57 protein-coding genes, 2 pseudogenes and 1 CRISPR repeat array (1 of these 60 cut by a window edge) are annotated in these 56,330 nt (G+C 51.4%); of the genes and pseudogenes, 43 read left to right on the top strand and 16 right to left on the bottom strand.

Features of this window, described 5'->3' with window-relative positions:
• Positions 1–47 precede the first annotated feature (47 nt).
• The gene (gene queD / locus ACLJZ5_RS13620; RefSeq protein WP_000108312.1) at positions 48–410 is read right to left on the bottom strand and encodes a 6-carboxytetrahydropterin synthase QueD; all 363 of its coding nucleotides are present in this window, start codon (positions 408–410) and stop codon (positions 48–50) included.
• A 423-nt stretch (positions 411–833) separates the two neighbouring features.
• Here queD and cysJ point away from each other — a divergent pair, with 423 nt between their 5' ends.
• From cysJ to cysH, 3 genes are all read left to right on the top strand, one after another.
• Positions 834–2,633, top strand: a complete 1,800-nt coding sequence (cysJ, locus tag ACLJZ5_RS13615) for an NADPH-dependent assimilatory sulfite reductase flavoprotein subunit (protein WP_024798188.1) — start codon at positions 834–836, stop codon at positions 2,631–2,633.
• Positions 2,633–4,345 carry an assimilatory sulfite reductase (NADPH) hemoprotein subunit gene (gene cysI / locus ACLJZ5_RS13610; protein WP_024798187.1) on the top strand — a complete coding sequence of 571 codons (1,713 nt, stop codon included), beginning with the start codon at positions 2,633–2,635 and terminating at the stop codon, positions 4,343–4,345. Before cysJ ends, cysI begins: the two co-directional genes overlap by 1 nt.
• A gap of 75 nt (positions 4,346–4,420) precedes the next feature.
• Complete coding sequence (gene cysH, locus ACLJZ5_RS13605) at positions 4,421–5,155, top strand: phosphoadenosine phosphosulfate reductase (protein ID WP_023242193.1); 735 nt, start codon at positions 4,421–4,423, stop codon at positions 5,153–5,155.
• 87 nt (positions 5,156–5,242) lie between these two features.
• Here the strand turns inward: cysH and sopD are convergent, their stop codons facing one another.
• The 3 genes from sopD to ACLJZ5_RS13590 all read right to left on the bottom strand — a co-directional run bounded on the left by sopD (position 5,243) and on the right by ACLJZ5_RS13590 (position 9,565).
• The gene (sopD, locus tag ACLJZ5_RS13600; protein WP_024798186.1) at positions 5,243–6,196 is read right to left on the bottom strand and encodes an SPI-1 type III secretion system effector SopD; all 954 of its coding nucleotides are present in this window, start codon (positions 6,194–6,196) and stop codon (positions 5,243–5,245) included.
• 382 nt (positions 6,197–6,578) lie between these two features.
• Positions 6,579–7,160 carry a hypothetical protein gene (locus tag ACLJZ5_RS13595; RefSeq protein WP_024798185.1) on the bottom strand — a complete coding sequence of 194 codons (582 nt, stop codon included), beginning with the start codon at positions 7,158–7,160 and terminating at the stop codon, positions 6,579–6,581.
• A gap of 34 nt (positions 7,161–7,194) precedes the next feature.
• Positions 7,195–8,504: a CRISPR direct-repeat array (repeat unit 29 nt; unit sequence GTGTTCCCCGCGCCAGCGGGGATAAACCG).
• A 14-nt stretch (positions 8,505–8,518) separates the two neighbouring features.
• Positions 8,519–9,565, bottom strand: coding sequence for an aminopeptidase (locus ACLJZ5_RS13590; RefSeq protein ID WP_000490481.1), 1,047 nt, complete (start codon positions 9,563–9,565; stop codon positions 8,519–8,521).
• Between the two features lie 250 nt (positions 9,566–9,815).
• Here ACLJZ5_RS13590 and cysD point away from each other — a divergent pair, with 250 nt between their 5' ends.
• The 10 genes from cysD (at position 9,816) to ACLJZ5_RS13540 (ending at position 17,257) form a co-directional block, all read left to right on the top strand.
• Positions 9,816–10,724: a sulfate adenylyltransferase subunit CysD gene (cysD, locus tag ACLJZ5_RS13585; RefSeq protein WP_000372384.1), complete on the top strand. Its 909-nt coding sequence runs from the start codon at positions 9,816–9,818 to the stop codon at positions 10,722–10,724.
• Positions 10,725–10,733: 9 nt separating this feature from the next.
• Positions 10,734–12,173, top strand: a complete 1,440-nt coding sequence (gene cysN / locus ACLJZ5_RS13580; RefSeq protein WP_023254081.1) for a sulfate adenylyltransferase subunit CysN — start codon at positions 10,734–10,736, stop codon at positions 12,171–12,173.
• Entirely contained in the window at positions 12,160–12,765 is a 606-nt protein-coding gene (cysC, locus tag ACLJZ5_RS13575) for an adenylyl-sulfate kinase (protein WP_001173663.1), read from the top strand. The genes cysN and cysC overlap by 14 nt, the downstream gene beginning before the upstream one ends.
• 50 nt (positions 12,766–12,815) lie before the next feature.
• Entirely contained in the window at positions 12,816–13,139 is a 324-nt protein-coding gene (locus tag ACLJZ5_RS13570; RefSeq protein ID WP_001537530.1) for a DUF3561 family protein, read from the top strand.
• Positions 13,140–13,329: 190 nt separating this feature from the next.
• Entirely contained in the window at positions 13,330–13,641 is a 312-nt protein-coding gene (gene ftsB, locus ACLJZ5_RS13565) for a cell division protein FtsB (protein ID WP_000517480.1), read from the top strand.
• 18 nt (positions 13,642–13,659) lie between these two features.
• Complete coding sequence (gene ispD, locus ACLJZ5_RS13560) at positions 13,660–14,370, top strand: 2-C-methyl-D-erythritol 4-phosphate cytidylyltransferase (protein ID WP_024798184.1); 711 nt, start codon at positions 13,660–13,662, stop codon at positions 14,368–14,370.
• The gene (gene ispF, locus ACLJZ5_RS13555; RefSeq protein ID WP_001219244.1) at positions 14,370–14,849 is read left to right on the top strand and encodes a 2-C-methyl-D-erythritol 2,4-cyclodiphosphate synthase; all 480 of its coding nucleotides are present in this window, start codon (positions 14,370–14,372) and stop codon (positions 14,847–14,849) included. Before ispD ends, ispF begins: the two co-directional genes overlap by 1 nt.
• Complete coding sequence (gene truD / locus ACLJZ5_RS13550) at positions 14,846–15,895, top strand: tRNA pseudouridine(13) synthase TruD (protein ID WP_024798183.1); 1,050 nt, start codon at positions 14,846–14,848, stop codon at positions 15,893–15,895. The genes ispF and truD overlap by 4 nt, the downstream gene beginning before the upstream one ends.
• Entirely contained in the window at positions 15,876–16,637 is a 762-nt protein-coding gene (gene surE, locus ACLJZ5_RS13545) for a 5'/3'-nucleotidase SurE (protein ID WP_001221538.1), read from the top strand. The genes truD and surE overlap by 20 nt, the downstream gene beginning before the upstream one ends.
• The gene (locus tag ACLJZ5_RS13540; protein WP_000253545.1) at positions 16,631–17,257 is read left to right on the top strand and encodes a protein-L-isoaspartate(D-aspartate) O-methyltransferase; all 627 of its coding nucleotides are present in this window, start codon (positions 16,631–16,633) and stop codon (positions 17,255–17,257) included. The genes surE and ACLJZ5_RS13540 overlap by 7 nt, the downstream gene beginning before the upstream one ends.
• 138 nt (positions 17,258–17,395) lie before the next feature.
• On the opposite strand, the gene ACLJZ5_RS13535 is transcribed toward ACLJZ5_RS13540, so the two are convergent.
• On the bottom strand, positions 17,396–17,554 hold the full coding sequence (locus ACLJZ5_RS13535) for a peptidase (RefSeq protein ID WP_223148970.1): 159 nt from the start codon (positions 17,552–17,554) through the stop codon (positions 17,396–17,398).
• Here ACLJZ5_RS13535 and nlpD point away from each other — a divergent pair.
• A complete protein-coding gene (gene nlpD / locus ACLJZ5_RS13530) occupies positions 17,484–18,566 on the top strand; it encodes a murein hydrolase activator NlpD (protein WP_223149274.1) in 1,083 nt (360 codons plus the stop codon). The genes ACLJZ5_RS13535 and nlpD overlap by 71 nt on opposite strands.
• Before the next feature lie 62 nt (positions 18,567–18,628).
• Positions 18,629–19,621, top strand: coding sequence for an RNA polymerase sigma factor RpoS (rpoS, locus tag ACLJZ5_RS13525; protein WP_000081498.1), 993 nt, complete (start codon positions 18,629–18,631; stop codon positions 19,619–19,621).
• Positions 19,622–19,666: 45 nt separating this feature from the next.
• On the opposite strand, the gene ACLJZ5_RS13520 is transcribed toward rpoS, so the two are convergent.
• Genes ACLJZ5_RS13520 through ACLJZ5_RS13510 form a run of 3 tightly spaced genes read right to left on the bottom strand, consistent with a single transcriptional unit; the run spans position 19,667 to position 21,934 of the window.
• Positions 19,667–19,903: a non-oxidative hydroxyarylic acid decarboxylases subunit D gene (locus ACLJZ5_RS13520; protein ID WP_000562964.1), complete on the bottom strand. Its 237-nt coding sequence runs from the start codon at positions 19,901–19,903 to the stop codon at positions 19,667–19,669.
• Positions 19,904–19,913: 10 nt separating this feature from the next.
• On the bottom strand, positions 19,914–21,341 hold the full coding sequence (locus tag ACLJZ5_RS13515) for a non-oxidative hydroxyarylic acid decarboxylases subunit C (RefSeq protein ID WP_024798182.1): 1,428 nt from the start codon (positions 21,339–21,341) through the stop codon (positions 19,914–19,916).
• Positions 21,341–21,934 (bottom strand): non-oxidative hydroxyarylic acid decarboxylases subunit B, encoded by a 594-nt coding sequence (locus ACLJZ5_RS13510; RefSeq protein ID WP_001237180.1) that lies wholly within the window; start codon positions 21,932–21,934, stop codon positions 21,341–21,343. The genes ACLJZ5_RS13515 and ACLJZ5_RS13510 overlap by 1 nt, the downstream gene beginning before the upstream one ends.
• 170 nt (positions 21,935–22,104) lie before the next feature.
• Here ACLJZ5_RS13510 and ACLJZ5_RS13505 point away from each other — a divergent pair, with 170 nt between their 5' ends.
• Positions 22,105–22,509: a MarR family winged helix-turn-helix transcriptional regulator gene (locus ACLJZ5_RS13505; protein WP_000423338.1), complete on the top strand. Its 405-nt coding sequence runs from the start codon at positions 22,105–22,107 to the stop codon at positions 22,507–22,509.
• An 18-nt stretch (positions 22,510–22,527) separates the two neighbouring features.
• Here the strand turns inward: ACLJZ5_RS13505 and ygbI are convergent, their stop codons facing one another.
• Positions 22,528–23,292, bottom strand: coding sequence for a DNA-binding transcriptional repressor YgbI (ygbI, locus tag ACLJZ5_RS13500; protein WP_000613178.1), 765 nt, complete (start codon positions 23,290–23,292; stop codon positions 22,528–22,530).
• Between the two features lie 196 nt (positions 23,293–23,488).
• Here ygbI and ltnD point away from each other — a divergent pair, with 196 nt between their 5' ends.
• Genes ltnD through ACLJZ5_RS13470 form a run of 6 tightly spaced genes read left to right on the top strand, consistent with a single transcriptional unit; the run spans position 23,489 to position 29,567 of the window.
• The gene (ltnD, locus tag ACLJZ5_RS13495; RefSeq protein WP_000206958.1) at positions 23,489–24,412 is read left to right on the top strand and encodes an L-threonate dehydrogenase; all 924 of its coding nucleotides are present in this window, start codon (positions 23,489–23,491) and stop codon (positions 24,410–24,412) included.
• Positions 24,406–25,668 carry a 3-oxo-tetronate kinase gene (otnK, locus tag ACLJZ5_RS13490; protein ID WP_024798539.1) on the top strand — a complete coding sequence of 421 codons (1,263 nt, stop codon included), beginning with the start codon at positions 24,406–24,408 and terminating at the stop codon, positions 25,666–25,668. Before ltnD ends, otnK begins: the two co-directional genes overlap by 7 nt.
• A complete protein-coding gene (locus tag ACLJZ5_RS13485; protein WP_000153636.1) occupies positions 25,665–26,303 on the top strand; it encodes an aldolase in 639 nt (212 codons plus the stop codon). Before otnK ends, ACLJZ5_RS13485 begins: the two co-directional genes overlap by 4 nt.
• A gap of 4 nt (positions 26,304–26,307) precedes the next feature.
• On the top strand, positions 26,308–27,084 hold the full coding sequence (locus tag ACLJZ5_RS13480) for an HPr family phosphocarrier protein (protein WP_001136899.1): 777 nt from the start codon (positions 26,308–26,310) through the stop codon (positions 27,082–27,084).
• Between the two features lie 39 nt (positions 27,085–27,123).
• The gene (denD, locus tag ACLJZ5_RS13475; protein ID WP_001165731.1) at positions 27,124–28,074 is read left to right on the top strand and encodes a D-erythronate dehydrogenase; all 951 of its coding nucleotides are present in this window, start codon (positions 27,124–27,126) and stop codon (positions 28,072–28,074) included.
• Positions 28,071–29,567, top strand: a complete 1,497-nt coding sequence (locus ACLJZ5_RS13470; protein ID WP_000202725.1) for a GntP family permease — start codon at positions 28,071–28,073, stop codon at positions 29,565–29,567. The genes denD and ACLJZ5_RS13470 overlap by 4 nt, the downstream gene beginning before the upstream one ends.
• A 41-nt stretch (positions 29,568–29,608) precedes the next feature.
• Here the strand turns inward: ACLJZ5_RS13470 and ACLJZ5_RS13465 are convergent, their stop codons facing one another.
• Positions 29,609–30,541, bottom strand: coding sequence for a LysR family transcriptional regulator (locus ACLJZ5_RS13465; RefSeq protein ID WP_077914048.1), 933 nt, complete (start codon positions 30,539–30,541; stop codon positions 29,609–29,611).
• An 87-nt stretch (positions 30,542–30,628) separates the two neighbouring features.
• Between ACLJZ5_RS13465 and ACLJZ5_RS13460 the strand changes: the two genes are divergently transcribed.
• Positions 30,629–31,837, top strand: coding sequence for an MFS transporter (locus ACLJZ5_RS13460; RefSeq protein ID WP_024798264.1), 1,209 nt, complete (start codon positions 30,629–30,631; stop codon positions 31,835–31,837).
• On the top strand, positions 31,834–32,214 hold the full coding sequence (locus ACLJZ5_RS13455; RefSeq protein ID WP_024798263.1) for a DUF4440 domain-containing protein: 381 nt from the start codon (positions 31,834–31,836) through the stop codon (positions 32,212–32,214). The genes ACLJZ5_RS13460 and ACLJZ5_RS13455 overlap by 4 nt, the downstream gene beginning before the upstream one ends.
• A gap of 55 nt (positions 32,215–32,269) precedes the next feature.
• On the opposite strand, the gene mutS is transcribed toward ACLJZ5_RS13455, so the two are convergent.
• A complete protein-coding gene (mutS, locus tag ACLJZ5_RS13450; RefSeq protein ID WP_001005807.1) occupies positions 32,270–34,837 on the bottom strand; it encodes a DNA mismatch repair protein MutS in 2,568 nt (855 codons plus the stop codon).
• A 158-nt stretch (positions 34,838–34,995) separates the two neighbouring features.
• On the opposite strand from mutS, the gene ACLJZ5_RS13445 reads away from it, so the two are divergent.
• A complete protein-coding gene (locus ACLJZ5_RS13445) occupies positions 34,996–35,517 on the top strand; it encodes a hypothetical protein (protein ID WP_024797827.1) in 522 nt (173 codons plus the stop codon).
• 171 nt (positions 35,518–35,688) lie between these two features.
• Here the strand turns inward: ACLJZ5_RS13445 and pphB are convergent, their stop codons facing one another.
• Positions 35,689–36,345: a protein-serine/threonine phosphatase gene (gene pphB, locus ACLJZ5_RS13440; protein WP_000420447.1), complete on the bottom strand. Its 657-nt coding sequence runs from the start codon at positions 36,343–36,345 to the stop codon at positions 35,689–35,691.
• 225 nt (positions 36,346–36,570) lie between these two features.
• Here pphB and ACLJZ5_RS13435 point away from each other — a divergent pair.
• Positions 36,571–36,995: pseudogene (locus ACLJZ5_RS13435) on the top strand (transposase); the annotation flags it as partial.
• A gap of 72 nt (positions 36,996–37,067) precedes the next feature.
• Here ACLJZ5_RS13435 and ACLJZ5_RS13430 read toward each other — a convergent pair.
• The 4 genes and pseudogenes from ACLJZ5_RS13430 to invH all read right to left on the bottom strand — a co-directional run.
• A pseudogene (locus tag ACLJZ5_RS13430) lies at positions 37,068–37,160 on the bottom strand (GNAT family N-acetyltransferase); the annotation flags it as partial.
• Between the two features lie 49 nt (positions 37,161–37,209).
• On the bottom strand, positions 37,210–37,557 hold the full coding sequence (locus ACLJZ5_RS13425; RefSeq protein WP_001555786.1) for a DUF1493 family protein: 348 nt from the start codon (positions 37,555–37,557) through the stop codon (positions 37,210–37,212).
• Positions 37,542–37,991 (bottom strand): STM2901 family protein, encoded by a 450-nt coding sequence (locus ACLJZ5_RS13420; protein ID WP_023233230.1) that lies wholly within the window; start codon positions 37,989–37,991, stop codon positions 37,542–37,544. The genes ACLJZ5_RS13425 and ACLJZ5_RS13420 overlap by 16 nt, the downstream gene beginning before the upstream one ends.
• Positions 37,992–38,422: 431 nt before the next feature.
• Positions 38,423–38,866 (bottom strand): SPI-1 type III secretion system invasion lipoprotein InvH, encoded by a 444-nt coding sequence (invH, locus tag ACLJZ5_RS13415; protein ID WP_024797826.1) that lies wholly within the window; start codon positions 38,864–38,866, stop codon positions 38,423–38,425.
• A 456-nt stretch (positions 38,867–39,322) separates the two neighbouring features.
• On the opposite strand from invH, the gene invF reads away from it, so the two are divergent.
• From invF to sipD, 17 genes are all read left to right on the top strand, one after another.
• The gene (invF, locus tag ACLJZ5_RS13410; RefSeq protein WP_023197265.1) at positions 39,323–39,973 is read left to right on the top strand and encodes a type III secretion system transcriptional activator InvF; all 651 of its coding nucleotides are present in this window, start codon (positions 39,323–39,325) and stop codon (positions 39,971–39,973) included.
• Positions 39,970–41,658 carry a type III secretion system outer membrane ring protein InvG gene (gene invG, locus ACLJZ5_RS13405; protein ID WP_000848101.1) on the top strand — a complete coding sequence of 563 codons (1,689 nt, stop codon included), beginning with the start codon at positions 39,970–39,972 and terminating at the stop codon, positions 41,656–41,658. Before invF ends, invG begins: the two co-directional genes overlap by 4 nt.
• Complete coding sequence (invE, locus tag ACLJZ5_RS13400; RefSeq protein ID WP_000612171.1) at positions 41,655–42,773, top strand: type III secretion system gatekeeper InvE; 1,119 nt, start codon at positions 41,655–41,657, stop codon at positions 42,771–42,773. Before invG ends, invE begins: the two co-directional genes overlap by 4 nt.
• 24 nt (positions 42,774–42,797) lie before the next feature.
• Positions 42,798–44,855, top strand: a complete 2,058-nt coding sequence (invA, locus tag ACLJZ5_RS13395) for a type III secretion system export apparatus protein InvA (RefSeq protein ID WP_024797825.1) — start codon at positions 42,798–42,800, stop codon at positions 44,853–44,855.
• Positions 44,856–44,878: 23 nt separating this feature from the next.
• Positions 44,879–45,286 carry an SPI-1 type III secretion system chaperone SpaK gene (spaK, locus tag ACLJZ5_RS13390; RefSeq protein ID WP_001164066.1) on the top strand — a complete coding sequence of 136 codons (408 nt, stop codon included), beginning with the start codon at positions 44,879–44,881 and terminating at the stop codon, positions 45,284–45,286.
• On the top strand, positions 45,283–46,578 hold the full coding sequence (gene invC / locus ACLJZ5_RS13385) for a SctN family type III secretion system ATPase InvC (protein WP_000856766.1): 1,296 nt from the start codon (positions 45,283–45,285) through the stop codon (positions 46,576–46,578). The genes spaK and invC overlap by 4 nt, the downstream gene beginning before the upstream one ends.
• The gene (gene spaM, locus ACLJZ5_RS13380; RefSeq protein WP_000555884.1) at positions 46,556–46,999 is read left to right on the top strand and encodes an SPI-1 type III secretion system protein SpaM; all 444 of its coding nucleotides are present in this window, start codon (positions 46,556–46,558) and stop codon (positions 46,997–46,999) included. Before invC ends, spaM begins: the two co-directional genes overlap by 23 nt.
• Positions 46,999–48,009 carry an SPI-1 type III secretion system protein SpaN gene (gene spaN / locus ACLJZ5_RS13375; protein ID WP_001645913.1) on the top strand — a complete coding sequence of 337 codons (1,011 nt, stop codon included), beginning with the start codon at positions 46,999–47,001 and terminating at the stop codon, positions 48,007–48,009. Before spaM ends, spaN begins: the two co-directional genes overlap by 1 nt.
• Positions 48,009–48,920: an SPI-1 type III secretion system protein SpaO gene (gene spaO, locus ACLJZ5_RS13370; protein ID WP_000058734.1), complete on the top strand. Its 912-nt coding sequence runs from the start codon at positions 48,009–48,011 to the stop codon at positions 48,918–48,920. The genes spaN and spaO overlap by 1 nt, the downstream gene beginning before the upstream one ends.
• Positions 48,910–49,584 (top strand): SPI-1 type III secretion system export apparatus protein SpaP, encoded by a 675-nt coding sequence (gene spaP / locus ACLJZ5_RS13365; protein WP_000526016.1) that lies wholly within the window; start codon positions 48,910–48,912, stop codon positions 49,582–49,584. Before spaO ends, spaP begins: the two co-directional genes overlap by 11 nt.
• A 25-nt stretch (positions 49,585–49,609) precedes the next feature.
• Positions 49,610–49,870 (top strand): SPI-1 type III secretion system export apparatus protein SpaQ, encoded by a 261-nt coding sequence (gene spaQ, locus ACLJZ5_RS13360; RefSeq protein ID WP_000342503.1) that lies wholly within the window; start codon positions 49,610–49,612, stop codon positions 49,868–49,870.
• Between the two features lie 3 nt (positions 49,871–49,873).
• Positions 49,874–50,665 (top strand): SPI-1 type III secretion system export apparatus protein SpaR, encoded by a 792-nt coding sequence (gene spaR, locus ACLJZ5_RS13355; RefSeq protein ID WP_000498965.1) that lies wholly within the window; start codon positions 49,874–49,876, stop codon positions 50,663–50,665.
• A complete protein-coding gene (gene spaS, locus ACLJZ5_RS13350; protein ID WP_024797824.1) occupies positions 50,652–51,722 on the top strand; it encodes an SPI-1 type III secretion system export apparatus protein SpaS in 1,071 nt (356 codons plus the stop codon). Before spaR ends, spaS begins: the two co-directional genes overlap by 14 nt.
• 137 nt (positions 51,723–51,859) lie before the next feature.
• Complete coding sequence (sicA, locus tag ACLJZ5_RS13345; protein WP_000386309.1) at positions 51,860–52,357, top strand: SycD/LcrH family type III secretion system chaperone SicA; 498 nt, start codon at positions 51,860–51,862, stop codon at positions 52,355–52,357.
• A gap of 2 nt (positions 52,358–52,359) precedes the next feature.
• A complete protein-coding gene (gene sipB / locus ACLJZ5_RS13340; protein WP_000245782.1) occupies positions 52,360–54,141 on the top strand; it encodes an SPI-1 type III secretion system needle tip complex protein SipB in 1,782 nt (593 codons plus the stop codon).
• A 27-nt stretch (positions 54,142–54,168) separates the two neighbouring features.
• Positions 54,169–55,398 (top strand): SPI-1 type III secretion system needle tip complex protein SipC, encoded by a 1,230-nt coding sequence (sipC, locus tag ACLJZ5_RS13335; protein ID WP_000909019.1) that lies wholly within the window; start codon positions 54,169–54,171, stop codon positions 55,396–55,398.
• 70 nt (positions 55,399–55,468) lie between these two features.
• On the top strand, positions 55,469–56,330 hold the 5' portion of the coding sequence (sipD, locus tag ACLJZ5_RS13330) for an SPI-1 type III secretion system needle tip complex protein SipD (RefSeq protein WP_024797823.1). The gene runs 161 nt beyond the window's last position; the window shows 862 of its 1,023 coding nt (coding positions 1–862); its start codon is at positions 55,469–55,471; its stop codon lies beyond the right edge, outside the window.

The raw sequence follows: 56,330 nt of genomic DNA, 5'->3' as shown, positions 1-56,330 counted from the left end.
GAATAGGCTGGAATCAATTTGGCATCCAGCCCACGCGTTAATAAACCTTATTCGCCGCGATAGATGCAGCCGGCTGTACAGGTTTCTTTCACCATCACGGCGCTCAGTAGCGGCACGACGGGCTTAACCTGATCCCAAATCCATTTTGCCAGCACTTCGCTGGTGGGATTGGACAGCCCTGGAATATCATTCAGATAGTAGTGATCAAGACGATCGTAAGTAGGTTTAAACGCCGCTTTGAGATCCGCGAAATCCATAATCCAACCGGTATGTGGATCGACTTCACCGGTAATTTCGAGACGCACCATAAACGAGTGTCCGTGCAGGCGGCCGCACTTATGCCCTTCAGGCACGTGAGGCAGGCGGTGAGCGGCTTCAAAGGTGAAATCTTTATACAACGTGGTGGACATGATGAACTCTCAGGCAATAAAAAAACCGCCGTAGGGTACCGGAAAGCGCATTTTTTATCATTAACTAAAACCATTCTCCGCCTTGTGACGGGCAATTAATTTAAGAATTTCCAGAAAAATTAATAATTATCAATCAATTATAAAATCGATTTTGGCGTTAATAACGATAACTAAAACAGGTTAGTTCATTTGGTTATTTGTTATTTCCAACCCTTCTTTAATTGTTATTCCTCTCACCGTTAACCTTATCCTCAGTTTGGGATTTATCGCTTATACACTTCATCCTTCAAGCCGCATCTGTGTTGACTGCGTTTACTCACCCCAGTCACGTATTTATGTACGCTCCTGGGGCGCGCTCAGCTTACGGCGAACTTGAATGATTTTGTGTATAGATCCGCTTTGCTTACTGGAACATAACGACGCATGACGACACCGGCTCCACTGACTGGGTTGCTTCCGCTTAATCCGGAGCAACTGGCGCGCCTTCAGGCCGCGACAACCGACCTTACTCCCGAACAGCTTGCCTGGGTCTCCGGCTATTTTTGGGGCGTACTGAACCCGCGCTCAGGCGCTGTTGCCGTCACGCCTGCTCCTGAGGGGAAGATGCCGGGGGTTACGCTTATCTCCGCTTCGCAAACCGGCAATGCGCGTCGTGTGGCGGAAGCGCTGCGTGATGATCTGCTGGCGGCCAACCTTAATGTGACACTGGTGAACGCCGGCGACTACAAATTCAAACAGATTGCCAGTGAAAAACTGTTGGTGATAGTGACGTCCACCCAGGGAGAAGGCGAGCCGCCGGAAGAGGCCGTCGCGCTGCATAAGTTCCTGTTCTCGAAAAAAGCGCCGAAACTGGAAAACACCGCTTTTGCCGTGTTTAGCCTCGGCGACACCTCTTATGAGTTTTTCTGCCAGTCCGGAAAAGATTTCGACAGCAAACTGGCGGAACTGGGCGGTGAACGTCTGCTCGACCGTGTCGATGCTGACGTTGAATATCAGGCAGCTGCCAGCGAATGGCGCGCCCGCGTGGTTGATGTTCTGAAGTCCCGCGCACCTGTCGCGGCACCTTCGCAATCCGTCGCTACTGGCGTGGTAAACGACATCCACACCAGCCCCTATACCAAAGACGCGCCGCTGACCGCGACCCTCTCCGTGAATCAGAAAATCACCGGTCGCAACTCGGAAAAAGACGTTCGTCATATTGAAATTGACCTCGGCGACTCCGGCCTGCGTTACCAGCCGGGCGATGCGCTGGGCGTCTGGTATCAGAACGATCCGGCTCTGGTGAAGGAGCTGGTTGAGTTGCTGTGGCTGAAGGGCGATGAGCCGGTGACGGTTGACGATAAAACCCTGCCGCTTGCCGAAGCGCTGGAGTGGCACTTCGAGCTGACGGTGAATACCGCCAACATTGTTGAGAACTACGCGACCCTGACGCGCAGTGAGTCGCTGTTGCCATTAGTGGGCGACAAAGCGCAGCTCCAGCATTACGCCGCGACCACGCCCATTGTTGATATGGTGCGTTTCTCTCCGGCGCAGCTGGATGCTCAGGCGCTAATCGACCTGCTGCGCCCGCTAACGCCGCGCCTCTACTCTATCGCCTCTTCGCAGGCGGAAACTGAAAACGAAGTCCACGTCACCGTTGGTGTGGTTCGTTATGACATTGAAGGCCGTGCCCGCGCCGGTGGCGCTTCCAGCTTCCTCGCCGACCGCGTGGAAGAAGAGGGCGAAGTTCGCGTCTTTATTGAGCATAACGATAACTTCCGCCTGCCAGCTAACCCGCAGACGCCGGTCATTATGATTGGCCCTGGCACCGGCATCGCGCCGTTCCGCGCCTTTATGCAACAGCGTGCGGCGGAAGGGGCGGAAGGCAAGAACTGGCTGTTCTTCGGCAACCCGCACTTTACCGAAGATTTCCTCTATCAGGTGGAGTGGCAGCGCTACGTGAAAGAGGGACTGTTAAGCCGTATCGATCTCGCCTGGTCACGCGATCAAAAAGAAAAAATTTACGTACAAGACAAGCTGCGTGAACAGGGCGCCGAGCTGTGGCGCTGGATCAATGATGGCGCGCATATTTATGTCTGTGGCGACGCCAGACGCATGGCCGCAGATGTCGAAAAAGCATTGCTGGAAGTGATCGCTGAATTCGGTGGTATGGACCTCGAATCGGCAGATGAATATTTAAGTGAGCTGCGCGTAGAGCGCCGTTATCAGCGAGATGTCTACTAATGAGCGAAAAACATCCAGGCCCACTGGTGGTCGAAGGTAAACTGTCCGATGCCGAGCGCATGAAGCTGGAAAGCAACTACCTGCGCGGTACCATTGCGGAAGATCTGAACGACGGTCTCACCGGCGGTTTTAAAGGCGACAACTTCCTGCTAATACGCTTTCATGGCATGTATCAGCAGGATGACCGCGATATTCGCGCCGAGCGTGCGGCGCAGAAGCTGGAGCCGCGCCACGCCATGCTGCTGCGCTGCCGTCTGCCGGGCGGGGTGATTACTACGACGCAATGGCAGGCGATCGATAAATTCGCGGCGGATAACACGATTTATGGCAGTATCCGTCTGACCAACCGTCAGACCTTCCAGTTCCACGGCATTCTGAAGAAGAACGTTAAGCCGGTGCACCAGATGCTGCACTCGGTGGGGCTGGATGCGCTGGCAACCGCTAACGACATGAACCGTAACGTGCTGTGCACCTCCAACCCGTACGAATCGCAGTTGCACGCGGAAGCCTACGAGTGGGCGAAGAAGATCTCCGAACATCTGCTGCCGCGCACCCGTGCGTATGCGGAGATCTGGCTCGATCAGGAGAAGGTCGCGACCACTGACGAAGAACCGATCCTCGGCGCAACCTATCTGCCGCGTAAATTTAAAACCACGGTGGTGATCCCGCCGCAAAATGATATCGATCTGCACGCCAACGACATGAACTTTGTGGCGATTGCCGAGAACGGCAAGCTGGTCGGCTTTAACCTGCTGGTGGGCGGCGGTCTGTCTATTGAGCATGGTAATAAGAAAACGTATGCCCGTACCGCGAGCGAGTTTGGCTATCTACCGCTGGAGCATACGCTGGCGGTGGCGGAAGCGGTGGTGACGACCCAGCGTGACTGGGGGAACCGTACCGATCGTAAAAATGCGAAAACCAAATACACGCTTGAGCGCGTCGGTGTCGACACGTTCAAAGAAGAAGTGGAGCGTCGCGCGGGGATCAAATTCGAGCCGATCCGCCCGTATGAGTTTACCGGTCGCGGCGATCGCATCGGTTGGGTGAAAGGGATCGACAACAACTGGCACCTGACGCTGTTTATCGAAAACGGTCGTATCCTGGATTATCCGGGGCGCCCGCTGAAAACCGGCCTGCTGGAGATCGCGAAGATTCATCAGGGCGAGTTCCGTATTACCGCTAACCAGAACCTGATTATTGCCAGCGTGCCGGAAAGCCAGAAAGCGAAGATCGAGACGCTGGCGCGCGACCACGGGTTGATGAATGCGGTGAGCGCGCTGCGTGAAAACTCAATGGCCTGCGTGTCGTTCCCGACCTGTCCGCTGGCGATGGCGGAAGCCGAGCGTTTCCTGCCGTCGTTCACGGACAAAGTGGAAGCGATTCTGGAAAAACACGGTATCCCGGACGAGCATATTGTGATGCGCGTGACCGGCTGCCCGAACGGCTGTGGCCGCGCGATGCTGGCGGAAATTGGCTTAGTAGGGAAAGCGCCTGGTCGTTATAACCTGCATCTTGGCGGCAACCGTATTGGGACACGTATCCCACGGATGTATCAAGAAAATATCACCGAGCCGGATATTCTGGCTTCGCTGGATGAACTGATTGGGCGCTGGGCGAAAGAGCGTGAAGCGGGTGAAGGCTTCGGCGACTTTACGGTGCGTGCGGGCATCATTCGCCCGGTGCTCGATCCAGCGCGTGATTTCTGGGAATAACCTGAATTGCCGGATGGCGTCTGTGTAGGCCTGATAAGCGCAGCGCCATCGGGCAAGGCAAACAGTGAGGAACTTATGTCCCAACTCGATCTCAACGCATTGAATGAACTGCCAAAAGTCGATCGCGTACTGGCGTTGGCGGAAACCAACGCCCAACTGGAAACGCTGACTGCCGAAGAACGCGTGGCTTGGGCGCTGGAAAATCTGCCCGGCGAATACGTGCTTTCTTCAAGCTTTGGCATCCAGGCGGCGGTGAGCCTGCACCTGGTGAATCAGATTCGCCCGGATATCCCGGTGATCCTCACCGATACCGGCTATTTGTTCCCGGAAACCTATCAGTTTATTGATGAGCTAACGGACAAACTCAAACTCAACCTGAAAGTTTACCGCGCGGGCGAAAGTCCGGCCTGGCAGGAGGCGCGCTACGGCAAACTGTGGGAGCAGGGCGTAGAAGGTATTGAGAAATACAATGACATCAACAAAGTCGAGCCGATGAACCGGGCGCTAAAAGAGCTGAAAGCGCAGACGTGGTTTGCCGGTCTGCGTCGTGAGCAGTCCGGTAGCCGCGCGTATTTACCCGTTCTCGCTATCCAGCGCGGCGTGTTTAAAGTGCTACCGATTATCGACTGGGATAACCGCACGGTTTACCAGTATCTGCAAAAGCACGGTCTGAAATACCATCCGCTGTGGGATCAGGGCTATCTGTCGGTGGGCGATACGCACACCACCCGCAAATGGGAGCCGGGTATGGCGGAAGAAGAGACACGCTTCTTCGGGCTGAAGCGCGAGTGCGGGCTGCATGAAGGGTGATTGTCCTTACGCGGTATGATTATACTTGCTGTTATGAAAAATCCGGCAGGCAGCCGGATTTTAAATTGGTTATATTACTGACTATCTTTATGTCAGTAATATATTACGACTGCACCCATCTTTACCAATGTGCAAAGAACGTTCATGGGTTAGATATAGCTTTTCAAGAATTACATCAATAAACATTTTTTTTGCATGATAGTCGTTATAATCCTGATTAAGTTTTTTTAAAAAACCGGAATTTGTTGGTTTAAACTCTGCAAACGGTGAATAGCTATGTAGTAAATAGGAGATGCACGGATGCATCATGCTAAAAGCGACTTCACCTTGTACCTCCTGATAACCTATTTTGCAAAACTGAGTCGTAGGCTCAAAGTTACCGGCATTAATACAGGCCAGCATCGATTTTTCATCTGCAGTAAGTGAGTCCTGCCATTCGACAAGCGGGTGGTCTGGAGCCTCTGCGGGACGCATCATCTCATAAACCGCCGTTTTGATTTGTGCATTGCCCGTCACTTCTTTTCGTAGAGTTGAAATCGACTCCTGAAGTAATTCCGGGTGCCAGGTCATCTTCGAACCAATCACCTCGCATATTTGTAAAAATAATTGTCTCTCCTCTCTACTCATAGATTCTATCACTGTATCATCTGATATATTGAGGATGTCCTTAATATTGCTTTGGCTGATCACCGTGTCGCCGACCATAAGTAAAAATTGTGTCTGAGAGGCGTCCATCTTGATAGTAAACAGATCCTGATGAGCCGGGCAGGCCAGATGTTGTAGCCGTTTAAAGGCGTAAATTTTATTTATATCCTCTACGTTAACTTCCATCTCTCCAGGTTCACCACGGCCCTGTCCGTGAATGATGGAGTGTAACACTTCCAGCGCATAGTCCTTTTTTTCCGCTCTAAAATGATCCTGGACTTTATCCCAGCCCCCCATATGGATTGCTTTTTCTTTATCTGCGCTTAACAGATGAGCAAGCCGACTTTCGTTAAGCGTATAATTTTGATGATTACCGAAGCTTAAAGTGACTGGCATAATATTTTCCTTCAAATTTATATTATTTAATATCCGGAGTAAAATATATCGTTCAATTCTCTCTTTTTATTAAACAGATAAAGTTTACTACAGGAGAGAATTTGAACGACATTATTAATACAGCACATTTATGGTTGGTAATCCTTTGTGGTGACGATAATTCAGACAAAAGGTAGATGATTCGCCGCAAATGGTCCTTTTTTTAAATTTTGGTTTATCATGAATGGTGTTGATGCTGAGAGATAAAGTATGATGAAATGAAGTAGTTAAATTTAATTAATTAAGGGTATTCATGGAAATGGATGTAGATAGAGAAGCTACAAAGATTTTGGTGAATCTAATGTAATCACTTCTCTATACAACGGAGTTAGAATAATACCCGTTATCCAACCAATCCAAAACGTTTACTGTAATAGCTAGCTTCTCCTGCATCAGATACCAGCACAACCTGTCCGGAAGGGCGATGGTGGCGTTTTCTGAAACAGGCTAATGTTTCCTCATCTGGACATTGGAATGTACCAGAATTTTTTTGCCACCATGATTTTCGGACGGATAAGCGACTTTTTTCCCAGCAGAAATCTATTTCATCAACTAAAGGGCGTAGCTGTCCATCAATGTCTTTTCTCGCGAGATAAACATCAACACTCTCTTCACCCAGACGGGTAGAAAATTCTCTATCTTTATCCCATAAAAAGTCGCTGGCTTCTCGATCGTAACCGAGATCGTAACGTAATAAATTTTGCGCAGCCACTGAACGTTGGCTAAGGACTTTGCCAAAGGCAACGTCAGAGATCGTCTGCAAGCCTGCTGGCGCAGCAATTTTCTGCTCGTATACGCCGTCAACGAGTGCTCTGGCATTATCCGGCATACGGATCTCACCATGTTGACGCAGCAGCGCCTGTGTACGCCACAGGCAGGCATGATCGGCGTAAACAAAGCCGGTACCTTTTAGCTCTTGCCCCAACCAGCCCTCTTCTGCCTGCTCCTGCCAGTGAGGGGTGTTCCCCGCGCCAGCGGGGATAAACCGTTTAAATAGTGGGGTGATCCCGGTGAAAATCCGTGTTCCCCGCGCCAGCGGGGATAAACCGCGGGAAGCGCAGCAAAACGCCCGGTCGCAGCGGTGTTCCCCGCGCCAGCGGGGATAAACCGGTGTCCGCCTGCCTTGATTCATGGATGGAAAAGTGTTCCCCGCGCCAGCGGGGATAAACCGGTCGGGTGGAATGCCTGTCTGACATCAATTTTGTGTTCCCCGCGCTAGCGGGGATAAACCGTGCTAACTGGTTCAGGCCAGCAATAACGTTGGGTGTTCCCCGCGCTAGCGGGGATAAACCGCGCTGCCGGCTTAAATACGTGACGCATAGTAGGTGTTCCCCGCGCCAGCGGGGATAAACCGGGCCGGTTTCCAGAGAATCAGAAGAGTATTTCGTGTTCCCCGCGCCAGCGGGGATAAACCATTAACGGAGGTCGCCCCATAAGGGGCGATAACGTGTTCCCCGCGCCAGCGGGGATAAACCGGGGCACGCGGAGGTCTACGGCGAATATATTTAGTGTTCCCCGCGCCAGCGGGGATAAACCGTTATCAGTTGAACCCGATGACGACAGCAGCTAGTGTTCCCCGCGCCAGCGGGGATAAACCGGCGGCTATGTCGTAACATTCCCGGACATCCCCGTGTTCCCCGCGCCAGCGGGGATAAACCGGTCTTTTAACGTAGCCTCCAACTGACTGCTTGGTGTTCCCCGCGCCAGCGGGGATAAACCAAACTGCTGAACAAACGCAGCCGTAATTCTGTCGTGTTCCCCGCGCCAGCGGGGATAAACCGGCCCGTATATGGATTTAACTTTATCAGCGGCTGTGTTCCCCGCGCCAGCGGGGATAAACCGTCACTCTTAAATTCCTGAATACGATAGGCTGTGTGTTCCCCGCGCCAGCGGGGATAAACCGTATGGTCGCTGGGTGTGGTTCATCTTGCCTGTGTGTTCCCCGCGCCAGCGGGGATAAACCGGTGTTCGTCATCTTAATTGTCAACGTCCCACCGTGTTCCCCGCGCCAGCGGGGATAAACCGTCTTGGTTTTGGCGCGTCGTTTGTGCACAGTGGTGTTCCCCGCGCCAGCGGGGATAAACCGATGATGATGCGATGAGTTTCACCATTAACAGCGTGTTCCCCGCGCCAGCGGGGATAAACCGGGAACATATCCGGGATTAACCGGAAACCTACGGTGTTCCCCGCGCCAGCGGGGATAAACCGTTAGACGGTCGGATCGTGGGCAATTATCCGTTGTGTTCCCCGCGCCAGCGGGGATAAACACGTTTCACCAGCATATCAGGACGTTTTTTCCGCCTTCGCCAGCTCTTTTACCAACGGCAGCATTATCCGCACTACATCGCGGCTACGGCGCTCAATCCGCCCTGGCAGCGCCTTGTCAATATGCTGTTGATTATCAAGCCGTACGTCGTGCCAGCTATTGCCGTTCGGGAAGGATGCATTTTTCACGCGTTGCTGGTATCCGTCTTTTTTACCCAGATTCCAGTTCGTCGCCTCAACAGAAAGCACCGATATTCCCGCTTTATCGAAAACCTCCGCATCATTACAGCAACCCGTTCCTTTGGGGTAGGATGGATTGCGTCCCGGATTGGTGTTGGCGGCGATACCATAACGGCGCGCAATCGCTAATGCCCGATCGCGGGTCAGTGTACGCACCGCTTCCGGCGTATTTTTCCCGCTATTAAAATAGAGCTTGTCGCCAACAATCAGGTTATCGAGATTAATGACCAGCAGCGTATTTTTCTTCTCAGCGTCACTCATTCGTTTGAGTAAATTTTCCGCGCCTAGCTTTCCCTCTTCTTCCCCGCTGGTGGCGATAAAACGAATCCCGTAATGGGTCGGTATATCTTTCAGACGCGCCGCCAGTTCCAGCATAACGCCTAATCCCGCGGCATTATCATCCATTCCCTGTAACGTTAAACCGCCCAGATTGGCATCGACATCAGCGTCGCTCTGCGGAGCGTACGTATCCAGATGCGCCATAATGATGATCTGTTGCGGCACGCGCCCTTCATGGGCGGCGATGACCGTACTGCCCGTCACGTTATGCCAGTTTTTGCGATTATCCTTCGTGGTATAAATAAATCGGCTATTAAACGTTCGAATATCGCTTTGGTATCCCATCTGGGTAAATTGTTGGCGTAAATAATCGGCAGACAACATCTCGGCGGGGGAGCCAGTCATTCTCCCGGGAAAAAAGGTGGCGATATGTCGTGCCTGAGTATTCGCTATTTCACCAGGCCCTGGTGATGCTGCTTGTGCAGGAAGGATAAAGCCTACGCCGAGCGCCAGAATGACGGCAAAGCGGCGCGTTGCGGAAAACATAATGAGTCCTTAAATACAGAACAAAATTTTACGTGGCTAGTATGAAACCGCGATCGTGTTAATACAATTTCATTTGCTCCTAAATGCTGGCAATCCGGTACGTTAAGCATTTTTTGATATTGGTTTTTGGGCCGCGTTATTCCTTTGAGGAACTACTCATTCCAATTCGTCATTTCATTCACTCTCCTGCGCTCCCTATAGTCGTGTAATCGAAATGTTTAGCAAAAAACGGTATTGCAAAGGAACGGTTATGGATCAAAAACGACTCACCCACCTGCGGCAACTGGAGGCGGAAAGTATCCACATTATCCGTGAAGTGGCAGCGGAATTCGCTAATCCGGTCATGCTGTACTCCATTGGTAAAGACTCCAGCGTCATGCTGCATCTGGCGCGTAAGGCGTTTTATCCGGGTACGTTGCCGTTCCCGCTATTGCACGTTGATACCGGTTGGAAATTCCGTGAGATGTACGCCTTTCGCGATCGTACCGCCAACGCATATGGCTGCGAGTTGCTGGTACATAAAAATCCGGAAGGCGTGGCGATGGGCATCAATCCGTTCGTTCACGGTAGCGCTAAACACACCGACATTATGAAAACCGAAGGGTTAAAGCAGGCGCTGAATAAGTACGGTTTTGATGCCGCGTTCGGCGGCGCACGGCGCGATGAGGAAAAATCCCGCGCGAAAGAACGTATTTACTCCTTTCGTGACCGTTTCCATCGCTGGGACCCGAAAAATCAGCGTCCAGAGTTGTGGCGTAACTATAACGGTCAGATTAATAAAGGCGAAAGTATACGCGTCTTCCCGCTCTCCAACTGGACAGAGCAGGATATCTGGCAATACATCTGGCTGGAAAACATCGACATCGTGCCGCTGTATTTGGCTGCTGAACGCCCGGTTCTGGAACGTGACGGCATGTTGATGATGGTGGATGACGATCGTATCGATCTCCAGCCTGGCGAAGTCATCAAAAAAAGGATGGTGCGCTTCCGTACACTTGGCTGTTGGCCGCTCACCGGGGCGGTGGAATCCCACGCGCAAACGCTGCCGGAAATTATCGAAGAGATGCTGGTTTCTACCACCAGCGAGCGCCAGGGGAGGATGATTGACCGCGATCAGGCGGGGTCGATGGAGCTTAAAAAACGTCAGGGGTATTTCTAAGGAGCCGCCATGAACACCATACTTGCACAACAAATCGCCAATGAAGGCGGCGTCGAAGCCTGGATGATTGCCCAACAACACAAAAGCCTGCTGCGTTTTTTAACCTGTGGCAGCGTTGATGACGGTAAAAGTACGTTGATAGGTCGTTTGCTGCACGATACCCTGCAAATTTATGAAGATCAGCTCTCTTCTCTGCATAATGACAGTAAACGTCATGGCACGCAGGGAGAAAAACTCGATCTGGCGCTGCTGGTAGATGGGCTGCAGGCCGAGCGTGAGCAGGGCATTACTATTGACGTCGCGTACCGCTATTTCTCCACGGAAAAACGAAAATTTATTATCGCCGACACGCCGGGCCATGAACAATATACCCGGAATATGGCGACCGGAGCGTCCACCTGCGATCTGGCGATCCTACTGATCGACGCGCGTAAAGGCGTGCTGGATCAGACGCGTCGCCATAGCTTTATCTCCACTCTGTTGGGGATCAAACACCTGGTGGTGGCAATCAACAAAATGGATCTCGTTGACTACCGCGAAGAGACCTTCGCCCGTATTCGTGAAGATTACCTGACCTTTGCTGAACAGTTGCCGGGCGATCTGGATATTCGCTTTGTCCCGCTTTCGGCGCTGGAAGGGGATAATGTCGCCGCGCAGAGCGCGAATATGCGCTGGTACAGCGGTCCGACGCTGCTGGAAGTCCTGGAAACGGTAGACATACAGCGTGCGGTAGACCGTCAGCCGATGCGCTTTCCGGTACAATACGTCAATCGCCCGAATCTTGATTTTCGGGGGTATGCCGGCACTCTGGCGTCTGGTAGCGTCAAAGTCGGAGAGCGCATTAAAGTGCTGCCGTCTGGCGTGGAATCCAGCGTGGCGCGTATCGTCACTTTTGATGGCGATAAAGAAGAAGCCTGTGCGGGCGAAGCCATTACCCTGGTACTCAACGACGACATTGATATTAGCCGCGGCGATCTGCTGCTGGCGGCAAACGAGACGCTGGCACCTGCGCGGCACGCCGCGATCGACGTGGTATGGATGGCGGAACAGCCGTTGGCGCCGGGCCAAAGCTACGACGTTAAACTCGCGGGTAAGAAAACCCGCGCGCGTATCGAGGCTATTCGCTATCAGGTTGATATCAACAATCTGACCCAACGAGACGTCGAGAGTCTGCCGTTAAACGGTATTGGTCTGGTGGAGATGACATTCGATGAGCCGCTCGCGCTGGATATTTATCAGCAAAATCCGGTGACGGGCGGACTGATTTTTATCGACCGACTTTCTAACGTTACCGTGGGCGCTGGCATGGTGCGGGAACTGGACGAACGCGGAGCGACGCCGCCCGTGGAATACAGTGCGTTTGAGCTGGAGCTGAATGCGCTGGTACGCCGTCATTTTCCGCACTGGGACGCCCGCGATTTGCTGGGAGATAAACATGGCGCTGCATGATGAGAACGTGGTCTGGCACTCTCATCCCGTTACTGTCGCCGCTCGTGAACAGCTCCACGGCCACCGTGGCGTGGTGCTGTGGTTTACCGGACTCTCCGGTTCGGGAAAATCAACGGTGGCCGGCGCGCTGGAAGAGGCGTTACATCAGCGTGGCGTCAGTACCTACCTGTTGGATGGCGATAATGTGCGCCACGGTTTGTGCCGTGATTTAGGCTTTAGCGATGCCGATCGCCAGGAAAATATCCGGCGGGTAGGCGAAGTGGCCAGCCTGATGGCGGACGCCGGCCTGATTGTTTTGACGGCATTTATTTCTCCGCACCGCGCCGAGCGGCAACTGGTAAAAGAGCGCGTCGGCCACGATCGTTTTATCGAGATTTATGTCAATACGCCGCTGGCTATCTGTGAACAGCGCGATCCTAAAGGATTGTATAAAAAAGCGCGCGCGGGCGAGTTGCGTAACTTTACCGGTATTGACGCCATTTACGAAGCGCCTGACTCGCCCCAGGTTCATCTTAATGGTGAACAATTAGTAACAAATTTGGTTTCCCAATTATTAGACCTGCTGAGACGGCGCGATATTATCAGATCCTGAGACACCACCGGGCTTGTATGCCCGGTATGGTCAAGGTTACAGGATTTAATATGCGTAATAGCCATAACATTACTTTCACAAGGTCAGACGCCTTCATGGTCGACGATGACGCCACCAGTGCATTTCCGGGGGCGGTGGTCGGCTTTGTGTCATGGCTGCTGGCGTTGGGGATCCCTTTTCTGCTTTATGGCCCTAACACGCTGTTTTTTTTCCTCTATACCTGGCCCTTTTTCCTCGCGTTAATGCCGGTATCGGTGATTATCGGCATTGCGTTGCATCTGTTGGTAAAGGGCAAAATACTTTTTAGCATCATGTTTACTCTACTGGCCGTAGGCGCGCTGTTCGGCGCGTTATTCATATGGCTATTAGGGTAGACGGGTTATCACTGCGCCTCCGGTCATAATTCAAACCGTAACCAACAATGAGATTATGTTCTCCTTACTCGGGTATACGTAACATCCGGCAAATGTGGTACATTTGCCGGCGTTGTCGCGGCAATCCCGTCCTGAATGTGGAGTCACAGAGGACGTTATGGGATGATGATGCCGTTTTTCAGGGGGCAGGATGGGTAAACTAACGCTGCTGTTGCTGGCTTTACTGGTCTGGCTACAGTACTCGCTGTGGTTCGGTAAGAACGGCATACATGACTATAGCCGCGTCAACGATGATGTGGTCGCGCAGCAGGCGACAAACGCCAAACTTAAAGCGCGTAACGATCAGCTTTTTGCCGAAATTGACGATCTCAATGGCGGCCAGGAAGCGATTGAGGAGCGCGCGCGCAACGAACTTAGCATGACCAAACCGGGCGAAACCTTCTATCGTCTGGTGCCTGACGCCTCAAAACGCGCGGCAACGGCGGGGCAAACTCATCGATAAACCATCCAGGGATTTAACATGGCAGCCACTTTATTGGACGTTTGCGCCGTGGTGCCGGCGGCCGGATTTGGCCGCCGAATGCAAACAGAATGTCCTAAGCAGTATCTCTCAATCGGTAATAAAACCATTCTGGAGCACTCAGTTCATGCGCTGCTGGCGCATCCTCGGGTGACACGCGTTGTTATTGCTATCAGCCCTGGCGATCATCGCTTTGCCCAACTTCCGCTGGCGAATCATCCGCAAATCACCGTTGTGGATGGCGGCAACGAACGCGCTGATTCTGTTTTGGCCGGGTTGCAGGCCGTTGCAAAGGCGCAGTGGGTGCTGGTGCACGACGCGGCAAGACCCTGTTTGCATCAGGATGACCTTGCGCGGTTGCTGACCATCAGCGAAAACAGCCGGGTCGGCGGTATCCTCGCCAGTCCGGTGCGCGACACCATGAAACGCGGCGAACCAGGGAAAACCGCTATTGCCCATACCGTAGAGCGCGCCGATTTATGGCACGCGCTCACCCCGCAGTTTTTCCCCCGCGAACTCTTGCACGATTGTCTGACGCGTGCGCTGAATGAAGGCGCGACCATCACCGACGAAGCGTCAGCGCTGGAGTATTGTGGTTTTCATCCGGCGCTGGTAGAAGGTCGCGCGGATAACATCAAGGTCACCCGTCCGGAAGATCTGGCGCTGGCGGAATTTTATCTGACCCGAACCATCCACCAGGAGAAAGCATAATGCGAATTGGACACGGTTTTGACGTACACGCGTTTGGCGGAGAAGGGCCGATTATTATTGGCGGCGTGCGTATCCCTTATGAAAAAGGGCTATTGGCGCATTCCGATGGCGATGTGGCGTTACATGCGCTGACCGATGCGCTGCTGGGCGCGGCGGCGCTTGGCGATATCGGCAAGCTCTTCCCGGATACCGATCCGGCATTTAAGGGAGCGGATAGCCGCGAACTACTGCGTGAAGCCTGGCGTCGTATTCAGGCGAAGGGGTACACCCTCGGCAACGTGGATGTCACCATTATTGCGCAGGCGCCGAAAATGCTGCCGCATATTCCGCAAATGCGCGTCTTTATCGCCGAAGATCTCGGCTGCCATATGGATGACGTTAACGTGAAGGCGACGACGACGGAAAAGCTCGGATTTACCGGACGCGGAGAAGGCATTGCCTGCGAAGCGGTCGCGTTGCTGATGAAGGCGGCGAAATGACAGAGTTTGACAATCTCACCTGGCTGCACGGAAAACCACAAGGTAGCGGATTGCTGAAAGCGAATCCGGAAGATTTTGTGGTGGTTGAAGATTTAGGCTTTACGCCGGATGGTGAAGGCGAGCACATTCTGCTGCGTATTTTGAAAAACGGTTGCAATACCCGTTTTGTCGCTGACGCGCTGGCGAAATTCCTGAAAATTCACGCTCGCGAAGTGAGCTTTGCCGGGCAAAAAGATAAACACGCCGTTACCGAGCAGTGGCTGTGCGCGCGCGTGCCGGGGAAAGAGATGCCCGATTTCAGCGCCTTTCAGCTGGAAGGTTGTAAAGTGCTGGAATACGCGCGTCACAAGCGTAAGCTGCGTTTAGGCGCGCTGAAAGGCAATGCCTTTACGCTGGTGTTGCGTGAAATAAGCGATCGCCGCGATGTCGAAACACGATTGCAGGCGATTCGCGATGGCGGCGTGCCGAACTATTTCGGCGCACAGCGATTCGGCATTGGCGGCAGCAACTTGCAGGGCGCGCTGCGCTGGGCGCAAAGTAACGCGCCGGTGCGCGATCGCAATAAACGCAGTTTTTGGTTGTCGGCGGCGCGTAGCACGTTGTTTAATCAAATTGTTCACCAGCGGCTGAAGAAACCAGACTTTAATCAAGTTGTTGACGGCGATGCGCTACAATTAGCGGGGCGTGGAAGCTGGTTCGTCGCGACATCTGAAGAACTGCCTGAATTGCAGCGCCGGGTAGACGAAAAAGAGCTGATGATTACAGCATCGTTGCCGGGCAGCGGAGAGTGGGGAACACAGCGTGCGGCGCTGGCGTTTGAGCAAGATGCCATTGCCCAGGAAACGGTGTTGCAATCGCTGTTGCTGCGCGAAAAAGTAGAGGCGTCGCGCAGAGCGATGCTGCTTTATCCGCAACAATTAAGCTGGAACTGGTGGGATGACGTTACCGTCGAGTTACGTTTCTGGCTGCCCGCAGGCAGTTTTGCCACCAGCGTAGTAAGGGAACTGATCAACACAATGGGTGATTATGCGCATATTGCTGAGTAACGATGACGGGGTTCACGCGCCCGGTATACAAACGCTGGCGAAAGCGCTGCGTGAGTTTGCTGATGTACAGGTCGTAGCCCCGGATCGTAACCGCAGCGGCGCGTCTAATTCCCTCACGCTGGAATCTTCGCTTCGTACTTTTACCTTTGATAATGGCGATATCGCCGTACAGATGGGGACGCCGACCGATTGCGTCTATCTGGGCGTTAATGCCTTAATGCGTCCGCGTCCGGATATTGTCGTTTCCGGTATTAACGCGGGTCCGAATCTGGGCGATGATGTGATCTATTCCGGTACAGTCGCCGCGGCGATGGAAGGTCGTCATCTCGGCTTTCCGGCATTAGCGGTCTCCCTTAACGGCTATCAGCATTATGATACGGCTGCAGCCGTGACTTGCGCGCTTTTGCGAGGGTTAAGCCGGGAGCCGTTGCGTACCGGGCGTATTCTCAACGTGAATGTCCCGGATCTACCGTTAGCGCAGGTTAAAGGCATCCGCGTGACTCGCTGTGGTAGCCGCCATCCAGCGGATAAAGTAATCCCGCAGGAAGATCCGCGCGGTAATACATTGTACTGGATTGGCCCGCCGGGCGATAAATACGATGCCGGGCCGGATACCGATTTCGCGGCGGTGGATGAAGGCTACGTCTCCGTCACGCCGTTGCATGTGGATTTAACCGCGCACAGCGCGCATGATGTGGTTTCAGACTGGTTAGACAGCGTGGGAGTTGGCACGCAATGGTAAGTGGACGTGTACAGGCTCTTCTTGAACAATTGCGCGCGCAGGGCATCAGAGATGAGCAGGTGCTTAATGCGCTTGCCGCAGTGCCGCGCGAGAAATTTATTGATGAAGCGTTTGAACATAAGGCCTGGGAAAATATCGCTTTGCCGATAGGCCAGGGTCAGACGATTTCGCAGCCCTATATGGTGGCGCGAATGACGGAGCTGCTCGAACTGACGCCGCAATCCAGGGTGTTGGAAATTGGCACCGGTTCCGGCTATCAGACGGCGATTCTGGCGCATCTGGTTCATCACGTTTGCTCCGTTGAGCGGATTAAGGGGCTGCAATGGCAGGCGCGCCGCCGCCTGAAGCAGCTCGATTTACATAATGTTTCTACCCGTCATGGCGATGGCTGGCAGGGCTGGCAGGCGCGTGCGCCGTTTGACGCTATCATTGTGACGGCCGCGCCGCCGGAAATTCCTACCGCGCTCATGGCACAGTTGGATGAAGGCGGCATTCTTGTTCTGCCCGTGGGCGATGAGCAGCAGTTTTTGAAACGCGTGCGTCGCCGGGGCGGCGAATTTATTATCGATACCGTGGAGGCCGTTCGCTTCGTCCCGTTAGTCAAGGGAGAGCTGGCCTAGTTTGCCCTGCAAACACCCACTCTTACGCCTGATGAAGCCGAAACGAATACCTGGAGTTTTCCTGGTTATTCCCGGTGGGTTAAGCGTATCGTGAACACATTTTCCCGTGTTCACTTAATGCGTTGCACGGTTCTTACGTCACTGGTTGTTAACCAAATTTTTTCCTGGGGGATAAATGAGCGCGGGAAGCCCAAAATTCACCGTTAGTCGCATTGCGGCACTATCACTGGTTTCACTATGGCTGGCAGGTTGTACCAGTTCGTCAAACCCTCCGGCGCCGGTCACGTCTGTGGACAGTGGTTCGTCATCAAATACCAATTCCGGGATGTTGATCACACCGCCGCCAAAAATGGGCGCGACGACGCAACAAACGCCGCAACAAGCGCCGCAAATTCAACCCGTTCAGCGTCCTGTAACGCAGCCCATGCAAACTCAACCGGTCACGGAACAACCCGTGCAGATGGAAAATGGGCGAATTGTATACAATCGCCAGTATGGGAATATTCCGAAAGGTAGCTATACGGGTGGCAGTACTTACACCGTGAAAAAGGGTGATACGCTTTTTTACATCGCCTGGATTACCGGGAACGATTTCCGCGATCTGGCCCAGAGAAACAGTATTTCTGCCCCGTATAGCCTGAATGTAGGGCAAACTTTGCAAGTTGGTAACGCATCCGGTACGCCAATTACTGGCGGAAATGCGATCACCCAGGCGGATGCAGCACAGCAAGGAGTTGTGACCAGGTCTGCACAAAATTCCACCGTTGCAGTTGCGTCTCAACCAACAATTACGTATTCTGAGGGCTCAGGTGAACAAAGTGCTAACAAAATGTTGCCAAACAACAAGCCTGCTGGGACGGTTGTCACAGCGCCTGTAACGGCACCAACGGTAAGCACGACCGAACCAAATGCAAGCAGTACGTCAACCAGCGCGCCGATTTCCGCATGGCGCTGGCCGACGGATGGCAAAGTGATCGAAAACTTTGGCGCTTCCGAAGGGGGCAATAAAGGGATCGACATTGCAGGCAGTAAGGGACAGGCTATCGTCGCAACCGCTGATGGGCGCGTCGTATATGCCGGTAACGCACTGCGTGGTTACGGTAATCTTATTATCATCAAACATAACGATGATTACCTGAGTGCCTACGCCCATAATGATACGATGCTGGTCCGGGAACAACAGGAAGTTAAGGCGGGGCAAAAAATCGCTACTATGGGTAGCACCGGCACCAGCTCTACACGCTTGCATTTTGAAATTCGTTACAAGGGGAAATCCGTAAACCCGCTGCGTTATTTACCGCAGCGATAAAGCGGCGGAACCAGGCTTTGACTTGCTAGTTCCGTCAAGGGATCACGGGTAGGAGCCACCTTATGAGTCAGAATACGCTGAAAGTTCATGATTTAAATGAAGACGCGGAATTTGATGAGAACGGAGTAGAGGCTTTTGACGAAAAAGCCTTGAGTGAAGAGGAACCCAGTGATAACGACCTGGCTGAAGAAGAGCTGTTATCGCAAGGGGCCACACAGCGTGTGTTGGACGCGACTCAGCTTTACCTTGGTGAGATTGGGTATTCACCACTGTTAACAGCCGAAGAAGAAGTCTATTTTGCGCGTCGCGCACTGCGTGGAGATGTCGCTTCTCGCCGTCGCATGATTGAGAGTAACCTGCGTCTGGTGGTAAAAATTGCCCGCCGTTATGGCAATCGTGGACTGGCGTTGCTGGACCTGATTGAAGAGGGCAACCTGGGGCTTATCCGTGCAGTCGAGAAGTTTGACCCGGAACGCGGGTTCCGCTTCTCAACATACGCAACCTGGTGGATTCGCCAGACAATCGAACGGGCGATTATGAACCAAACCCGTACGATTCGCTTGCCGATTCACATTGTTAAAGAGCTGAACGTATACCTGCGCACCGCACGTGAGTTGTCGCATAAACTGGACCACGAACCGAGTGCGGAAGAAATTGCAGAGCAACTGGATAAACCGGTTGATGACGTCAGCCGTATGCTTCGTCTCAACGAGCGCATTACCTCGGTAGACACCCCGCTGGGCGGTGATTCCGAAAAAGCGTTGCTGGACATCCTGGCCGATGAAAAAGAGAACGGTCCGGAAGACACCACGCAAGATGACGATATGAAACAGAGCATCGTCAAATGGTTGTTCGAACTGAACGCCAAACAGCGTGAAGTGCTGGCGCGCCGTTTCGGTCTGCTGGGATATGAAGCTGCGACACTGGAAGATGTAGGCCGTGAAATCGGTCTTACGCGTGAACGTGTTCGTCAGATTCAGGTTGAAGGCCTGCGCCGTCTGCGCGAAATTCTGCAGACGCAGGGGCTGAATATCGAAGCGCTGTTCCGCGAGTAAGTACCCTTGTCAAAAAAAGGCCAGTCTGTCGACTGGCCTTTTTTTTTACCGTTTGTCTTCTGCCAGCAGCGGCGGGATACTCGGCACCATTGGCGCGTCATCAATATCTTTTTGCGTCATGCGAAACGCTTGTGGATAGTGTTCGCGGCTGGTACGGCGTAACGGTTCGGTATCGCGCCAGGTATACAGACAATGCTGACACTGATATACCGTCCAGACTCCTTTTACCGGCGAAGTCGCCATGAGTTCAATATGTGCATCGGCACAGCGTGGACAAATCATCGGTTACTCCTTATTTACGGTTTGCCAGCATGGCGGTCAGCTTTTCAGCCCAGGCTTTAGTTTCCGGTAAATCAACAACCGGCTGGCTATAGTGACCACGGTTATCTGGCGCAACCGGCGTGGTGGCGTCAATGATCAGCTTGTCGGTAATCCCCGCCGGGCTTGAGCCCGGATCCAGTTCCAGGACGGACATATTCGGTAGCTGTACCAGATCGCCTGCCGGATTCACTTTCGACGACAATGCCCACATCACCTGTGGCAGATTGAATGGATCGACATCTTCATCGACCATGATCACCATCTTCACATATCCCAGACCGTGCGGCGTTGTCATCGCTCGCAGGCCCACCGCGCGGGCAAAGCCGCCGTAGCGTTTTTTGGTCGAGATGATGGCCAGCAGGCCGTGGGTGTACATGGCGTTTACCGCCTGCACTTCCGGAAATTCGGCTTTCAGCTGTTGATACAGTGGCACGCAGGTCGCCGGCCCCATCAGGTAGTCGATTTCCGTCCACGGCATCCCCAAATAGAGCGATTCAAAAATGGGTTTGCTGCGGTAAGAGACCTTATCGATACGCACCACGGTCATGTTGCGACCGCCGGAATAGTGGCCGGTAAATTCGCCGAACGGTCCTTCAATTTCACGTTTACGGCTTTCGATGACCCCTTCAAGAATGACTTCAGATCCCCACGGCACATCAAAACCGGTCAACGGCGCGGTGGCGATAGGATAGGGGCTTTCACGCAGCGCGCCTGCCATTTCATACTCCGACTGATCGTATTTCAGCGGCGTTGCGCCCATCAGGGTAATGATCGGATCGTTACCCAACGTGATCGCAATCGGCAGATCTTCCCCGCGCTCTTCGGCTTTGTGCAGGTGCAATGCGATATCATGCATTGGCACTGGTTGCAGACCCAGCTTACGCTTGCCTTTAACTTCCATGCGGTAGATGCCGACATTCTGCTTGCCGAAGTTATCGGGATCGAGCGGATCGCGTGATACCACACAGGCTTTATCCAGATAGAATCCGCCGTCGCCGTCGTTCAGACGAAACAGCGGCAGGATATCAAACAGGTTGATTGCGTCGCCGTCGACGGTATTTTCCGCCCAGCCCGGATTCGTCCGTCGTTCCGGCGCTACCGGAAAATTGTCCCAGCGGCGAATAAATTCATCGATCTGTTTTTTAACCGGCGTGTTAGGCGGCAAACCCAGTGAGATGGCATGGTTCTGCCAGGAACCGATGGTATTCATCGCCACGCGGGCGTCGGTAAAACCACGAATATTGTCAAACCACAGCGCGGGCGCGCCATCGCCGATGCGTCCCGTTGCGTTGGCAGCGGCGGCGAGATCCGGCTCCGCATTCACTTCCTCGCTGATTTTCAGCAGTTGTCCCTGCTGATCCAGCGCATGTAAAAAACTGCGCAAATCATCAAATGCCATTATCCATTCTCCTGTGAAAAATTTGCTGCCTGTCGCAGTCCTTGCCAGCGGCGCGCGCGCGTATGCTCCAGACCAAACTGGTCGAGAACGCGCGCTACGATGTGCTGGATAATATCGTCAACGGTTTGCGGCAGGTTGTAGAACGCGGGCATGGGCGGCACTATCGCCACCCCCATACGAGAAAGCGCAAGCATGTTTTCCAGATGAATCGTGCTGAGCGGCATTTCCCGCGGCACAAGCACCAGCTTGCGACCCTCTTTCAACACGACATCGGCAGCGCGTCCCACCAGCCCCTCGGCATAGCCGGCGCGAACCCCCGCCAGTGTTTTCATACTGCAGGGGATAATAATCATGCCGTCGGTACGAAATGAGCCGGAGGAAATGGTCGCCGCCTGATCGGCCGGGCTATGACAATAATCTGCCAGGGCGGCTACCTCAGCGGGCGTGTAGGGCGTCTCCAGTTCAATAGTGGTTTTCGCCCACTTTGACATTACCAGATGCGTTTCAACATCAGGTATCGCCCGCAATGCCTGGAGTAGCTCGACGCCAAGCGGCGCGCCGGTCGCACCGGTCATCCCCACAATCAATCTCATTTCTTACCTCAAATATCGTTCGTATACGAACATTTTGATCAAAATACGCCCACACGGCCTTTGCGACAAGATCGCTCCCGACGCCTGCGCACGTTTAGCTAAAGCATTCGTCATTAAAAAACCGTGCATAAGTCGTTATGATAGAAAAAGTTAATTTATCCGGAGCGCTCATGGAGTTACGAAACACCGCGTTTCATCTGTTACGCCAACTTTTTCAGCAACATACCGCACGCTGGCAGCATGAACTACCGGAGCTCACCAAACCTCAATATGCGGTGATGCGCGTTATTGCTGAACATCCGGGTATTGAACAGGTCGATCTGACCGAAGCGGCGGTCAGCACTAAAGCGACGCTGGCGGAGATGTTAAGCCGGATGGAAAATCGTGGGCTGGTAAAGCGAGAAAACGATCCGCTGGATAAACGTCGGCGTTTTGTCTATCTCACCGTTCAGGGCCAAACGTTGCTCGCCGCCGCGATACCACTGGGGGATCGCGTTGACGATGAGTTTTTGGGGCGACTGAGCGCTGAAGAACGCGAACAGTTTACGCAACTGGTACGCAAGATGATGACGTAAGCGGCTTGCGCCGCTTTGCTATTTTTTGGCCATCAGCAGTGAGATATCCACTTTGGCCAGCGCCCGAATTGCGCTTTCCGGCAGGCCGTCATCGGTGACGATTTGGTTGAATTCCGCCAGCGGTAACGCCAGCCATGTAGCGACCTGGCCGTATTTGGTCGCGTCGCACACCAGAATTTTTTGGCGGCTGGCGCTGGCGACGGCCCGTTTCACCGTGACTTTATCTTCTGCCGGCGTTGAAATACCGCGCACGCTCCAGGAAGAGGCGGAAATAAAGGCCTGGTCAATCATCAGCCCGCGCAAAAGCGTCGCCGCGGCTTCACCGACGCACGACCGGTTTTCCCGGCATACCGCCCCGCCAGTGTGAATAATTGTGCAATCGCTATTGTCCATCAGGTAATCGGCGATAACGAAATCATTCGTCACCACCGTAAGTTTATTCATCGTAACCAGCTGCCTGGCGATCGCCAGCGTGGTAGTACCTGCATCAAGGTAGATACAGCTTTCTGGCTGTACCAGGCTGGCGGCCAATTTGCCAATCGCCGCTTTCTGCGGCGTCGCCAGTTCGGTTTTGATCTGATGCGAGGGTTCGTGCGCCACGCGAGTCGATGATTGCACGCCGCCAGAGACCTGGATTACCGCGCCTTGCTGCTCCAGTTTTTGTAAATCACGGCGGATAGTCATGTGGGATACATGCATGCGCTCGGTCAGCTCAGCGATACTGACGATGCCTTTCTCCGCCACCATATCAAGAATGATTTGTCGACGCTCAGTAGGTATCAACGTCTGCTCCTTTCTTTAGTCCTGTCGCGATTTTACGCGATTTCTCGTCACAGCGTGTGAAGTTCTATGAGGATTGCCTTCACAAAAAATAACACATTTTGTTATTTTTTGTGAAATAACTCACCGCAATTGTTTACAAAAACGCCTATATTCACATAACAAAACATAATATCACGTAAATTAACATGGAGTGATAATGACAACAGGAACTGATTTTCATGTCGGCATTGTGGGGCTTGGCTCAATGGGAATGGGCGCTGCGCGTTCATGCCTGCGCGCCGGGCTTTCCACATGGGGGGCCGATCTTAACCCGCAAGCGTGCGCGAATCTTCTTGCTGAAGGGGCTTGTGGGGCTGCCGCCAGCGCCAGGGAGTTCGCCGGCGTCGTGGATGCGTTAGTCATTCTGGTCGTCAATGCCGCCCAGGTCAGACAGGTGTTATTCGGTGAGGATGGCGTCGCCCATCTGATGAAACCCGGAAGCGCGGTGATGGTTTCGTCCACGATCTCAAGCGCCGACGCCCAAGAGATCGCCGCGGCGTTGACGGCATTGAATCTTAACATGCTGGATGCGCCGGTTTCCGGCGGCGCGGTAAAAGCGGCGCAGGGCGAAATGACGGTGATGGCCTCCGGGAGCGAGGCGGCGTTTACCCGCCTGAAGCCTGTGCTGGACGCCGTTGCCAGCAACGTTTATCGCATCAGCGATACGCCGGGCGCAGGTTCAACCGTCAAAATCATTCATCAACTGCTGGCTGGCGTGCATATTGCGGCGGCGGCCGAAGCGATGGCGCTGGCCGCGCGGGCCGGTATTCCTCTGGACGTGATGTATGACGTCGTGACCCATGCCGCCGGAAACTCCTGGATGTTCGAAAACCGTATGCAGCATGTCGTTGATGGCGACTATACCCCACGTTCGGCCGTCGACATTTTTGTCAAAGATTTGGGGCTGGTTGCCGACACGGCGAAAGCGCTGCGCTTCCCCTTACCGCTGGCCTCTACGGCGTTAAATATGTTCACCAGCGCCAGTAACGCCGGTTATGGCAAAGAGGATGACAGCGCTGTGATCAAAATTTTCTCAGGGATTACTCTGCCTGGCGTCACGCCTGAGGAGCCGTCATGTTAAAAATTGGCGTCATTGCCGATGATTTTACCGGCGCGACCGACATCGCCAGTTTTCTGGTCGAAAACGGGATGCCGACAGTGCAGATCAATGATGTCCCAACCGGGACGCAACCGGAAGGGTGCGACGCGGTGGTTATCAGCCTGAAAACCCGCTCATGCCCGGTGCAAGAGGCGATAAAACAATCGCTAGCGGCGCTGGTATGGCTGAAAAAACAGGGCTGCCAGCAAGTCTATTTCAAATATTGCTCGACTTTCGATAGTACCGCCGAAGGCAATATCGGCCCGGTCACCGATGCGCTGATGGTGGCGCTGGATACCTCATTTACCGTAATTTCTCCCGCGCTGCCGGTTAACGGACGCACGGTCTATCAGGGCTATCTGTTTGTCATGAACCACTTGCTGGCGGAGTCCGGTATGCGCCACCACCCTATCAATCCGATGACCGACAGCTACCTGCCGCGTCTGATGGAAGCGCAGGCGCAAGGGCGCTGCGGCGTTATTCCGGCTCAGACGCTTGATGAAGGCGTTGCCGCGACCCGTGCGGCGCTGTCGCGTTTACAGCAGGAAGGATATCGCTACGCGGTACTTGACGCGCTCAATGAGCGGCACCTGGAAATCCAGGGCGAGGTTTTGCGTGATGCCCCGCTGGTGACTGGCGGTTCCGGGCTGGCAATGGGGCTGGCCCGTCAGTGGGCGAAGCACGGCGTTTCTCAGGCCCGTTCCGCAGGCTATCCGCTGAGCGGTCGCGCGGTGGTGCTTTCCGGTTCCTGTTCGCAAATGACGAATCAGCAGGTGGCCTTCTATCGACAACATGCTCCCACACGCGACGTTGACGTGGCGCGCTGCCTGTCATCCGAGACGCGCGAGGCTTACGCTGAAGCGCTGGCGCAGTGGGTGCTCAGTCAGGACAGCGAACTGGCGCCAATGATTAGCGCCACCGCCTCCACGCAGGCGCTGGCCGCCATCCAGCAGCAATATGGCGCTACCGAAGCCAGCCATGCGGTAGAGGCGCTCTTTTCCCTGCTGGCCGCTCGCTTAACGGAAGGCGGTATCACCCGGTTTATTGTGGCGGGCGGCGAAACCTCGGGCGTGGTGACGCAAAGCCTCGGTATTACCGGTTTTCACATCGGACCGTGCATTTCACCCGGCGTGCCGTGGGTCAACGCGCTCCATGCGCCAGTCTCGCTGGCGCTAAAGTCAGGCAATTTTGGCGATGAATCCTTTTTCATCCGCGCTCAAAGGGAGTTTCAGGTATGACGATACTGGCAAAAGAAGAGCACGCTTTGCGAGAAGAGATGGTCAGGATAGCCGCCTCGTTTTTCCAGCGCGGCTATGCTACCGGCTCGGCAGGCAACCTCTCGCTGTTACTGCCGGACGGCAATATTCTGGCGACGCCCACCGGTTCGTGTCTGGGTAATCTCGACCCGCAGCGGCTATCCAAAGTGGACCCGCAAGGCGAATGGCTCAGCGGCGATAAACCGTCTAAAGAGGTGCGTTTTCATCTGGCGTTGTATCGCAATAACCCTTGCTGCAAGGCCGTGGTACATCTGCACAGCACCTGGTCAACGGCGCTTTCCTGTCTCGAAGGGCTGGACCCGCAAAATGTGATTCGCCCGTTTACCCCCTATGTGGTGATGCGGATGGGAGACATTCCGCTGGTTCCCTACTATCGCCCGGGGGATGACCGAATTGCTCGCGATTTGGCTGCGCTGGCGGCCCGGCATCAGGCCTTTTTACTGGCTAATCATGGGCCGGTCGTGTGCGGGGAGAATTTGCAGGAAGCCGCTAATAATACCGAGGAGCTGGAGGAGACGGCAAAGCTGATTTTTATCCTTGGCGAACGCCCGATTCGTTATTTAACCACCGAAGAAATTGCGCAGTTAAGGAGATAACCCGATGCCGCGTTTTGCCGCCAATTTGTCGATGATGTTTACCGAAGTGCCGTTTATCGAGCGTTTTGCCGCTGCTGCCGAAGCCGGTTTTCAGGCCGTTGAGTTTCTGTTCCCCTACGGCTTTGCCGCCAGCGAGATTAAAGCCCAGCTATCGCGTCATGATCTGACGCTGGCGCTGTTTAATACTTCGGCGGGCGATACCGCGGCGGGCGAGTGGGGACGTGCCGCGCTACCGGGGCGCGAACACGACGCGCGCGCCGATATCGATCTGGCTCTGGAATACGCTCTGGCGCTGGAATGCGAGCAGGTTCACATCATGGCGGGCGTCGTGCCGGATGGCGCTGATGGCGCACGTTATCGCGCCACGTTTATCGATAATTTGCGTTATGCCGCCGACCGGTTTGCCGCCCACGATAAACGTATTTTGATCGAAGCGCTGAGTCCCGGCGTTAAACCCGGCTACCTCTTTTCCAGCCAATATCAGGCGCTGGGCATCGCAGAAGAGGTTGACCGCCCGAATGTGTTCATCCAGCTCGACACTTTCCACGCGCAAAAAGTGGATGGCAATTTGAGTCACCTGATTCGCGAGTACGCGGGCCGCTATGCCCATGTACAAATCGCCTCGCTACCGGACAGACATGAACCGGATGATGGCGAGATCAACTACCCGTGGCTGTTCCGGCTGTTCGATGACGTAGGTTATCGCGGCTGGATAGGCTGCGAATACCAACCACGGAATACCACTCAGGACGGGCTTGGCTGGTTTAACGCCTGGCGCTAACCCTGAACTACCCTACACAACAATAAAGAGGACATCCGGATGCAGATTATCATTACCGGCGGGGGCGGCTTTTTAGGCCAGAAACTCGCAAGCGCCTTATTAAACTCATCGCTGGCGTTTAACGAACTGCTTCTTGTTGATTTAAAAATGCCTGCACGGTTATCAGATTCCCCTCGTTTACGCTGCCTGGAAGCTGACTTAACCCAGCCGGGCGTGCTGGAGAATGTGATTACCGCTAATACCTCTGTTGTTTATCATCTCGCTGCGATTGTCAGCAGTCATGCGGAAGACGATTTCGATCTGGGATGGAAAGTTAACCTGGATCTTACCCGCCAGTTACTTGAGGCGTGTCGTCGGCAACCGCAGAAAATTCGTTTTGTCTTCTCCAGCTCGCTTGCCGTTTATGGCGGTACGCTGCCGGAATGCGTCACCGATACCACCGCACTCACGCCGCGCTCGTCTTATGGCGCGCAGAAGGCCGCCTGTGAACTGTTGGTCAACGACTATACCCGCAAAGGCTATGTGGATGGGCTGGCGCTGCGTTTGCCGACGATCTGTGTTCGCCCGGGTAAACCAAACCGCGCCGCCTCTTCTTTTGTCAGCGCGATTATTCGTGAACCGTTGCAGGGCGAGACGACCGTCTGCCCGGTGTCGGAAAGTTTGCGGCTGTGGATTTCCAGCCCGGCGACGGTGATCCATAACCTGTCGCTGGCCGCAACGTTACCCGCGCCTGGCGAGGCGAGCAGCATCAACTTACCGGGGATCAGCGTAACCGTGGGCGAGATGCTGGAAACGTTGCGTCAGGCGGGCGGTCAGGCGGCGCGCGATCGGGTTACGCATCAGCGCGACGAAGGCGTCGAGAAAATTGTCGCCTCCTGGCCGGGACGTATCGATAACCAGCGTGCGCTGGCGTTAGGTTTTGTCGCCGATAAACGCTTCGATGACATTATTGAACGCTTTCGACAAGATGATATGGAGGGGAGGTCATGACAAGTTTACCGACCCCAATTATCGGCCTGATCGTTGCCGTTTTCGTGCTGGTATGGCTGGTGTTACGCACCCGTGTTCATGCGCTGATCGCGATGCTGGCGGCGGCCTGTATCGCCGGTCTGTTGGGGGGAATGGGCATTGATAAAACGCTCTCTGTCATCACCAGCGGATTCGGTACGACGCTGGGCAGCATTGGCCTGGTGATTGGTCTCGGCGTAATGATGGGGCGCTTGCTGGAGGTTTCCGGCGCGGCGGAGCGTATCGCCTGGAGCTTTATCAAATGGCTGGGGAAACGCCGTGAAGAGTGGGCGCTGGCGATCACGGGTTATATTGTCAGCATCCCCATTTTCGTCGATTCCGCTTTTGTCATTCTTTATCCGGTGGCGAAAGCGCTGGCGAAAAGCGGTAAGCGTTCGCTACTGACGCTGGGCGTCGCGCTGGCGGGCGGGCTGGTGGTCACTCACCATACGGTACCTCCCACGCCAGGCCCGCTGGGGGTAGCCGGGATTTTTAACGTCGACATCGGCGCAATGTTATTGACCGGGATGGCGCTGGCGGTGCCCTGTGTGATCGGCATTGTGTTCTATGCGCAGTGGCTGGATAAACGCTACCCTGATTTCGTGCCGCGTACGCTGAACGCCGATGAAGTCAATGCCGCGCTGGAGCAGTACAATAAAGAGAAAGAGCAAAAGGATCTGCCGAGCCTGACGCTCTCTCTGCTGCCTATTGTGGTGCCGATCGTGCTGATCTTCCTGAAGGCTATCTGTTCCACCCTCGCCACTGTAGAAGGATGGTCCGGCCTGGCGACGCATCCGGTGGTACAGGCAATCAACTTTGTGGGAAGTCCAGTGATCGCGTTGGCCATCAGCGTTCTGCTGGCGGTGTATACGCTGGTGCCGCGCATGGATAAACATACCACCGCAGAGCGTCTGGAAGAGGGCTTGCAAAGCGCCGGGATTATCTTACTGGTCACGGGCGCTGGCGGCGCGTTGGGCGCGATCCTGCGCGACAGCGGCGCGGGGCAACAGCTGGCGGAGCAGGTTGCCAACCTGCCGATCTCGCCGATCCTGATCCCGTTTATCGTGGCGACGCTGGTACGCCTGATTCAGGGATCGGGGACGGTGGCGATGATCACTGCCGCCTCGATTTCCGCGCCGATCCTGGCGCAGATCCCCGGCATCAATATGTTGCTTGCCGCTCAGGCCGCAACGATGGGGTCGCTGTTCTTCGGCTACTTCAACGATAGCCTGTTCTGGGTGGTTAACCGCATGATGGGCGTCTCTGATGTCAAACAGCAGATGGTGGTTTGGTCTGTACCGACGACCATTGCCTGGGCGATTGGCGGCACCGGCGTGGCGCTGATTAACCTGCTGTTTGGTTCCGGCGGCAGTTGGCTCGATCCGTTACTGCCGATCGTCGTTCTGGCGGCAATTATGCTGTGGGTGCGTTGGCAGGCGCAGGGGATCAAAGACAAGCTGGTAGTTAAGGATTAAGACGGTATTATCCGTCCGGGAGCGCAATGCTCCCGGACTGGCTACGATGATGGGGCGTGCTCCCCGCAATCCCATTGCGAACGTAAAAAATCAATAAATGCGCGTACTTTTGTCGATACATGGCGGGCATCCGGGTAAACGGCATAAATGCCCTGAAGGGGAAAATGATAGTCGGGTAACACGTGAATTAACGTTCCCTCCTCCAGTGCGGTGTTGACTAACCATTGCGGCAGTAATGCGACGCCGCTTCCCGCGAGAGCGAAGGCCATCAGCGAGCGCGCGCTGTCGACAGAAATTTTGCCGGCTTTGCTTATCTCCAGGCGTGAGTGTTGGCCATGATTATTCGTTACTGTCCACCGTAGCGGCGTAGGTAATCGCTCATGAATAATCCATTCCGCCTGGGCCAACGACTCCAGTGACGACACAGGGTGGCGGGCGAGCCACTGCGGCGCGGCGACCGGCAGAATGGTAAAGCGGGATATCAGCGCGGCGCGATAGCGGGAGTCCGCCAGCGAGCCAAGCCGAATCGCCACATCAAAGCGCTCGGCAATTAAATCGGCATGATGTGATGAGGACATATGCCGAATACGGAGATCGGGATGGCGCTGACTAAACTGCGCCAGTACCGGAATGACCACCTGTTCGCCAAACTCGGGCGTAGTGGTAATACGTAACTCGCCGCCCAGCCCACTATGGCTGGCACGCACTTCATCCTGCAAATTTTTCGCTGCATTGAGTAAATTCACGCCTTTTTGGTAAAAGAGGACGCCGGCGTCTGTGAGCGTCAGTCGTCGGGTGGAACGTAGCAGTAACGTTACGCCAAGCTCTTTTTCAAGCTGCCGAATATTAAAACTCACTACCGCTTTTGTTTGGCCCGATGCGGCGGCGGCGGCCGTGAAGCTGCCGCTATCTACCACGGCGATAAACAGCGACATACGCTGCAAATTGAGCATGGCGAGCTCCTTTATTGTCAAAATTATTTTGACAGTATATCGTTGAAGCGCGGACTTATCTGGCTTTCTCCGGACGGCTACATTAGCGCCTCTGACGGAGGATGCATAATGACGTATCGCAGTAAAGTGGCAGTGGTTTACCTGCTCGGCTTCTTTCTTGATCTGATTAATCTGTTTATTGCCAGCGTGGCTTTTCCTGCGATGTCCGTGGATCTGCATACGTCCATATCGGCGCTGGCATGGGTGAGTAACGGTTATATCGCAGGATTAACGCTGATCGTTCCGTTTAGCGCGTTTCTTTCGCGTTATCTCGGCGCACGACGGCTGATCATATTTTCGCTCATTCTGTTTAGCGTTGCCGCCGCTGCCGCAGGTTTTGCCGATTCCTTACACAGCCTTGTTTTCTGGCGTATTGTGCAGGGGGCGGGCGGTGGCTTATTGATCCCGGTTGGTCAGGCGTTAACCTGGCAACAGTTTGAACCGCATGAACGCGCTGGCGTGTCATCGGTTGTCATGATGGTGGCGCTACTGGCGCCGGCATGTTCGCCTGCGATTGGTGGGCTGCTGGTGGAAACGTGCGGCTGGCGCTGGATATTCTTTGCCACGCTGCCGGTGGCCGTTCTCACTTTATTGCTCGCTTATTGTTGGCTGAACGCCGCGTCGACGACAATGGCGTCAGCAAGATTGCTCCATCTGCCGTTGTTGACGGACAGGCTGCTGCGTTTTGCCATGATCGTCTATCTGTGCGTACCGGGTATGTTCATTGGTATCAGCGTGGTCGGGATGTTTTATCTACAGAACGTCGCGCAGCTATCGCCTGCGGCGGCGGGGTCGCTGATGCTTCCCTGGTCGATCGCTTCATTTGTCGCCATTATGTTTACCGGACGTTACTTCAATCGGCTTGGGCCGCGTCCGCTGATTATCGTCGGCTGTCTTCTTCAGGCCGCAGGGATACTGCTTTTAACTAACGTTACGCCTGCGACATCGCACCGTGTACTGATGATGATATTCGCCTTAATGGGCGCTGGCGGCAGTTTGTGCAGCAGTACCGCGCAGAGTGGCGCTTTCCTGACTATTGCTCGCCGGGACATGCCTGACGCCAGCGCGCTATGGAATCTTAATCGTCAGCTCAGCTTTTTCCTTGGCGCGACGCTGTTGACGCTGCTGTTAAACGCGCTCCAGCGCGTTATGTCGCTTGAGGTTGCTTATCGCTGGACCTTTATTGCCGCCGCCGGTATCACCCTGCTGCCCCTTATTTACGCTGTCTGTCTAAACAATAGACAGGCGCTTCTGTGCCTGAAAAAGGAAAGATCATGAATCCATATAAAGAAGAAATTATTCATGCCCATGCGGCGATTGAGAACTGGCTTAGTAAGGGGGTGGGTAGCCTGGAGGCGTTGATAGCGCGTTTTGCTGTTGATTTTACGATGATAACGCCAGGCGGTGTTTGTCTGGATTATCCGGCGCTGGGCGCTTTTTTCCAGGCGCAGCGCGCGTGTCGCCCGGGGCTGGTTATCGTGGTTGAGCACATTGACCTTGTGGCGGAGTGGCCGGAAGGCGCCGCGTTGCGTTATCGTGAGCGACAGCAACTGCCGGGCCAGGCTGAGACGGTACGCTGGTCGACGGTCATTTTAAAAAGGGAAAGAGGACGGATAGTCTGGCGTCATTTACACGAAACGACAGCCACAGCCTGAAAAGCCTGTGCCGGCGCGTGGGCCCGATAACGCGGCGCTATCAGGCCCGACACGTTTACACCAGACTTTTCAGCCGATAGATCCACTCCAGCGCCTGGCGTGGCGTCAGGGAGTCCGGATCGAGATTCTCCAGCGCTTCAACGGCGGGCGATGTCTCCTCCGGGGCGGCAAGCAACGACATTTGCGTGCCGTCCACCTGCGTTGCCGCCGCATTGGGCGAGATGCTCTCCAGCTCGCGGAGTTTTTGGCGCGCGCGTTTGATGACTTCTTTAGGGACGCCCGCAAGCGCCGCGACCGCCAGGCCATAGCTCTTACTTGCCGCGCCGTCCTGCACGCTGTGCATAAACGCGATAGTATCGCCGTGTTCCAGCGCATCCAGGTGGACGTTCGCCACGCCTTCCATTTTCTCCGGTAATTGGGTCAGCTCGAAGTAGTGGGTAGCGAACAGCGTTAACGCTTTAATCTTATTCGCGAGATTCTCCGCGCAGGCCCAGGCCAACGACAGCCCGTCATACGTGGAGGTACCGCGCCCGATTTCATCCATCAATACCAGACTGTTTTCCGTGGCATTATGCAGAATGTTCGCGGTTTCGGTCATCTCCACCATAAAGGTCGAACGCCCGGAAGCCAGGTCGTCCGCTGCGCCGACGCGGGTAAAAATACGGTCGATGGGGCCGATTTCCACGTTTTGCGCCGGAACGTAACTGCCGATATAGGCCAGCAGGGCGATCAATGCCGTTTGTCGCATATAGGTACTTTTACCGCCCATATTGGGGCCGGTAATGATCAACATCCGGCGCTGCGGCGACAGATTGAGCGGGTTAGCGATAAACGGCTCATTCAGTACCTGTTCAACCACCGGGTGGCGACCTTCGGTAATACGGATACCGGGTTTATCGGTAAATGTCGGGCAGGTGTAATTCAGCGTCCAGGCGCGTTCGGCCAGGTTAACCAGCACATCCAGCTCCGCCAGCGCGTTGGCGCTCTGCTGTAAATCGGCCAGATGCGGCAACAGCAGATCAAACAATTCGTCATATAGCTGTTTTTCCAGCGCCAGCGCTTTGCCTTTCGAGGTCAGAACTTTATCTTCGTACTCTTTTAGCTCAGGAATAATGTAGCGTTCGGCATTTTTCAGCGTCTGGCGACGCACATAATTGATGGGCGCCAGATGGCTTTGACCACGGCTAATCTGAATGTAATAACCATGTACCGCGTTATAGCCGACTTTCAGCGTATCCAGCCCGGTACGCTCGCGCTCGCGAATTTCCAGACGATCGAGATAATCGGTGGCGCCGTCCGCCAGCGCGCGCCATTCGTCCAGCTCTTCATGGTAGCCGGGCGCAATAACGCCGCCGTCGCGGACCAGTACCGGCGGCGCGTCAATAATGGCGCGTTCCAGGAGGTCGCGCAGCTCGGCGAAATCGCCCATTTTTTTACGTAACGCCTGTACCGGCGCGCTGTCAACGGTTTCAAGCTGAGCGTGCAATTCCGGCAGTTGCTGGAAGGCGTGACGCATTCGGGCGAGATCGCGCGGACGCGCGGTGCGCAGCGCCAGACGCGCAAGGATACGCTCCAGATCGCCGACCTGACGCAGCACCGGTTGCAGTTCGCTGACGGTGTCCTGCAAGGCGCCGATGGTCTGCTGGCGTTCACGCAATATGTCGGTATTTCGTACCGGCATATGCAGCCAGCGTTTAAGCATTCGGCTACCCATTGGCGTCACGGTACAGTCAAGCACCGCGGCGAGGGTATTTTCGACACCGCCGGCCAGGTTCTGGGTAATTTCCAGATTGCGGCGGGTCGCGGCATCCATAATGATGCTGTCCTGCTGGCGTTCCATCGTAATGGAACGAATATGCGGCAGGGAGGTGCGCTGGGTATCTTTTACGTACTGTAACAGGCAGCCTGCCGCACATAATCCACGCGAGGCATTTTCGACGCCGAAACCAACCAGATCCCGCGTACCGAATTGCAGATTTAACTGCTGGCGGGCGGTATCAATCTCAAACTCCCACAACGGGCGACGGCGCAGACCCCGGCGTCCCTCTATTAACGCCATTTCAGCAAAATCTTCGGCATACAACAGTTCGGCGGGATTGGTGCGCTGCAGCTCTGCGGCCATCGTTTCACGGTCGGCGGGTTCGCTCAGACGAAAGCGCCCAGAGCTGATATCCAGCGTGGCGTAACCGTAGCCTTTACCATCCTGCCAGATAGCCGCCAGCAGGTTATCCTGACGCTCCTGTAACAGGGCTTCATCGCTGATGGTGCCAGGCGTAACGATACGCACGACCTTACGTTCAACGGGACCTTTGCTGGTGGCCGGATCGCCAATCTGTTCGCAAATAGCGACGGATTCGCCCTGATTGACCAGTTTCGCGAGGTAGTTTTCTACGGCGTGGTGCGGGATTCCCGCCATAGGGATAGGTTCGCCAGCCGATGCGCCGCGTTTGGTCAGCGAAATATCGAGCAACTGCGACGCACGCTTTGCGTCGTCATAAAACAGCTCGTAAAAGTCTCCCATACGATAAAAGAGCAGGATCTCCGGATGCTGGGCTTTCAGCTTGAGATACTGCTGCATCATCGGGGTGTGGTTGGAGAAGTCCTTATCAAATGACTCATTCATATTGATTTTACTCGTTTTTTTATTCTTTCAAGTGCTCATGTGGCCCCGGGTAAAACCCTTATAAACTCACATAAACCCATAAATTTGTAGCTCACCTGTAGCCTAAAATGTGACAGGTTACATTCTCATCATTCCTGGACTACAACAGGGGTGATACTTTGAAAACAACTCTCAGCCAGCCTTTCATTATCAACAAGTTAAGTATCAATGTTAAGCCTGCACTCAGTCGCTCTGGAAAAATCGTTTTCGAAGCTAACCCAGCTCAAAAACTCTACATTGTTTTCGATGACCACAGAGAAGCTCCTGCTGGTTTCGGGGTAAAAGCCAGTTTGACGAAAAAAACCTACGTAATCCAGCGAAGAGTAGCCTCGTCAGATCGTAATGTCAGTGAGGGTAGGAAGCCAAGTTCTGTCTTGAAAGTAAAAGTTGGAAATGTGTTCGATTTTCCAAATATTGACGAAACAAGGCAAGCTGCCAGGCAATTAGTTCAGACCATGCTCGCAACAAAGAGAAATCCCAACAAAATTAAGAGGGAAACGGATGCTTCCAAACTCGAGACTGTAATCAAGATTGTGTTGCATGAAGGCAAGCCGATCCATTTCGCCACCACGGTTATTGCGCTTTCTTCCGATAGGTATCTGGAGCTGTGCGATCTTTACTCTTCTCAGGCGATCGAGTAACTACCTGCGTCGGATTACGGCTTCGTTTTTTTGGCCTGCGATCTTAATGCTGAAATGGGCAGAAAAACGCGAAATTTAGACGCTATTACGAATGGGCAATGGTATTTATTGAAGGCTATATCATTGCCCATAATGCAGGGAGGGTTGATATTATATAATTCTATTTCCAGATTACTTTATTTTAAAAAAAGACAGATTGCCTGAACAGAAAGAACCTGTGTCAATGTAGATTTGATTGGCGAATGTTGTTGTGTAGTCAACAATCATATGGCCGAAGATAAAAGTATCCGCACCGCGTATTGGATGGATATTCCCCTGTAACGAACCAAGCAGACGATCGCGTGACCATAGAACGCCATCAATATCAACTTGCTTCCCATAATCGTAGCTGTCATCTGGATAATCGGCATGGGCAATCACGTACTTCTTTGAGGACGTTTCAACTTCTATGATGTGAGGACGCTGCTTAAAAGTTAGTAATAGGTCAGTGGCTTCTTGCCTGTCTTTTTCGGTGACCGAGTCGTACCAGTAACCACCGTTTACATACCAGAAATTGCCATCCTGTGTTTCAAAAGCGTCAAGCGCCATAGCTTCATGATTACCCACTACAGAAATAAACCATGGGGTATTTAACAGTTTCAGTGTTTCAAGGTTTTCTTTTCCTCGATCAATGTTATCTCCAGTGGAGATCAATAGATCGGTATCAGGAGAGAAATTTAATTGAGCCAGTCTTGATAACAATAAGGAGTAACATCCATGAATATCACCAACGACCCAAATGTGGCGATAGAGATCGCTGTTGATGTCAGCATAACGGATTAATTCCATGATGTTCCTATAGCACAATTTTGGAGGCTGGTATTATAACAAAGAAATAGGGTAATATTAATTTTATTCTTTAAAATACACAGTTATTAAAATAGCCTACAAGCTAGAAATGAACAGATAATATATATTTTATGAATCGGTTAATTAAAGTAAACGATGTGCTTGAAAAATGCACGATTTCTCGCGCAACACTTTCCTGATTAATTGCAAAGGCATTCTTTCCCGCTCAACGGCACGACGGATACGCAGGCACTGCCGGGGCTGATTAGCCAGACTCACTGTAAAATCAGGGAAGCCTCGGCTGACGGCGCTTATGACACGCGCTATTGCCATGATGTGTTGTTGAGGAAAAAAATCAGGCCATTAATCCCGCCACGAAGCGGTGCGCGATATTGGCCGGGCAAGTACCATGAGCGTAACCACGCGGTGGCAAATCAACATCTGAGCGGCAGCAATGAGGTTTGGAAAAGAAAGTGGGCTATCACCGTCGTTCAGTAGTGGAAACAGCGATGTTCCGTATTAAAACCTTGCTGGGCGGCTATCTGAGTCTGCGGAACTATGACGCGCAGGTGGGTGAAGCGATGGCGATGCTCAAGGCGCTGAACTGGATGACGTTGTTGGCAATGCCGACCAGCGTCAGGCTCGTATAACGAGTGCTCCGGTGGGAGTCCTGTATCCTTATCGTTGGCCGATTCTGAATTATTCAACAAAGCCTCATGTTGTCATAACCTACCAGATGCAGATAAAGTAGCATAAAGCGTTTTAAACGACAGCAACAAGGAAAGGGGTTGATCGTTTAATGATACTGCGCCAAATAACAAAATTCATAGTAATTAACTCCTGATTAATTCGACATATTTTTCACTAATCATAAAGCCATTTCCCAGCTTTCGCTGACTCAGAAAACATTCTGATTGTTAAAGGTGTACGAGTTCGTTCTACATCTTCCCGTTTTAATTTAAACCATCGTGTAAGCAGTGGAGTATTCTCCCAGGGAAAATAACACGACCATTTAACTTGTGATAAATCTACATTAAATTTTTTTTCAAATTTATCCAAAGCTTCATGCAGGTCATCGCCTGGAGCTTCAAATAAATCAGAATCAAGTTCTAAAGGGATTTCTTTCCAATTGCTGTCTAAATATCCGGGAATCTCTTCACGGAAGAGTGCTAACACCTCTTGCTGAATTGTGTCCATCAAAAGGATGTCCATTGTATACGATCTTTAGGGCGTGCTATTAGGTTGTATTTTGCCTGAGTTCTCCTTGATACCTGGTAAATTGAATTCACAAGACCAACCCAACCTAACCATGGAACATATCGTGCTATGACTGCGGCAAGATTATTTGTTTTTCGCATTCTTATACCAACGGGTGTAGGAACTCTAATACCGAAAGGAGTTTGTGCATTTCGTAAAAGCATTCTCCCATACCTGGAGATAACACTTGTCCCTTTGATTGCCTCTCCCGGTTTCGTTCTGGTTTTTAACCACGGTTGCCCGGCGAGGATAGCAGCACCTGACTCAATGCCAATCCCAAGTTCATCACAAAATTGCTCAAGGAAAATTACATCAAATAGTTCACCTGCTGACAGGTTCGATTGTCCGTGGTAGAAGTAGGTTCCGTTTAGTTCTTCTGTCGTATCCATTCAATCACCTTATAGACTGTTTGCCATTCATTCCAGACATCGGGACGTTTCTGCCGCTATACTAGCCTGGTAGTCAATACGCTGTCACAGGTAAAAAGAACGTTATCCGCGAAAAGTGGATGGGGTATCGTAAGAATGCCAACATGTGGGGCAAGAGGGGGATGTTAGTTTACCGCGATATACGAGACGATAGTTTGTCAGTATAAGTTTCGGCTATTTTCCCGAGTCTGGGAGGCAGTTCTTTATCGCAAATAAAAAAAGCAGCAGCGAGGTGCTGCTGTATCAAAAAGCAGATTGATAAATGCAACGTAAGAGACAAATGGCCAACCGTAAAAGTGACCATAGCTATAATAATTATATTGATATTAAGTGGCAATGCAAAATATGGTCTTAATTATATCATGATGAGTTCAGCCAACGGTGATATGGCCTTATAAGGCTTGCAGTCTTTCATGGGCAGCAAGTAACGTCTGATATATGCTTAAATTCTTACTTCCGGGTTCAAGCAAAACTTTTTTAAATTCGGTCATGAGTTGCTCTTCATCTTCTTTCGAACGCATGTATTGTGGATGTTCCTGGAAGAAGGTGAGCGCCTGCTCTTTGGTTTGTTTATATTTTTCGCAAAAAATGCTTGAGCTGATTGCGCTATTTTTTGATGCGGAATTATCAGCGTTCTGGTTTGATAATGATTTATTCTTCGCAAGGTCTGACGGCACATACGGAAGAGACTGACACTCATCAATACTATTTGCGTTGGCCAGTTGCTCTTCCTGAGCGCCAGGTTGCTGTACCGGTTTGCTCACGGAGGAAGGGAGGGGCACCTGGGCACAGCCGATCAGTAAAAAGACAGGAAGACAGCTATAAAATTTTTTCATATTAACTCCAACTACAGAAGAATGAGGCGCCATGTTTTTACACAACCGTCAGAACGTTATCTGACAATAGTTATAAGGGGGCGAATGCGTTTCAGGAATGCTAGCAAAAAAAACTCCTGATATAAATAATTAATTCTCCATCCCGATGACAATATCTGAATTTTTGCTGCTGTAGAACAATAAGCCAGAATTTATATTCTATGAGCTGATTTTCTATTTAAAATCAGCGAGCGCTGTGCAAGTTGGCTAATTTAATTAGCGGGTGGCATCAGTTTCATAATGATTGCATCAGGATTTTGCCACCAGCTCCCGGTATTGTTTACATATTAAAATGATTTTTAACTGGTGCTGACAACTATGCTAAATACGCAGGAAGTACTTAAAGAAGGAGAGAAGCGGAAAATCCGCAGCCCGGAAGCATGGTTTATACAGACGTGTTCCGCGCAAAAGCTGCATATGTCATTTTCTGAAGGCCGACACAATGAAAACTGCCTGATTCAGGAAGGCGCGCTGCTTTTTTGCGAGCAGGCTGTTGTCACACCAGTATCAGGAGACCTGGTTTTTCAACCGTTAAAAATTGAAGTACTCAGCAAATTACTGGCATTTATCGATGGCGCAGGATTAGTGGACACGACATATGCTGAATCCGATAAATGGGTTTTGCTGAGTCCTGAGTTTCGCGCTATTTGGCAAGATCGTAAACGCTGCGAGTACTGGTTTTTGCAGCAAATTATTACGCCTTCTCCGGCCTTCAATAAGGTACTGGCGCTGTTACGAAAAAGCGAGAGTTACTGGTTAGTTGGCTATTTACTTGCTCAGTCAACCAGCGGCAACACGATGAGAATGCTGGGAGAAGACTATGGCGTTTCTTATACCCATTTTCGTCGTTTGTGCAGCAGAGCGTTGGGCGGAAAAGCGAAGAGTGAATTACGAAACTGGCGTATGGCGCAATCGCTGCTGAATAGTGTAGAAGGCCACGAGAACATCACCCAATTAGCCGTTAATCATGGTTACTCATCGCCTTCACATTTTTCTAGTGAGATCAAAGAGCTGATCGGCGTTTCGCCGCGGAAATTATCAAATATTATTCAATTGGCAGACAAATGAAGACACATATTCTTTTGGCCAGAGTGCTGGCATGTGCCGCGCTTGTTCTGGTTGCACCTGGTTATTCTAGTGAAAAAATACCTGTAACGGGAAGTGGGTTTGTTGCGAAAGACGATAGCCTGCGGACATTTTTCGATGCCATGGCGCTACAGCTAAAGGAGCCTGTCATTGTTAGCAAAATGGCGGCACGAAAAAAAATTACGGGCAACTTTGAGTTTCACGATCCTAACGCATTACTGGAGAAGCTTTCCCTACAACTGGGGCTGATTTGGTATTTCGATGGGCAGGCTATCTATATTTATGACGCCAGTGAAATGCGCAATGCCGTGGTTTCTTTACGCAACGTCTCACTCAATGAGTTCAACAATTTTCTAAAACGCTCAGGTTTATATAACAAAAATTACCCGCTACGTGGCGATAACCGTAAAGGAACATTCTATGTTTCAGGGCCACCCGTCTATGTTGATATGGTGGTCAACGCCGCCACCATGATGGACAAGCAAAACGATGGTATTGAGCTGGGACGCCAGAAAATAGGGGTGATGCGTCTGAACAATACCTTCGTGGGCGATCGTACCTACAATCTGCGCGATCAGAAAATGGTTATTCCCGGTATTGCTACGGCCATTGAAAGGTTATTGCAGGGAGAAGAGCAACCCTTAGGTAATATTGTCAGTAGCGAACCCCCGGCGATGCCAGCGTTTTCAGCGAATGGAGAAAAAGGTAAAGCAGCAAATTATGCCGGTGGCATGAGTCTGCAGGAAGCTTTAAAGCAAAATGCCGCGGCGGGCAATATTAAAATCGTGGCCTATCCGGATACCAACAGTTTGTTAGTAAAGGGAACGGCTGAGCAGGTGCATTTTATCGAAATGCTGGTTAAAGCGCTGGATGTCGCCAAACGTCACGTAGAATTATCCCTGTGGATTGTCGATCTTAATAAAAGCGATCTGGAGCGTTTGGGCACTTCATGGAGCGGCAGCATTACTATTGGGGACAAACTTGGCGTGTCATTAAACCAGTCTTCAATAAGTACCCTTGATGGCAGTCGATTCATCGCCGCGGTAAATGCGTTAGAAGAGAAGAAACAGGCGACGGTGGTTTCGCGCCCGGTATTACTGACTCAGGAAAATGTTCCCGCTATTTTTGATAACAACAGAACGTTTTACACCAAGCTGATTGGGGAACGTAATGTGGCGCTTGAGCATGTAACATACGGAACAATGATCCGAGTGCTGCCCCGTTTTTCCGCAGATGGTCAGATAGAAATGTCGCTGGACATTGAAGATGGCAACGATAAGACGCCGCAATCCGATACTACCACCTCCGTAGATGCGTTACCCGAAGTCGGGCGAACGTTAATTAGCACTATTGCGAGAGTTCCGCACGGAAAAAGTTTGCTGGTCGGTGGTTATACACGGGATGCAAATACCGATACTGTCCAAAGTATTCCGTTTTTAGGCAAATTACCGCTTATTGGTAGCCTGTTCCGTTATTCCAGTAAGAATAAAAGTAATGTTGTTCGTGTGTTCATGATTGAACCAAAAGAAATTGTCGACCCGTTAACGCCGGATGCCAGCGAATCGGTAAACAATATTCTGAAGCAAAGCGGTGCCTGGAGTGGGGACGATAAGTTACAGAAATGGGTTCGTGTTTATCTGGATAGAGGTCAGGAGGCAATTAAATGATTCCTGGCTCAACCTCCGGTATTTCATTTTCCAGAATATTGTCCCGGCAGACATCTCATCAGGATGCGACCCAGCATACTGATGCGCAACAGGCGGAAATACAACAGGCCGCAGAGGATTCGTCTCCAGGAGCGGAAGTACAAAAATTTGTCCAGTCGACGGACGAAATGTCAGCGGCGCTGGCGCAATTTCGTAACCGTCGCGATTATGAAAAAAAATCCAGTAATTTATCTAACAGTTTTGAACGCGTGCTGGAGGATGAGGCTTTACCGAAGGCGAAGCAAATATTAAAGCTAATTAGCGTACATGGCGGCGCGTTAGAAGATTTTTTACGTCAGGCGCGTAGCTTATTTCCTGACCCCAGTGATTTAGTCCTTGTGTTACGCGAATTGCTTCGTCGTAAAGACCTGGAAGAGATCGTGCGGAAAAAGCTGGAGTCGTTACTTAAGCACGTTGAAGAGCAAACCGATCCGAAGACCCTCAAGGCAGGGATTAATTGTGCGTTGAAGGCCCGGCTTTTTGGGAAAACATTATCGTTAAAACCAGGCTTATTGCGCGCCAGCTATCGGCAATTTATCCAGAGTGAATCACATGAAGTGGAGATTTACTCTGACTGGATAGCCAGTTATGGCTATCAACGTCGACTGGTGGTACTGGATTTTATCGAGGGTTCGCTATTAACCGATATTGACGCGAATGACGCCAGCTGTTCGCGTCTGGAGTTTGGCCAGCTTTTACGACGTCTGACGCAACTTAAAATGTTGCGCTCCGCTGATCTACTGTTTGTGAGTACGTTGTTATCGTATTCGTTTACCAAAGCGTTTAATGCGGAGGAGTCGTCGTGGCTACTACTGATGCTTTCGCTATTGCAACAGCCACATGAAGTGGATTCGCTGTTAGCCGATATTATAGGTTTGAATGCGTTATTGCTTAGTCATAAAGAACATGCATCCTTTTTGCAGATATTTTATCAAGTATGTAAAGCCATACCCTCTTCACTCTTTTATGAAGAATATTGGCAGGAAGAATTGTTAATGGCGTTACGTAGTATGACCGATATTGCCTACAAGCATGAAATGGCAGAACAGCGTCGTACTATTGAAAAGCTGTCTTAATTTAATATTAACAGGATACCTATAGTGCTGCTTTCTCTACTTAACAGTGCTCGTTTACGACCTGAATTACTGATTCTGGTACTAATGGTGATGATCATTTCTATGTTCGTCATTCCATTACCTACCTATCTGGTTGATTTCCTGATCGCACTGAATATCGTACTGGCGATATTGGTGTTTATGGGGTCGTTCTACATTGACAGAATCCTCAGTTTTTCAACGTTTCCTGCGGTACTGTTAATTACCACGCTCTTTCGTCTGGCATTATCGATCAGTACCAGCCGTCTGATCTTGATTGAAGCCGATGCCGGTGAAATTATCGCCACGTTCGGGCAATTCGTTATTGGCGATAGCCTGGCGGTGGGTTTTGTTGTCTTCTCTATTGTCACCGTGGTTCAGTTTATCGTTATTACCAAAGGTTCAGAACGCGTCGCGGAAGTCGCGGCCCGATTTTCTCTGGATGGTATGCCCGGTAAACAGATGAGTATTGATGCCGATTTGAAGGCCGGTATTATTGATGCGGATGCCGCGCGCGAACGGCGAAGCGTACTGGAAAGGGAAAGCCAGCTTTACGGTTCCTTTGACGGTGCGATGAAGTTTATCAAAGGTGACGCTATTGCCGGCATCATTATTATCTTTGTGAACTTTATTGGCGGTATTTCGGTGGGGATGACCCGCCATGGTATGGATTTGTCCTCCGCCCTGTCTACTTATACCATGCTGACCATTGGTGATGGTCTTGTCGCCCAGATCCCCGCATTGTTGATTGCGATTAGTGCCGGTTTTATCGTGACTCGCGTAAATGGCGATAGCGATAATATGGGGCGGAATATCATGACGCAGCTGTTGAACAACCCATTTGTATTGGTTGTTACGGCTATTTTGACCATTTCAATGGGAACTCTGCCGGGATTCCCGCTGCCGGTATTTGTTATTTTATCGGTGGTTTTAAGCGTACTCTTCTATTTTAAATTCCGTGAAGCAAAACGTAGCGCCGCCAAACCTAAAACCAGCAAAGGCGAGCAGCCGCTCAGTATTGAGGAAAAAGAAGGGTCGTCGTTGGGACTGATTGGCGATCTCGATAAAGTCTCTACAGAAACCGTACCGTTGATATTACTTGTGCCGAAGAGCCGGCGTGAAGATCTGGAAAAAGCTCAACTTGCGGAGCGTCTACGTAGTCAGTTCTTTATTGATTATGGCGTGCGCCTGCCGGAAGTATTGTTACGCGATGGCGAGGGTCTGGACGATAACAGCATCGTATTGTTGATTAATGAGATCCGTGTTGAACAATTTACGGTCTATTTTGATTTGATGCGAGTGGTAAATTATTCCGATGAAGTTGTTTCCTTTGGCATTAATCCAACAATCCATCAGCAAGGTAGCAGTCAGTATTTCTGGGTAACGCATGGAGAGGGGGAGAAACTCCGGGAGCTTGGCTATGTGTTGCGGAACGCGCTTGATGAGCTTTACCACTGTCTGGCGGTGACGCTGGCGCGCAACGTCAATGAATATTTCGGTATTCAGGAAACAAAACATATGCTGGACCAACTGGAAGCGAAATTCCCTGATTTACTTAAAGAAGTGCTCAGACATGCCACGGTACAACGTATATCTGAAGTTTTGCAGCGTTTGTTAAGCGAACGTGTTTCCGTGCGTAATATGAAATTAATTATGGAAGCGCTCGCATTGTGGGCGCCAAGAGAAAAAGATGTCATTAACCTTGTGGAGCATATTCGTGGAGCAATGGCGCGTTATATTTGTCATAAATTCGCCAATGGCGGCGAATTACGAGCAGTAATGATATCTGCTGAAGTTGAGGATGTTATTCGCAAAGGGATCCGTCAGACCTCTGGCAGTACCTTCCTCAGCCTTGACCCGGAAGCCTCCGCTAATTTGATGGATCTCATTACACTTAAGTTGGATGATTTATTGATTGCACATAAAGATCTTGTCCTCCTTACGTCTGTCGATGTCCGTCGATTTATTAAGAAAATGATTGAAGGTCGTTTTCCAGATCTGGAGGTTTTATCTTTCGGTGAGATAGCAGATAGCAAGTCAGTGAATGTTATAAAAACAATATAAGGGCTTAATTAAGGAAAAGATCTATGCAACATTTGGATATCGCTGAATTAGTTCGTTCCGCACTGGAAGTAAGTGGTTGCGATCCTTCACTCATCGGAGGAATAGATAGCCATTCAACAATTGTTCTGGATTTATTTGCATTGCCAAGTATCTGTATCAGCGTCAAGGACGATGATGTATGGATCTGGGCGCAATTGGGTGCTGACAGCATGGTGGTATTACAACAGCGGGCTTATGAAATCTTAATGACCATAATGGAAGGATGCCATTTTGCCCGCGGCGGGCAATTACTACTGGGGGAGCAGAATGGGGAGCTAACGCTTAAAGCCTTAGTGCATCCGGATTTTTTATCTGACGGTGAAAAGTTCTCTACTGCCTTGAATGGGTTTTACAACTATCTGGAAGTTTTTAGTCGGTCGCTAATGAGATGAAAACACCTCGTTTACTGCAATATCTGGCCTACCCACAAAAAATAACCGGCCCAATTATTGAGGCGGAATTGCGCGATGTGGCCATTGGCGAACTGTGTGAAATACGCCGTGGCTGGCACCAAAAACAGGTTGTTGCACGTGCGCAGGTGGTTGGCTTACAGCGGGAACGCACCGTGCTAAGCCTTATCGGCAATGCCCAGGGGCTGAGCCGCGATGTCGTGCTTTATCCCACTGGACGTGCGTTATCGGCGTGGGTGGGATACTCGGTATTAGGCGCGGTGTTGGATCCGACGGGGAAAATCGTTGAGCGTTTTACCCCTGAAGTGGCGCCAATTAGCGAAGAACGCGTTATTGATGTCGCACCGCCTTCTTACGCTTCGCGTGTTGGCGTCCGTGAACCGCTGATTACCGGTGTGCGCGCGATTGACGGGTTATTGACCTGTGGCGTAGGCCAGCGAATGGGCATTTTTGCCTCCGCAGGATGCGGTAAGACCATGCTGATGCATATGCTGATCGAGCAAACGGAGGCGGATGTCTTTGTTATCGGTCTTATCGGTGAACGAGGCCGCGAGGTCACTGAATTCGTGGATATGTTGCGCGCTTCGCATAAGAAAGAAAAATGCGTGCTGGTTTTTGCCACTTCCGATTTCCCCTCGGTCGATCGCTGCAATGCGGCGCAACTGGCGACAACCGTAGCGGAATATTTTCGCGACCAGGGAAAACGGGTCGTGCTTTTTATTGACTCCATGACTCGTTATGCGCGTGCTTTGCGAGACGTGGCACTGGCGTCGGGAGAGCGTCCGGCCCGTCGAGGTTATCCAGCCTCCGTATTCGATAATTTGCCCCGCTTGCTGGAACGCCCCGGGGCGACCAGCGAGGGAAGCATTACTGCCTTTTATACGGTACTGCTGGAAAGCGAGGAAGAGGCGGACCCGATGGCGGATGAAATTCGCTCTATCCTTGACGGTCACCTGTATCTGAGCAGAAAGCTGGCCGGTCAGGGACATTACCCGGCAATCGATGTACTGAAAAGCGTAAGCCGCGTTTTTGGACAAGTCACGACGCCGACACATGCTGAACAGGCATCTGCCGTGCGTAAATTAATGACGCGTCTGGAAGAGCTCCAGCTTTTCATTGACTTGGGAGAATATCGTCCTGGCGAAAATATCGATAACGATCGGGCGATGCAGATGCGGGATAGCCTGAAAGCCTGGTTATGCCAGCCGGTAGCGCAGTATTCATCCTTTGATGACACGTTGAGCGGTATGAATGCATTCGCTGACCAGAATTAAAGTATTGCAGCGGCGCTGTACGGTATTTCATTCACAGTGTGAGTCGATATTACTTCGCTATCAGGATGAGGACCGCGGGCTGCAGGCCGAGGAGGAGGCGATCCTTGAACAAATAGCGGGTCTGAAATTGTTATTAGATACGCTGCGTGCAGAAAACAGACAGCTCAGTCGTGAGGAAATTTATACGTTATTACGTAAGCAGTCTATTGTTCGCCGGCAGATAAAAGATTTAGAACTCCAGATTATACAAATTCAGGAAAAACGGAGCGAGCTGGAAAAGAAAAGGGAAGAGTTTCAGAAAAAAAGTAAATATTGGTTGCGCAAAGAAGGGAACTATCAACGCTGGATAATCCGTCAGAAAAGACACTATATCCAGCGAGAGATACAGCAGGAAGAGGCCGAGTCAGAGGAGATAATTTAATGGGCGATGTGTCAGCTGTCAGTTCATCCGGGAACATTTTACTGCCGCAGCAGGATGAGGTTGGCGGTTTATCAGAAGCATTAAAAAAAGCGGTGGAAAAACATAAGACAGAATATTCCGATCATAAAAAAGATCGCGACTATGGCGATGCTTTCGTAATGCATAAAGAAACGGCTTTACCGGTATTGCTGGCGGCATGGCGACATGGCGCGCCAGCGAAATCAGAACATCACAATGGCAACGTTTCTGGTCTGCATCATAACGGAAAAGGCGAACTCAGGATTGCTGAAAAACTGTTGAAAGTCACTGCTGAAAAATCTGTCGGTTTAATTTCTGCGGAGGCCAAAGTAGATAAATCCGCAGCGTTGCTATCGTCTAAAAATAGGCCGTTAGAAAGCGTAAGTGGTAAAAAATTATCTGCTGATTTAAAAGCTGTGGAATCCGTTAGTGAAGTAACCGATAACGCCACGGGAATCTCTGACGATAATATCAAGGCATTGCCTGGGGATAATAAAGCCATCGCGGGTGAAGGCGTTCGTAAAGAGGGCGCGCCGCTGGCGCGGGATGTCGCACCTGCCCGAATGGCCGCAGCCAATACCGGTAAGCCTGACGATAAAGATCATAAAAAGGTTAAAGATGTTTCTCAGCTTCCGCTGCAACCAACCACTATCGCCGATCTTAGCCAATTAACCGGCGGCGATGAAAAAATGCCTTTAGCGGCGCAATCAAAGCCGATGATGACTATTTTTCCCACTGCCGATGGCGTGAAAGGGGAGGATAGCTCGCTGACTTACCGTTTTCAGCGCTGGGGAAATGACTATTCCGTCAATATTCAGGCGCGGCAAGCAGGGGAGTTTTCGTTAATACCGTCAAATACGCAGGTTGAACATCGTTTGCATGATCAATGGCAAAACGGTAATCCCCAGCGCTGGCACCTGACGCGAGACGATCAACAAAATCCGCAGCAGCAACAGCACAGACAGCAATCTGGCGAGGAGGATGACGCCTGATGTCATTGCGTGTGAGACAGATTGATCGTCGCGAATGGCTATTGGCGCAAACCGCGACAGAATGCCAGCGCCATGGCCGGGAAGCTACGCTGGAATATCCGACGCGACAGGGAATGTGGGTTCGGTTGAGCGATGCAGAAAAACGGTGGTCGGCCTGGATTAAACCTGGGGACTGGCTTGAGCATGTCTCTCCCGCTCTGGCGGGGGCGGCGGTTTCTGCTGGCGCTGAGCACCTGGTCGTTCCCTGGCTTGCTGCAACAGAGCGACCGTTTGAGTTGCCCGTGCCGCATTTGTCCTGTCGGCGTTTATGCGTAGAGAACCCCGTGCCGGGAAGCGCGCTGCCGGAAGGGAAATTGTTGCACATTATGAGCGATCGGGGCGGCCTGTGGTTTGAGCATCTTCCTGAACTGCCTGCAGTCGGGGGCGGCAGGCCGAAAATGCTGCGTTGGCCGTTGCGCTTTGTAATCGGTAGCAGTGATACGCAGCGTTCGTTGCTGGGCCGAATCGGGATCGGAGATGTACTCCTGATTCGTACTTCCCGTGCGGAAGTTTATTGCTACGCGAAAAAGTTAGGTCATTTCAACCGTGTTGAAGGGGGAATTATTGTGGAAACGTTAGATATTCAACATATCGAAGAAGAAAATAATACAACTGAAACTGCAGAAACTCTGCCTGGCTTGAACCAATTGCCCGTCAAACTGGAATTTGTTTTGTATCGTAAGAACGTTACCCTCGCCGAACTCGAAGCCATGGGGCAGCAACAGCTATTATCACTGCCGACCAATGCTGAACTTAACGTTGAAATTATGGCGAATGGTGTTTTGCTGGGTAATGGCGAACTGGTACAGATGAATGACACCTTAGGCGTTGAGATCCATGAATGGCTGAGCGAGTCTGGTAATGGGGAATGATATCTCATTAATTGCCTTACTGGCATTTTCCACCCTGTTGCCATTTATTATTGCGTCAGGAACCTGTTTCGTTAAATTTTCTATTGTATTTGTCATGGTGCGTAACGCCCTGGGATTGCAGCAGATACCTTCAAATATGACGCTTAACGGCGTCGCATTGCTGCTTTCTATGTTTGTTATGTGGCCAATAATGCATGATGCCTACGTCTATTTTGAGGACGAAGATGTCACCTTTAATGATATTTCGTCATTAAGTAAACACGTTGATGAAGGTCTGGATGGTTATCGCGATTATCTGATCAAATATTCAGATCGCGAGTTAGTTCAGTTTTTTGAAAACGCGCAACTGAAGCGTCAGTATGGAGAAGAGACCGAGACGGTAAAGCGTGACAAAGATGAAATTGAAAAACCATCAATATTTGCGTTATTACCTGCTTATGCGCTGAGCGAAATAAAAAGCGCGTTTAAAATTGGTTTTTATCTCTATTTGCCCTTTGTCGTCGTCGACCTGGTGGTATCCAGCGTGCTACTGGCGCTGGGGATGATGATGATGAGTCCGGTGACGATATCTACACCTATTAAGCTGGTGCTTTTTGTCGCGCTTGATGGCTGGACATTACTGTCTAAGGGATTGATTTTACAGTATATGGATATTGCAACATGACATCATTACGAGACGGGATAGTTAAATGGATGATTTAGTGTTTGCAGGTAATAAGGCGCTCTATCTTGTTTTGATCCTGTCAGGGTGGCCGACGATTGTCGCAACGATTATCGGCCTCCTGGTAGGGTTATTCCAGACGGTAACGCAATTACAGGAACAGACGCTGCCTTTTGGCATTAAATTACTTGGCGTGTGTTTATGCTTGTTTTTACTGTCTGGCTGGTATGGCGAAGTTTTACTCTCTTACGGGCGTCAGGTGATATTCCTGGCGTTGGCTAAGGGGTAAAAAATGTTTTACGCGTTGTACTTTGAAATTCATCACCTGGTTGCGTCTGCGGCACTAGGGTTTGCTCGCGTGGCGCCGATTTTTTTCTTCCTGCCGTTTTTGAATAGCGGGGTATTAAGCGGCGCGCCGAGAAACGCCATTATCATCCTGGTGGCATTGGGAGTATGGCCGCATGCATTGAACGAGGCGCCGCCGTTTTTATCGGTGGCGATGATCCCGTTAGTTCTGCAAGAAGCGGCGGTAGGCGTCATGCTGGGCTGTCTGTTGTCATGGCCTTTTTGGGTTATGCATGCGCTGGGTTGTATTATCGATAACCAGCGAGGGGCAACGCTAAGTAGCAGTATCGATCCGGCAAACGGCATTGATACCTCGGAAATGGCTAATTTCCTGAATATGTTTGCCGCTGTCGTTTATTTACAAAACGGCGGTCTGGTCACGATGGTTGACGTGTTAAATAAAAGCTATCAGCTATGCGATCCGATGAACGAGTGCACGCCTTCATTACCGCCGCTATTAACGTTTATTAATCAGGTGGCTCAAAATGCGTTGGTTCTGGCCAGTCCGGTGGTATTAGTGCTGTTGCTGTCAGAAGTATTCCTGGGTTTATTGTCGCGCTTTGCTCCGCAAATGAACGCCTTTGCGATTTCACTGACGGTAAAAAGCGGTATTGCCGTTTTAATTATGCTGCTTTATTTCTCTCCGGTACTACCGGACAATGTACTGCGACTCTCTTTCCAGGCCACAGGATTAAGCAGTTGGTTTTACGAGCGAGGGGCGACGCATGTCCTCGAATAAAACAGAAAAACCGACTAAAAAACGGCTGGAAGACTCCGCTAAAAAAGGCCAGTCATTTAAAAGTAAAGATCTCATTATCGCCTGCCTGACGCTGGGAGGAATTGCCTATCTGGTGTCGTATGGCTCATTTAATGAGTTTATGGGGTTAATTAAGATCATTATTGCGGATAATTTTGATCAGAGCATGGCTGACTACAGTTTGGCCGTTTTTGGGATAGGGTTAAAATATCTGATTCCATTTATGCTGCTCTGCTTAGTGTGTTCCGCATTACCGGCGTTATTACAGGCTGGTTTCGTGCTGGCGACAGAAGCATTAAAACCTAATTTATCGGCGTTAAACCCGGTAGAAGGGGCAAAAAAACTTTTTAGCATGCGAACGGTTAAAGATACGGTCAAAACCCTACTGTATCTCTCATCCTTTGTGGTGGCCGCCATCATTTGTTGGAAGAAATATAAGGTTGAAATCTTTTCTCAATTAAATGGCAATGTTGTGGATATTGCCGTCATTTGGCGTGAACTTCTCCTCGCGTTGGTATTAACTTGCCTTGCTTGCGCATTGATTGTCTTATTATTGGATGCTATTGCGGAATATTTCCTGACCATGAAAGATATGAAAATGGATAAGGAAGAAGTGAAGCGTGAAATGAAGGAGCAGGAAGGGAACCCAGAGGTTAAATCTAAAAGACGTGAAGTTCATATGGAAATTCTGTCTGAACAGGTGAAATCCGATATTGAAAACTCACGCCTGATTGTTGCCAACCCCACGCATATTACGATCGGGATTTATTTTAAACCCGAACTGATGCCGATTCCGATGATCTCGGTGTATGAAACGAATCAGCGCGCACTGGCCGTCCGCGCCTATGCGGAGAAGGTTGGCGTACCTGTGATCGTCGATATCAAATTGGCGCGCAGTCTTTTTAAAACCCATCGCCGTTATGATCTGGTGAGTCTGGAAGAAATTGATGAAGTTTTACGTCTTCTGGTTTGGCTGGAAGAGGTAGAAAACGCGGGCAAAGACGTTATTCAGCCACAAGAAAATGAAGTACGACATTGAGCCGCGTAAAGCAGTAGCGATGTATTCATTGGGCGTTTTTTGAATGTTCACTAACCACCGTCGGGGTTTAATAACTGCATCAGATAAACGCAGTCGTTAAGTTCTACAAAGTCGGTGACAGATAACAGGAGTAAGTAATGGATTATCAAAATAATGTCAGCGAAGAACGTGTTGCGGAAATGATTTGGGATGCCGTTAGTGAAGGCGCCACGCTAAAAGACGTTCATGGGATCCCTCAAGATATGATGGACGGTTTATATGCTCATGCTTATGAGTTTTATAACCAGGGACGACTGGATGAAGCTGAGACATTCTTTCGTTTCTTATGCATTTATGATTTTTACAATCCCGATTACACCATGGGACTGGCGGCGGTATGCCAACTGAAAAAACAATTTCAGAAAGCATGTGACCTTTATGCAGTAGCGTTTACGTTACTTAAAAATGATTATCGCCCCGTCTTTTTTACCGGGCAATGTCAATTATTAATGCGTAAGGCAGCAAAAGCCAGACAGTGTTTTGAACTTGTCAATGAACGTACTGAAGATGAGTCTCTGCGGGCAAAAGCGTTGGTCTATCTGGAGGCGCTAAAAACGGCGGAGACAGAGCAGCACAGTGAACAAGAAAAGGAATAATTATGGTAAATGACGCAAGTAGCATTAGCCGTAGCGGATATACCCAAAATCCGCGTCTCGCTGAGGCGGCTTTTGAAGGCGTTCGTAAGAACACGGACTTTTTAAAAGCGGCGGATAAAGCTTTTAAAGATGTGGTGGCAACGAAAGCGGGCGACCTTAAAGCCGGAACAAAGTCCGGCGAGAGCGCTATTAATACGGTGGGTCTAAAGCCGCCTACGGACGCCGCCCGGGAAAAACTCTCCAGCGAAGGGCAATTGACATTACTGCTTGGCAAGTTAATGACCCTACTGGGCGATGTTTCGCTGTCTCAACTGGAGTCTCGTCTGGCGGTATGGCAGGCGATGATTGAGTCACAAAAAGAGATGGGGATTCAGGTATCGAAAGAATTCCAGACGGCTCTGGGAGAGGCTCAGGAGGCGACGGATCTCTATGAAGCCAGTATCAAAAAGACGGATACCGCCAAGAGTGTTTATGACGCAGCGGCCAAAAAACTGACGCAGGCGCAGAATAAATTGCAATCGCTGGACCCGGCTGACCCCGGCTATGCACAAGCTGAAGCCGCGGTAGAGCAGGCCGGAAAAGAAGCGACAGAGGCGAAAGAGGCATTAGATAAGGCCACGGATGCGACGGTTAAAGCAGGCACAGACGCCAAAGCGAAAGCCGAGAAAGCGGATAACATTCTGACCAAATTCCAGGGAACGGCTAATGCCGCCTCTCAGAATCAGGTTTCCCAGGGTGAGCAGGATAATCTGTCTAATGTCGCCCGCCTCACTATGCTCATGGCCATGTTTATTGAGATTGTGGGCAAAAATACGGAAGAAAGCCTGCAAAACGATCTTGCGCTTTTCAACGCCTTGCAGGAAGGGCGTCAGGCGGAGATGGAAAAGAAATCGGCTGAATTCCAGGAAGAGACGCGCAAAGCCGAGGAAACGAACCGCATTATGGGATGTATCGGGAAAGTCCTCGGCGCGCTGCTAACCATTGTCAGCGTTGTGGCCGCTGTTTTTACCGGTGGGGCGAGTCTGGCGCTGGCTGCGGTGGGACTTGCGGTAATGGTTGCCGATGAAATTGTGAAGGCGGCGACAGGAGTGTCGTTTATTCAGCAGGCGCTAAACCCGATTATGGAGCATGTGCTGAAGCCGTTAATGGAGCTGATTGGCAAGGCGATTACCAAAGCGCTAGAAGGATTAGGCGTCGATAAGAAAACGGCAGAGATGGCCGGCAGCATTGTTGGTGCGATTGTCGCCGCTATTGCGATGGTAGCGGTCATTGTGGTGGTCGCAGTTGTCGGGAAAGGCGCGGCGGCGAAACTGGGTAACGCGCTGAGCAAAATGATGGGCGAAACGATTAAGAAGTTGGTGCCTAACGTGCTGAAACAGTTGGCACAAAACGGCAGCAAACTCTTTACCCAGGGGATGCAACGTATTACTAGCGGTCTGGGTAATGTGGGTAGCAAGATGGGCCTGCAAACGAATGCCTTAAGTAAAGAGCTGGTAGGTAATACCCTAAATAAAGTGGCGTTGGGCATGGAAGTCACGAATACCGCAGCCCAGTCAGCCGGTGGTGTTGCCGAGGGTGTATTTATTAAAAATGCCAGCGAGGCGCTTGCTGATTTTATGCTCGCCCGTTTTGCCATGGATCAGATTCAGCAGTGGCTTAAACAATCCGTAGAAATATTTGGTGAAAACCAGAAGGTAACGGCGGAACTGCAAAAAGCCATGTCTTCTGCGGTACAGCAAAATGCGGATGCTTCGCGTTTTATTCTGCGCCAGAGTCGCGCATAAAAACTGCCAAAATAAAGGGAGAAAAATATGTTAATTAGTAATGTGGGAATAAATCCCGCCGCTTATTTAAATAATCATTCTGTTGAGAATAGTTCACAGACAGCTTCGCAATCCGTTAGCGCTAAAGATATTCTGAATAGTATTGGTATTAGCAGCAGTAAAGTCAGTGACCTGGGGTTGAGTCCTACACTGAGCGCGCCTGCGCCAGGGGTATTAACGCAAACCCCCGGAACGATCACGTCCTTTTTAAAAGCCAGTATTCAAAATACCGACATGAATCAGGATTTGAATGCCCTGGCAAATAATGTCACGACTAAAGCGAATGAGGTTGTGCAAACCCAGTTACGCGAGCAGCAGGCAGAAGTCGGAAAGTTTTTTGATATTAGCGGAATGTCTTCCAGTGCCGTTGCGCTGTTGGCTGCCGCGAATACGTTAATGCTGACGTTGAACCAGGCTGATAGCAAACTGTCTGGTAAGTTGTCATTAGTCAGTTTTGATGCAGCTAAAACGACGGCAAGCTCCATGATGCGCGAAGGGATGAATGCGTTGTCCGGTAGTATTTCCCAGAGCGCGCTTCAGTTGGGGATCACTGGCGTGGGCGCAAAACTGGAATATAAGGGGCTGCAGAATGAAAGAGGCGCGCTTAAACATAATGCCGCGAAGATCGATAAACTGACTACTGAAAGCCACAGTATTAAAAATGTGCTGAACGGGCAGAATAGCGTCAAACTCGGTGCTGAAGGCGTCGATTCTCTGAAATCGTTAAATATGAAGAAAACCGGTACCGATGCGACGAAAAATCTTAATGATGCGACGCTTAAATCTAATGCCGGAACCAGCGCCACGGAAAGTCTGGGTATTAAAGACAGTAATAAACAAATCTCCCCTGAACATCAGGCTATTCTGTCGAAACGTCTTGAGTCTGTCGAATCCGATATTCGTCTTGAGCAGAATACCATGGATATGACCCGAATCGATGCGCGCAAGATGCAGATGACGGGCGATCTGATTATGAAGAACTCGGTCACGGTCGGTGGTATTGCAGGGGCGTCCGGGCAGTACGCCGCTACTCAGGAACGTTCCGAGCAGCAAATTAGCCAGGTGAATAACCGGGTTGCCAGCACTGCATCGGACGAAGCCCGTGAAAGTTCACGTAAATCGACCAGCCTTATTCAGGAAATGCTGAAAACAATGGAGAGCATTAACCAGTCGAAAGCATCCGCACTCGCTGCTATCGCAGGCAATATTCGCGCTTAATCTGAAAGGTCATCTATACGCCATCAGGGGTGTGATTTAATCGCGCTCCTGATGGCGAACTGGGGATATTATGCTTAATATTCAAAATTATTCCGCTTCTCCTCATCCGGGGATCGTTGCAGAGCGGCCGCAGACTCCCTCGGCGAGCGAGCACGTCGAGACTGCCGTGGTACCGTCTACCACAGAACATCGCGGCACAGATATCATTTCATTATCGCAGGCGGCTACTAAAATCCAGCAGGCACAGCAGACGCTGCAGTCAACGCCACCTAACTCTGAAGAGAATAATGACGAGCGCACGCTGGCGCGCCAGCAGTTGACCAGCAGCCTGAATGCGCTGGCGAAGTCTGGCGTGTCATTATCCGCAGAACAAAATGAGAACTTGCGGAGCGCGTTTTCTGCGCCGACGTCGGCCTTATTTAGCGCTTCGCCTATGGCGCAGCCGAGAACAACCATTTCTGATGCTGAGATTTGGGATATGGTTTCCCAAAATATATCGGCGATAGGTGACAGCTATCTGGGCGTTTATGAAAACGTTGTCGCAGTCTATACCGATTTTTATCAGGCCTTCAGTGACATTCTGTCCAAAATGGGAGGCTGGTTATCGCCTGGTAAGGATGGAAATACCATTAAGCTAAATGTTGACTCACTTAAAAGTGAAATAAGTAGTTTAATTAATAAATACACTCAAATAAATAAAAATACGATTTTATTTCCCTCGCAAACTGGCAGCGGAGTGACAACAGCAACGAAAGCGGAAGCTGAGCAGTGGATTAAAGAATTGAATTTACCGGCCAGCTGTCTAAAGGCGTCTGGTTCTGGTTATGTCGTACTGGTGGATACGGGGCCACTGAGCAAAATGGTTAGCGATCTTAATGGAATAGGATCGGGTTCAGCCCTTGAACTGGATAACGCCAAATATCAAGCCTGGC

The organism is Salmonella sp. 5800 (assembly GCF_046558195.1).
Lineage (GTDB): Bacteria > Pseudomonadota > Gammaproteobacteria > Enterobacterales > Enterobacteriaceae > Salmonella > Salmonella enterica.
This window is presented reverse-complemented; position numbering and strand designations above follow the sequence as displayed.

What these genes read in the sequence shown, in the direction of transcription:
- spaO (WP_000058734.1), top strand. Translation starts at nt 48,009, where the DNA reads ATGTCATTGCGTGTGAGACAGATTGATCGTCGCGAATGGCTATTGGCG.
- ACLJZ5_RS13515 (WP_024798182.1), bottom strand. Translation starts at nt 21,341, where the DNA reads ATGGCATTTGATGATTTGCGCAGTTTTTTACATGCGCTGGATCAGCAG.
- rpoS (WP_000081498.1), top strand. Translation starts at nt 18,629, where the DNA reads ATGAGTCAGAATACGCTGAAAGTTCATGATTTAAATGAAGACGCGGAA.
- ACLJZ5_RS13505 (WP_000423338.1), top strand. Translation starts at nt 22,105, where the DNA reads ATGGAGTTACGAAACACCGCGTTTCATCTGTTACGCCAACTTTTTCAG.
- invC (WP_000856766.1), top strand. Translation starts at nt 45,283, where the DNA reads ATGAAAACACCTCGTTTACTGCAATATCTGGCCTACCCACAAAAAATA.
- ltnD (WP_000206958.1), top strand. Translation starts at nt 23,489, where the DNA reads ATGACAACAGGAACTGATTTTCATGTCGGCATTGTGGGGCTTGGCTCA.
- ACLJZ5_RS13510 (WP_001237180.1), bottom strand. Translation starts at nt 21,934, where the DNA reads ATGAGATTGATTGTGGGGATGACCGGTGCGACCGGCGCGCCGCTTGGC.
- mutS (WP_001005807.1), bottom strand. Translation starts at nt 34,837, where the DNA reads ATGAATGAGTCATTTGATAAGGACTTCTCCAACCACACCCCGATGATG.
- spaQ (WP_000342503.1), top strand. Translation starts at nt 49,610, where the DNA reads ATGGATGATTTAGTGTTTGCAGGTAATAAGGCGCTCTATCTTGTTTTG.
- invE (WP_000612171.1), top strand. Translation starts at nt 41,655, where the DNA reads ATGATTCCTGGCTCAACCTCCGGTATTTCATTTTCCAGAATATTGTCC.
- cysC (WP_001173663.1), top strand. Translation starts at nt 12,160, where the DNA reads ATGGCGCTGCATGATGAGAACGTGGTCTGGCACTCTCATCCCGTTACT.
- cysN (WP_023254081.1), top strand. Translation starts at nt 10,734, where the DNA reads ATGAACACCATACTTGCACAACAAATCGCCAATGAAGGCGGCGTCGAA.
- cysJ (WP_024798188.1), top strand. Translation starts at nt 834, where the DNA reads ATGACGACACCGGCTCCACTGACTGGGTTGCTTCCGCTTAATCCGGAG.
- truD (WP_024798183.1), top strand. Translation starts at nt 14,846, where the DNA reads ATGACAGAGTTTGACAATCTCACCTGGCTGCACGGAAAACCACAAGGT.
- ACLJZ5_RS13485 (WP_000153636.1), top strand. Translation starts at nt 25,665, where the DNA reads ATGACGATACTGGCAAAAGAAGAGCACGCTTTGCGAGAAGAGATGGTC.
- otnK (WP_024798539.1), top strand. Translation starts at nt 24,406, where the DNA reads ATGTTAAAAATTGGCGTCATTGCCGATGATTTTACCGGCGCGACCGAC.
- sicA (WP_000386309.1), top strand. Translation starts at nt 51,860, where the DNA reads ATGGATTATCAAAATAATGTCAGCGAAGAACGTGTTGCGGAAATGATT.
- pphB (WP_000420447.1), bottom strand. Translation starts at nt 36,345, where the DNA reads ATGGAATTAATCCGTTATGCTGACATCAACAGCGATCTCTATCGCCAC.
- surE (WP_001221538.1), top strand. Translation starts at nt 15,876, where the DNA reads ATGCGCATATTGCTGAGTAACGATGACGGGGTTCACGCGCCCGGTATA.
- invG (WP_000848101.1), top strand. Translation starts at nt 39,970, where the DNA reads ATGAAGACACATATTCTTTTGGCCAGAGTGCTGGCATGTGCCGCGCTT.
- ACLJZ5_RS13590 (WP_000490481.1), bottom strand. Translation starts at nt 9,565, where the DNA reads ATGTTTTCCGCAACGCGCCGCTTTGCCGTCATTCTGGCGCTCGGCGTA.
- spaP (WP_000526016.1), top strand. Translation starts at nt 48,910, where the DNA reads ATGGGGAATGATATCTCATTAATTGCCTTACTGGCATTTTCCACCCTG.
- spaS (WP_024797824.1), top strand. Translation starts at nt 50,652, where the DNA reads ATGTCCTCGAATAAAACAGAAAAACCGACTAAAAAACGGCTGGAAGAC.
- ftsB (WP_000517480.1), top strand. Translation starts at nt 13,330, where the DNA reads ATGGGTAAACTAACGCTGCTGTTGCTGGCTTTACTGGTCTGGCTACAG.
- invH (WP_024797826.1), bottom strand. Translation starts at nt 38,866, where the DNA reads ATGAAAAAATTTTATAGCTGTCTTCCTGTCTTTTTACTGATCGGCTGT.
- cysD (WP_000372384.1), top strand. Translation starts at nt 9,816, where the DNA reads ATGGATCAAAAACGACTCACCCACCTGCGGCAACTGGAGGCGGAAAGT.
- sipB (WP_000245782.1), top strand. Translation starts at nt 52,360, where the DNA reads ATGGTAAATGACGCAAGTAGCATTAGCCGTAGCGGATATACCCAAAAT.
- denD (WP_001165731.1), top strand. Translation starts at nt 27,124, where the DNA reads ATGCAGATTATCATTACCGGCGGGGGCGGCTTTTTAGGCCAGAAACTC.
- ispD (WP_024798184.1), top strand. Translation starts at nt 13,660, where the DNA reads ATGGCAGCCACTTTATTGGACGTTTGCGCCGTGGTGCCGGCGGCCGGA.
- ACLJZ5_RS13460 (WP_024798264.1), top strand. Translation starts at nt 30,629, where the DNA reads ATGACGTATCGCAGTAAAGTGGCAGTGGTTTACCTGCTCGGCTTCTTT.
- ACLJZ5_RS13540 (WP_000253545.1), top strand. Translation starts at nt 16,631, where the DNA reads ATGGTAAGTGGACGTGTACAGGCTCTTCTTGAACAATTGCGCGCGCAG.
- ACLJZ5_RS13470 (WP_000202725.1), top strand. Translation starts at nt 28,071, where the DNA reads ATGACAAGTTTACCGACCCCAATTATCGGCCTGATCGTTGCCGTTTTC.
- ACLJZ5_RS13480 (WP_001136899.1), top strand. Translation starts at nt 26,308, where the DNA reads ATGCCGCGTTTTGCCGCCAATTTGTCGATGATGTTTACCGAAGTGCCG.
- sopD (WP_024798186.1), bottom strand. Translation starts at nt 6,196, where the DNA reads ATGCCAGTCACTTTAAGCTTCGGTAATCATCAAAATTATACGCTTAAC.
- ACLJZ5_RS13425 (WP_001555786.1), bottom strand. Translation starts at nt 37,557, where the DNA reads ATGGACATCCTTTTGATGGACACAATTCAGCAAGAGGTGTTAGCACTC.
- spaN (WP_001645913.1), top strand. Translation starts at nt 46,999, where the DNA reads ATGGGCGATGTGTCAGCTGTCAGTTCATCCGGGAACATTTTACTGCCG.
- spaM (WP_000555884.1), top strand. Translation starts at nt 46,556, where the DNA reads ATGCATTCGCTGACCAGAATTAAAGTATTGCAGCGGCGCTGTACGGTA.
- ACLJZ5_RS13520 (WP_000562964.1), bottom strand. Translation starts at nt 19,903, where the DNA reads ATGATTTGTCCACGCTGTGCCGATGCACATATTGAACTCATGGCGACT.
- invF (WP_023197265.1), top strand. Translation starts at nt 39,323, where the DNA reads ATGTCATTTTCTGAAGGCCGACACAATGAAAACTGCCTGATTCAGGAA.
- cysH (WP_023242193.1), top strand. Translation starts at nt 4,421, where the DNA reads ATGTCCCAACTCGATCTCAACGCATTGAATGAACTGCCAAAAGTCGAT.
- ispF (WP_001219244.1), top strand. Translation starts at nt 14,370, where the DNA reads ATGCGAATTGGACACGGTTTTGACGTACACGCGTTTGGCGGAGAAGGG.
- spaR (WP_000498965.1), top strand. Translation starts at nt 49,874, where the DNA reads ATGTTTTACGCGTTGTACTTTGAAATTCATCACCTGGTTGCGTCTGCG.
- ACLJZ5_RS13455 (WP_024798263.1), top strand. Translation starts at nt 31,834, where the DNA reads ATGAATCCATATAAAGAAGAAATTATTCATGCCCATGCGGCGATTGAG.
- ACLJZ5_RS13570 (WP_001537530.1), top strand. Translation starts at nt 12,816, where the DNA reads ATGCGTAATAGCCATAACATTACTTTCACAAGGTCAGACGCCTTCATG.
- queD (WP_000108312.1), bottom strand. Translation starts at nt 410, where the DNA reads ATGTCCACCACGTTGTATAAAGATTTCACCTTTGAAGCCGCTCACCGC.
- ACLJZ5_RS13420 (WP_023233230.1), bottom strand. Translation starts at nt 37,991, where the DNA reads ATGGATACGACAGAAGAACTAAACGGAACCTACTTCTACCACGGACAA.
- cysI (WP_024798187.1), top strand. Translation starts at nt 2,633, where the DNA reads ATGAGCGAAAAACATCCAGGCCCACTGGTGGTCGAAGGTAAACTGTCC.
- spaK (WP_001164066.1), top strand. Translation starts at nt 44,879, where the DNA reads ATGCAACATTTGGATATCGCTGAATTAGTTCGTTCCGCACTGGAAGTA.
- sipC (WP_000909019.1), top strand. Translation starts at nt 54,169, where the DNA reads ATGTTAATTAGTAATGTGGGAATAAATCCCGCCGCTTATTTAAATAAT.